The organism is Stenotrophomonas sp. STEN087 (genome assembly GCF_056759115.1).
This window is the reverse complement of sequence record NZ_JBRRCR010000022.1, coordinates 1-56,761: the sequence shown is the minus strand read 5'-3', so window position 1 is coordinate 56,761 and position 56,761 is coordinate 1. Positions and strand designations below refer to the sequence as shown.

Here is a 56,761-nt window from a genome sequence, read left to right as displayed (position 1 = left end):
CGCGCGGTGTTCGGTGCCGCTGGCTTCGACGTGGTCGAGTACACCTACTTCGACGCCGCCACCCATGGCGTGGATTTCGACGGCATGCTGGCCGATCTGCAGAAGCTGCAGGCCGGCACCGTGGTGCTGCTGCACGCCTGCTGCCATAACCCCACCGGCGCCGACCTCACCGTCAGCCAGTGGAAGCAGGTGGCCGAAGTCCTGAAGGACAAGCAGCTGTTCCCCTTCATCGACATGGCCTACCAGGGCTTCGACAAGGGCATCGAGCAGGATGGCGCCGCCGTGCGCATCATCGCCGAAGCCGGCATCGACAGCTTCATCGTCGCCAACTCGTACTCCAAGTCGTTCTCGCTGTATGGCGAACGCGTGGGTGCGCTGTCGATGGTCGCCCCGACCGCCGCTGATGCCAAGGCCGTGCAGTCGCAGGTCAAGCGCGTGATCCGCACGATCTACTCCAGCCCGTCCACCCACGGTGCCGCGCTGGTGGCTGGCGTGCTGACGAACCCGGACCTGCGTGCGATGTGGGAGCAGGAACTGACCGAGATGCGCGAGCGCATTCACGCCCTGCGCCAGGGCCTGGTCGAAAAGCTCGCCGCCGCCGGTGCCCCGCAGTTCGCCTTCATCAACGAACAGGCCGGCATGTTCTCCTACTCCGGCCTGAGCCGTGAGCAGGTCGAACGCCTGCGCGACGAGTTCGGCATCTACGCCGTCGGCACCGGCCGCATCTGCGTGGCCGCGCTGAACCAGAACAACCTGGAATACGTCGCCAAGGCCGTGGCCACCGTCGCCAAGGGCTGAAGCAACACCGCAAAGTACTAAAACAAAGGCGCCGAAAGGCGCCTTTGTTTTTGCTCTGCCTTTGCCACACCCTCCGCGCTCGCGGCAAACCCTGAAGCGCAGGGCGAGGCACAGCGCAACGCCCCTGTAAACGATTTCGCCTCAAACCAATCACGCACGCGCCGCGCACAGCAGCGACAATAGGCGTTTTCCCGCTGCCGAGACCTGCCCGCTCATGTCCCGTACTTCGTTGACCCGCTTCCTGATCCAGGAACAGCACGCCGGCCGCATCAACGCCGACCTGCGCCAGCTGATCGCCGTGGTCGCCCGCGCCTGCACCAGCATCTCCATCGCCGTCAGCAAGGGCGCCCTCGGCGGCGTACTCGGAGAGGCCGGCACCGGCAACGTGCAGGGCGAAGCGCAGAAGAAGCTGGACGTCATCAGCAACGAGATCCTGCTGGAAGCCAACGCCTGGGGCGGCCACCTCGCCGCCTGCGCATCGGAAGAGATGGACCACAGCCAGCCGGTGCCGGACATCTACCCGCGCGGCGATTTCCTGCTCCTGTTCGATCCCCTCGATGGCAGTTCCAACATCGACGTCAACGTCTCCGTCGGCACCATCTTCTCGGTGCTGCGCTGCCCGACCAACGTCGAACTGCCCGGCGATGAAGCCTTCCTGCAGCCGGGCAGCAAGCAGATCGCTGCCGGCTACTGCATCTACGGGCCCAGCACCCAGCTGGTGCTGAGTGTCGGCCACGGCACCCACGCCTTCACCCTGGACCGCGAGACCGGCGAGTTCGTGCTGACCACCGAGAACATGCAGATTCCGGCGGCCACCCAGGAATTCGCCATCAACATGTCCAACCAGCGCCACTGGGAAGCACCGATGCAGGGCTACGTGCAGGACCTGCTGGCCGGCAAGGAAGGCGCGCGCGGCAAGAACTTCAACATGCGCTGGATCGCCAGCATGGTCGCCGACGTGCACCGCATCCTTACCCGGGGCGGCATCTTCATCTACCCGTGGGACAAGAAGGAACCGGACAAGGCCGGCAAGCTGCGCCTGATGTACGAAGCCAATCCGATGGGCCTGCTGGTTGAACAGGCCGGCGGCGCCGCATCCACCGGTCGCGAGCGCATCCTCGACATGCAGCCCAACCATCTGCACCAGCGCGTGCCGGTGTTCCTCGGCTCGCGCGAGGAAGTGGCCGAAGCGGTGCGTTATCACCAGGAGCATGACGCGAAGACCGCTTGAAGGCGGCCATCCCTACAGCGGTCATGGCAGTGCGATGACATGACCGCGGGGTGACAGCAGCGGCGGCAAACGGCACCATCAAGCCCTTGCCGCCGAAGGATTGCATGCATGCACGAGCCGGGCCCGGTCGATTTCATCGAAGTCATCCACAACGCCGTCCCCAGTGACGTGTGCGCCGCCATCGTCGCCCGCATGCGCAGCAGCCAGGGCCTGAAACCCGGTGCGGTAGGCAGTGGTGTGTTCCCCGAACTCAAGCACAGCAAGGATCTGCGCATCAGCGGCCTGGATGCGTGGCGCGACGTGGACACCCTGCTGCAACAGTCGGTTTTCGCCGGGCTTCAGACTTATCTACGCCGTTATCCACAGGCTCTGATCGCACCGTTGATGTTGCAGATCCAGGACAGCAACGGCCAGCCGCGCCGACTGTCCGCCGAGGATTTCCCCGACATGGCGCCGGAGCAGCTGGCGGAGCTGGCCCGCACCTGTCTGCGCCCAGGTGCGATCAACCTGCAGTGGTACGCGGCGGGCGAGGGCGGTTACCCGTACTGGCACTGCGAGCTGTACCCGAAGGATGCGCAGGCGGAGACGCTGCACCGGCATGTACTGTGGACGCTGTACCTCAACGACGATTTCGAGGAAGGCGAGACCGAGTTCCTGTTCCAAGGACGCAAGATCGCACCGCGCACCGGCAGCCTGCTGATCGCGCCGACCGCGTTCACCCACACCCATCGCGGCAACCGGCCGCAGGGCGGCGACAAGTTCATCGCCACCAGCTGGATCCTGTTCCAGACTGCGCAGAAGCTGTTTGGCGGGTAGCACCGCTTGTAGAGTCGAGCCATGCTCGACTGCTTTTCCCATCAGTCGAGCAAGCTCGACGCTACGGACATCAGAACAACGACCCCTGCGGTGATTCCTTCCGCGGCGGCAGCGGCTTCTGGAACCGGCTGCAGTCCAGCTTCGGCCAATGGCTGTTCTGCGCGTTGAAGCCCAGCCGCTTTCGCGCCAGCTTGAATCGGTTGTTCAACAGATCCGCATACACGCCTTGGCCACGCATGCGCGTGCCGAACTGGCTGTCGTAATCCTTGCCGCCACGCAGCTGCTGGATGGTGCTCATCACGTGCGCGGCGCGATCAGGGTGGTGCGTGTCCAACCAGTCGCGGAACAGCGGCGCGACCTCCAGCGGCAGGCGCAGCAGCACGTATCCAGCGGTGCCGGCACCGGCGTCATGCGCGGCCTCCAGCACGGCTTCCAGCTCGCTGTCGTTGATCCACGGAATCACCGGCGCCACCATCACGCCCACCGGAATACCGGCGTCGTGCAGGCGCTTCATCGCGCGCAGGCGCGCATGCGGCGCCGACGCGCGCGGCTCGAGCTTTGCCGACAGGTGCGGGTCCAGCGAGGTCACCGAGAAGTGCACGCTGACCAGGTTCTCTGCCGCCAGCGGTGCCAGCAGATCGATGTCGCGTTCCACCAGCGCATTCTTGGTGATCAGCGAGAACGGATGCTTCGTCTCCAGCATCACTTCGATCAGCTGGCGGGTCAGCTTGAGCTTGCGCTCGATCGGCTGGTAGGCATCGGTGTTGATGCCCAGTGCGATCGGCTGCGGCACGTAGCCGGGCTTTGACAGTTCCTTGCGCAGCAGCTGCGGTGCATTGGTCTTGGCGAACAGCTTGGTTTCGAAATCCAGGCCCGGCGAAAGGTTCAGATAGGCGTGCGAGGGCCGGGCGAAGCAGTACGAGCAGCCGTGCTCGCAGCCGCGATATGGATTCACCGACTGGCTGAAACCCACGTCCGGGGAGTTGTTGCGGCTGATGATGCTGCGCGCGGTCTCGGCACGCACCTCGGTACGCAGGCGCGGGGCGAGGAATTCTTCGCTTTCGTCGATGGCCCAGCCGTCATCGACCGCTTCGCTCACCGTACTTTCGAAGCGACCAGCCAGGTGGGAGGTGGAACCCCGGCCCTTGATGGCGGCCTGGGCGTTGCGAGGGTGGGATTGCATGGCGCCCTCCGGCCGTTTCAGAGGCATTAGTATTATTGCTAACCACAGGCGGCGCAAGCGGCCAGGATTCACGTAGCTGTAGGCGTTGGGGCCGAGCCGACGCCACGTTGACCCCAGTGTTATCCACAGGTTTCACGTGGTCGCGCAGGCGCCATCGCCGCAGCAGGTCGGAAGCATGGGCCACGGACGTCTCAGCAGCTGCGATGGGCAGCGCTGGCTGCCGGGCGACGCCCGGCGTCAGCCGTTACAGCAGGGCCAGGTAGCCCCGCACGGTGGTGTCGAGCCCGTCATACAGGGCCTCGCCGATCAGCGCGTGGCCGATCGACACCTCCAGCACCTCCGGCACCGCGGCCAGGAAGTCGCGCAGGTTGTCCTGCGAAAGGTCGTGGCCGGCATTCACACCGAGGCCGACGGCCTGCGCGCGGCGCGCGGCGGTGGCAAACAGGTCCAGCATCGCCGCGGCATCACCGGCCGCGTGGGCTTCGGCATACGGGCCGGTGTACAGCTCGATGCGGTCGGCGCCGACCGCGGCGGCCTGTTCCAGCAGCGGGTTGCCGGCATCCACGAACAGGCTGACGCGGCAGCCCATCGCCTTCAGTTCGGCCACCAGCGGGCGCAGGCGCTCGCCGTCGCGCTCGAAATCGAAGCCGTGGTCCGAGGTGATCTGGCCATCGCCATCGGGCACCAGGGTGGCCTGCGCCGGGCGGGTCTGCGCGCACAGCGGCAGCAGGCCCGGATAGCCCTCGCGCGGCGGTGCGAACGGGTTGCCTTCGATGTTGAACTCGACGCCGCGGGCGCGGGTCAGGGTCGACAGCGCCAGCACGTCCTCGGCGGTGATGTGGCGACGGTCCGGCCGCGGGTGCACGGTGATGCCGTGGGCGCCGGCGTCCAGGCAGGCCTGGGCCGCACGCACGACATCGGGTTCGGTACCGCCGCGCGAGTTGCGCAGGACGGCGATCTTGTTGACGTTGACGCTGAGCTGGGTCATGGAACGGAACTACGGTGCGGAAGAGGGTGGGGGCGTGCCGTCATGGGCGCGGGCCTGCTCACGCAGGCGGCGCAGCTCCTCGGCATCGACCAGGGTGGACGGATCGCGCTGCAGGTCGCCAAAGCGGGCCACGTAGCGGCCACGCACCCACGCCAGCAGGAAGCCGAGGGCGGCGAGCAGGGCCAGCGACATCAGGCCCATGTGCGGGGTCTTCAGCGCGAAGGCGAAGCAGCCCAGCGCCAGCAGCAGGTACAACCAGTACATGTTCCAGTCCTCCCCGGGCGTCGACCGCAGTGTAGCGCTGCGTCAGAGCAGCGGCGAGGCCAGGCGGGCGAAGGCTTCGGGCAGGCGATGCAGCCACAGCGAGCGCCCCGCCTCGTCATGCACGCGGGTCGCGCTGTCGAACTCGGCCTGCAGCAGCGTGGCCAGTTCCGCCACGCGGTCGCGGTCGCTGATCATCATCGACAGCTCGAAGTTCAGCCGGAAGCTGCGGTGGTCGAAGTTGGCGCTGCCGACGATGCAGACGTCGTCGTCGGCGATGAAGGCCTTGGTGTGCAGCATGCGCGGGCCGTACTCGTAGATCTTCACGCCGGCATGCAGCAGTTCGTCGAAGTAGGAGCGCGCGGCCTGGGTGACGAACCAGGAATCGCTCATCTTCGGCACAAGCAGGCGCACGTCCAGGCCGCCCAGGGCTGCCGAGGTCAGGGCCATGCGTGCGGCCTCGCCGGGCACGAAGTAGGGCGTCACCAGCCAGACCCGCTCGTTGGCTTCCTGGATGGCCGCCACGTGCAGGCGGTGGATGGTTTCCCAGCCAGAGTCCGGGCCGGACACCAGCACCTGCGCATCGATGCTGCCATCGCCACGCAGTGGCATGTCGGCCGGCCACAGGCGGGCGATGTCGAAGCGCGACGGCTCCTGCCCGCTGGCGTACAGCCAGTCCTCGGCGAACACCAGCTGCAGGCTGCGCACCACGTGGCCGCGCAGGCGCATGTGCAGGTCGCGATAGGCGTTGGGGTTGCGGCTCTCGTCTTCTTCGTCGGTGATGTTGATGCCGCCGGTGAAGGCCAGCTGGCCGTCGATGATCACCAGCTTGCGGTGCGTGCGCAGGTTCAACCACGGGCGCTTGAAGGGTTTCAGCAGCTGCCGCGGGTGGAACCACACGGCTTCGCCATCGGCATCCAGCAGCGGCCGCAGGAAACGCGCCGGCAACGACGAGGAGCCCACCGCATCCAGCAGCAGGCGCACCTGCACGCCGGCACGCGCGCGCTCGACCAGGGCGTCGCGCAGGGCGGTGCCGGCGTGGTCTGGATTGAAGATGTAGTACTCCAGGTGCACGTGGTCGCGCGCCTGGCCGATGGCCTCGATGAGCGCGGCATAGGTGGTCGCGCCGTCCACCAGCCAGGTGACTTCGGTGGCGCTGCTGGGCGCCAGGCCGGTGGTGGCCTGGGCGACCTTGGCCAGCTCGGTGCAGCCGGCATCGGGCGGGCAGACGTCGCTGTAGTGCTCCATGCCCGAGCGCGCGCGGCCGCGGCGCAGGCGCTGCCGCTTCACCTTCTGCGGGCCCAGCAGGTAGTAGATGAAAAGCCCGAGATAGGGCAGCAACGCCAGCGACAGGATCCAGCTGAGCGTGGCGACCGGCTCGCGCTTCTGCAGGATGATCCAGCCGGTCAGGGCGAGCAGGTAAAGCAGATAGGCCACCGCCAGGATCGTTCCCAGGTGGGCAATGCCATCAAGCCAGAGGCGCAGCGAATCGAAGAGGGCGAGCATGCGCCGATCATAGCGGGCGCGGGTGTGGTGATGGGGTCAGCGGTGATGGGGTCAGAGCCCTTTCCTGCGGAAAGGGATCCGACCCCGCCGGCTGCACGTGATTGGGGTCGGATCCCTTCCCGCAGGGAAGGGCTCTGACCCCGCGCAAAAAAAAAAAGACGCCCCTGTCTCCAGGGGCGTCTGCAGTCGCGTCATGACTGTTGTGCTGCGGTAGTACGTATTACTGCTGCACGAAGCCGATCTTCTTCATCTGAGCATTCTTCGCGGCGGCCAGGACCTTGGCCATCACGTCGTACTCGGAATCCGGGCTCGCGTCGATGCGCAGCTCGGGCTGGTTGGTCGGGTCACGCTGGACCTCCTGCTCCATCCGCTGCTGCAGCTCGTGCGTACCGATCGGGCTGTTGTTCCACGAGACCTGGTTGCTGGCGTCGATCTTGAGTTCGATCGGCGGCGGCGGTTCGACCAGCTGCGGCGGTGGGTTGAGCACGCGCTGCGGCAGGTCCACGGCGATCGGGTACGTCATGATCGGCGCGGTCACGATGAAGATGATCAGCAGAACCAGCATCACGTCCACGAGGGGCGTGACGTTGATGTCGGCCATGGGGCCCTTGCCACCACCACTACTGAATGCCATGGCTTATTGCCCCTTCTCTTTGGTCGCGACGAAGCCGACGTCCAGCATGCCCTGTTCCTGCGCGACCTTGGTCAGGTCGTTGATGACGCGCATCTTGGTGGTGCGGTCACCACGCAGGTTCAGCGGCGGCTGCGGGGTCTGCTGGGCGGCGGTCGCCAAGCGCGACTCGAGAGTCTGCTTGTTGATTTCTTCGTCGTTCCAATAGATCGAGCCGTCTTCCTTGACCGCCAGGGTGATGGGACCCTTGCGATCGTTGGTGTCGTCCGGCTTCTGGACCAGGTTGGCCTCCGGCAGATCCACCTTGACCTTGTGGGACATCAGGGGCGCCGTGATGATGAAGATGATCAGCAGCACCAGCATCACGTCCACGAGGGGCGTCACGTTGATGTCGGCCATGGGGCCGCCGCTGTTACCACTACTGAAAGCCATAACGGGCTCCGTCTAGATCTTGGTGACTACTTCGTTCGTCGCAGGGTCACGCGCCGCAATTAGCGGACGCGCGAGCCGGTGGCGAAGAAGTCGTGCAGGTCGTGCGCGAAGGTATCGAACTTGCTGATGGTCGCGCTGTTGATCTTGCTGAAGAAGTTGAAGGCGAACACGGCCGGGATTGCGACGAACAGACCGATGGCGGTCATGATCAGCGCTTCACCCACCGGGCCTGCGACGGCGTCGATCGAAGCGGAGCCGGTGGCACCGATCTTGATCAGCGCGCCGTAGATGCCCCACACGGTACCCAGCAGACCGACGAACGGAGCGGTTGCACCGACGGTGGCCAGCAGGGTCATGCCCGACTGCAGCTTGTTGCTTTCGCGGGTCACGGCCTGACGCAGGGCGCGGTCGACGAACTCCGAACGGCTCAGGTTCTCACCCAGACCGCCGGTGGCGCCGCCTTCAGCGCGCTGGTGGTGGGCAGCCGCCTGGGCAGCGTCCAGTGCGATCTTCGAGAACGGCTCGGAAGCCGGCTGTTCTTCCATCGCACGGATGGCGTCCTGTGCGTTCGGGGTGTCCCAGAACAGGCTGACGACGCGATCGGCAGCGCTCTTCAGGCGGACCGAACGGAAGATGTTGATAACGGTCCAGTACCAGGACATGGCCGACATGACGATCAGGGTCAGCAGCACCACCCAGGAGACAGCGAAGTCACCCGGCTGGGTGGTCATTTCGTGGATCAGGTGCTCGAAGCCCATCTGCGACAGGGCGTTGGACGGATTGCCCCCGGCAGCAGCGGCGATGAAAAGTTCCTGCAGCATGACGCTTACCTTTGTTGTGTGTGGTGATAAAGGGTGTAGCTAAGCTAAACAATCGAACCGGAGGAGGGGTGGCCGGCGGCCACCCGCTCGCATCAGTTCAGTGCAAAGTTGACCGGGACGCGGACGCGGCCAGCAGCCTTCTTACCGCCAGATTCAGCGGCGTTGAAACGCCACTTGCGGGCAGCTTCCATCGCAGCACGGTCCAGGTCGCGGTTACGGCTGGACTTTTCCACCGTGACATTGGTGACGTTGCCCTGGGCATCGACATCAATGATCAGGATCACTTCGCCCTGGATACCAGCGCGGAAAGCGGCCGGCGGGTAGCGCGGCGGATTCATTGCCTTCGACGAGATGTCGACGCTTGCCTCGATGGTGGTCGGCGGGGCAGGCGGCGCAGGCGGCGACGGTGGGGTGACGATGTCGTTCGGGCGCGGCTCCGGCACGTCGACGACCGGCGCCTGCGGCGGCGGCGGGACGGGCGAGGGCTTCGGCGGCGACAGGTTCTTCACCGGCGGCGGCGGGGTGTCCTGCGGCGGCGGCGGCGGCGGCGGCGGCGGCGGAGGCGGCGGCGCGTCGACGATGGTCACCATGACGTTGCGCTCCTTCTCAGCCACGGCCTTGGGGGCCACGGCGGGGATCAGGAGCATCATGAAGGCGGCCAGATGCAGGGCGATTACAAACGCGATGCCGACGATGCGAGGCCAGCTCAGCCCCTTGTCATCAGTTTGTTCGTACCGGTGAACGACTAGTTGTTCCGTCATGCGCCAAGAGCTCAATAGTGGGGCCGGAATCCCGGGGGCGGGATCCCTGATCAGCGGTGCATGACACCGCAGGAACCTCCAAGCTTATACCAATCCTGAGCGCCTGCGCATCAACCGTGCAGGCGTTCAGGCGTTATTCCTACTTACTTCAGGTTGATGATTTTTTTGGCATCAGCCTGGTTCTTCACGCCCTTCGCCAGAGCTTCCTGGGCGGCCTTCTTGGCCTCGGGAACGCGACCTTCGGCATGCAGGACGCGTGCCAGGTTCAGGTAGGTCTCACCGTCCTTGGACAGCGGGGCAGCCTTCTGCCACGCCTCGATCGCCTGCGGCACCTGGTCGGAGTAGTAGTAGGACTGGGCCAGCGCCAGGTAAACCTGGTAGTCCGGCTTCAGGATGCCCTTCTGCAACCCTTCGTTGATGACCGCGATGACGTCCTTTTCCTTGTTCTCGGTGTTGGCGTAGATCGAGTACAGCTGCTTGTACTCGCGCTCTTCGGTGAGCTGGCCGCTGCTGCGCAGCTTGTCCATCACCGCGGCGGCCTTCGGCATCTGATCGGCCTGCATGTACATGTTGGCCAGGTTCAGCTGCGCTTTCTTGTCGTTCGGGTTCTTGGCCGCCAGGGCTTCAGCAGTCTTGACCGCTTCACCGGTCTGGCCGGCTTCGGACAGGGCAGCCATCAGCAGCTGGTTCCAGTTGTCCTTCGGCTCGGTCGCGCCGGCGATGGCCTGCTGCAGCACCGGGATGGCTTCCTGGTAGCGCTCCAGCTGGTACAGGGCCTGGCCCTTGGCGATCAGCTCTTCCGGCTTGTTCGACTTGCTCTCGGCAAAGTACTTGTCCAGCGTGGCCAGGCCTTCGGCGGTCTGGTCTTCCTGCAGCTGCAGCTGGCCCAGCATCAGCATCGACTGGTAGTGGCCGTTGTTGTCCAGGCCGTTCAGCTGCAGCGCCTGCTTCAGGTAGCCGATGGCACCGGCGGTGTCGTCGCTCTGGTAGGCAGCCTGCGAAGCCAGCTGCGCGGCCAGCGACTTGTCGTAGTTGTTCGACGCGCTGTTGCCCAGGATCTCGCCTGCAATCTGCAGGGTCTCCGGGAACTTCTGGTCGTTGTAGTTGTCAATCAGCTTCTGCAGCTGCTTGCCCATCTTCGAGGACGCCTTTTCCTTCGGCTCCTCACGGGTGGCATTCGGGTACAGGACTTCGGCCTTGGCCTGCTGCTTGCCACCGCGGTTGCCGCGCTCGGACGAACGCGAGGACTGCGCGAAGGCATCGGTGACCACGGCGCCGGTCAGGGCGGTCGCGATGAGGACGGAAAGCACAGCTTTGTGGTTGCGGAAAATCATCGTTCACCTCGATCGAACCGCCGTCAGCGGCAAAGTCGGACTGTCAGAAAAATCTGAGCCGCCAAACGTATCAGAAACAGATGGCGTGAGAAATCGTTTTATGTGCTGCAATACAGCATGAATCTGCGCACTCAGCCACACTTTGGCCTGCGACCAGCGGCCTGGGCCTGCTGATAAGCGGGTGCGAGGGACGGTGCAGCGCGCTGCAGTTCGCGGATGCGGTTGGCCGGATCAGGGTGCGTGGACAGCCATTGCGGGCTGCGTCCGCCACTGGCGGCCATCATGTTCTGCCACAGGTCGACCGCCTGCGCCGGGTTGAAACCGGCATCGGCCATCAGGCGCTGGCCGATGTCATCGGCCTCGGTTTCCTGGGTGCGTGAGTTGGGCAGAACGATCATCGTCTGCGCGGCCGTGCCGCCCAGCTGGTTGACGGTGCTGGCTGCGCCCTCGCCGCCATAGGCCCCCGCGATCATGCCGGCGATGGCCAGGCCCGTCTGCGCGCCCATCTGCCGGGTGATGCGTTCTTCGTGGTGGCGGGCGATGACGTGGCCGATTTCATGGCCGATGACCGCCGCCAGCTGATCCTGGTTCTTGGCGACAGTGAAGATGCCGGTGTTCACGCCGACCTTGCCGCCGGGCAGGGCGAAGGCGTTGGGTTCCTTGTCGACGAACACCGCCGTCTCCCACCGTACGCCCCGGTACTGAGCAGGCAGCTGCGCGACCAGCGCATTGACCACGCACTGCACGTACGCATTCTGGCGGCCGTCGGTGCCGACCTTCTGCTTCTGCTTGGTTTCCGCAAACGCCTGCGCGCCCATCTGGTCGAGCTGGGCCTGCGACACGCCACCGACCACCTGCCGGCGGCCGGTCGGTGAGGTGGTGGTCGCACAGGCACCCACCAGCACGGTGATGAGCAGGGCGAGCAGCAGTGATTTCATGGAATCCCCCGTGTTCATGCAGGCAGTGTGGACTGGGCCCGCTTAATTTTTCGTCAAGCGGCCACGGCCTTACATTGCCCCGAAGAACACCAGCGCGGCCAAGGCCACGGCGTTGTTCAAGCCGTGCGCGATGATCGCCGCCCACAGCGTCCCGGTGCGCCGGTACAGCCAGCAGAACGCGGCGCCCATGCCGCCGTAGACCAGCCACAGCTGGGCGATCTCGGCCGGGCCATTGGCGCTGGTGCCGGGAATCTCATGGATCAGGGCAAAGGCCAGGCTGCTCAGCAGCACGCCCAGCCAGGGCCTGCCGGCCTGCCACAGCCGCCCGAACAGCACGCGGCGGAACAGCAGCTCCTCGTAGGCCGGCGCCAGCACCACCGCAAACAGCACCAGGAACAGCGGGAACCGCTCGATGGCGTGCTGCATCAGCGCCAGGTTGGTCGGCACCGGTTCGACGCCGAGCTGCTTTGCGAGGAAGGCGATGCCATTGCTGCCGATCACGATCAGCGTAGCCACCAGCAGGGTCCAGCCCCAGGTGGACGGGCGCCGCAGCGCCTGCGTCGAGGCCTGCCGTTCGGCCGCATTGGCCGGCCGCCGCAGGAAATACAGCAGCAGCGCCGCGCCACCGGTCGACACCAGGGCCATCAGCACCTGTGCCAGGGCACCGGGCGTGCCCAGCGCTTCGGTCACGCTGGACGGGTCGATACCCGCGCCGTTGTTCTTCGCGTTGGCGTAGCCGACCTGGATGCCGCGATACAGGCCCCACGCCAGTCCGGCGACCAGGCTGAGAATGAACAGCGTGGCGGCGCCAATGCCCAGATCGATGAAGAAGCCTGCCACGGGCGAACCGCGGCGCGGCGCAGCCGAGGCTGGCGGGACGGGCGGCGGGGCGGAGACCGGGACGGAAGCGGACATCGATTACCTGCGATCAGAGGGCGAAGGCCGGCGCGCATCCCCGCGCACCGGCCATGGTCGAAGCGTGTCAGATATCCAGGTTGGCGACCTTAAGCGCGTTGTCTTCGATGAAGTCACGACGCGGTTCGACGACATCGCCCATCAAGGTGCTGAAGATCTGGTCAGCCGCGACAGCATCCTCGATGCGCACCTGCAGCAGGCGGCGGGTATCGGGATTGACGGTGGTATCCCACAGCTGTTCCGGGTTCATTTCACCCAGGCCCTTGAAGCGCTGGATCTGGCGGCCGCGCTTTGCTTCCTCCAGCAGCCAGCTCTGTGCCTTGGCGAAGCTGTCCACTTCGACCGACTTGGCACCGCGGCCGATGGTGGCGCCTTCGCGCACCAGGCCGTGCAGCAGGCTGGCGGCCTGATAGATGGCACGCAGTTCGCCACCTTCGAAGGCGGCCAGCGGCAGCACCTGCACGTGTTCCTCGCCCATGTGGCGGCGGGTCACCAGCACGGCGGCCGGACGCTCGTCGTTCGGCTCCTGCAGTTCCAGGCTGAAACGCGCACTGCCCAGGCTGCCCTGGTTGAGGCGCTTGGCCAGTGCATCCAGGCCCTGGCCTTCAGCGGCATTGCGCAGGTTGGCCAGGTCCATCGGCACGAAGTCGACCAGCGCTTCGAGCAGGTTGCGGTCGTAGCGGTGCGCATTGCGTTCGATCGCGTCGCGCGCGCCGGCAAAGGTCAGCAGCAGCTTTTCGAGCACGGCACCTTCGATGCCCGGCTCACCCGCGGCCGGCACCAGCACGGCGTTTTCCACTGCGTTGCTGGCCAGATAGCTGTCCAGCGCCGGGTCGTCCTTCAGGTACAGCTCCTGCTTGCCCTGCTTGATCTTGTACAGCGGCGGCAGGCCGATGTAGACGTAACCGCGCTCGATCAGCTCCGGCATCTGACGGTAGAAGAACGTCAGCAGCAGGGTGCGGATGTGGGCGCCGTCGACGTCGGCGTCGGTCATGATGATGATCTTGTGGTAACGCAGCTTGTCCGGGTTGTACTCGTCGCGGCCGATGCCGGTACCCAATGCGGTGATCAGCGTACCGACCTGGTCCGAGGCCAGCATGCGGTCGAAGCGGGCACGTTCCACGTTGAGGATCTTGCCGCGCAGCGGCAGCACCGCCTGGTTCTTGCGGTTGCGGCCCTGCTTGGCCGAGCCACCTGCGGAGTCACCCTCGACGATGAACAGTTCGGACAGCGCCGGATCCTTTTCCTGGCAGTCGGCCAGCTTGCCCGGCAGGCCGGCGATGTCCAGCGCGCCCTTGCGGCGGGTCAGGTCGCGGGCCTTGCGCGCCGCTTCACGGGCACGCGCCGCATCGACGATCTTGCCGGCGATGGCCTTGGCTTCGTTCGGATTCTCCTGCAGGAACTCTTCCAGGCGCGCGCCGAAGGCGTTTTCCACCGCCGGACGCACGTCGGAGCTGACCAGCTTTTCCTTGGTCTGGCTGGAGAAGCTCGGGTCCGGCACCTTCACCGACAGCACCGCGATCATGCCTTCGCGCATGTCGTCGCCGGTCAGGTTGATCTTGGCCTGCTTGGCGATGCCGTTCTGCTCGATGTAGTTGTTGAGCACGCGGGTCAGGGCGCCGCGGAAACCGGCCAGGTGGGTACCGCCATCCTTCTGCGGGATGTTGTTGGTGAAGCAGTACATCGTCTCCTGGTAGGAGTCGGTCCACTGCAGCGCCACGTCCACCACGATGTTGTTGTGTTCGCCGGTGACCGAGATGACGTTCGGGTGCAGCGGGGTCTTCAGCTGGGCCAGATGCTCCACGAAGCTGCGGATGCCGCCCTCGTAGTGGAAGTCATCGCGGCGGCCGTCGCCGCGCTCGTCGGCCAGCACGATCTTGACGCCGGAGTTCAGGAACGACAGTTCGCGCAGGCGACGGGCCAGGATGTCGTAGTGGAATTCCACGTTGTCGTGGAAGGCCACGGTCGACGGCCAGAAGCGCACGGTGGTGCCGCGCTTGGTGGTGTCTTCCAGCTTGGCCAGCGCGGTGACCGCGGCGCCGTTGCTGAATTCCTGCTGGTAGTGGGAGCCGTTCTGGAACACGTCCACCAGCAGCTTCTGCGACAGCGCGTTGACCACGCTGACGCCCACGCCGTGCAGGCCGCCGGAAACCTTGTAGCTGTTGTCGTCGAACTTGCCGCCCGCATGCAGCACGGTCATCACGACTTCGGCCGCCGAAACCTCGCGGCCCAGCTTGGCGCTCATCTGTTCGTGCTTGCCGGTCGGGATGCCACGGCCGTTGTCGGACACCGACACCGAGCCGTCAGCGTGGATCGTCACCGCGACGTGGTCGGCGTGGCCGGCGAGGGCTTCGTCGATCGAGTTGTCGACGACCTCGAACACCATGTGGTGCAGACCGGTGCCGTCGTGGACGTCGCCGATGTACATGCCAGGACGCTTGCGGACAGCCTCGAGCCCTTCCAGGGCGGTGATGCTGTTGGCGTCGTAGTTGCCGTTGTTTGCCGGGGTGTTCTGTTCGTCGGTCATTGCGCTTGCCGTAGGCTCCGCAGGTCGGTCACCGCACAGGTGCGATGCGCCGGGTAAGAAGGGGTGCAACCTGAATTATACCAGCCGGGCCCCGCAGGCCCTGATGTAGCCACTATGGCACAGCCACGATCTGCGCATGTTCCACGTGGAACCGGGTGATGTCGGTGAGATCCACCAGGGCCGCCGGGGTCTCGGTGGCCGTTACGAAGATCTGTGCCGGACCGGCCAGCAGACGCTCGAGTACCCGGGCCTGATGGGTGCGGTCCAGCTCCGATGCCAGGTCGTCCAGGGCGATGACCGGCCATTGTCCGCGCTGTTCGGCGTAATCCTCGGCCTGGGCCAGCAGGCAGGCGAGGGCAGTGAGCTTGGCCTGGCCACGTGAGAGCGCATCCCGGCCGGGAATGCTGTGGAAATCCACGCTCCAGTCGGCCCGGTGCGGACCCACCGAGGTGTAACCGGCCTGGCGGTCGCGATCGCGGGCCAGCAGCAGCGCATCGGCCAGCGGCAGTTCGTGCCGGCGCCAGCCCGGGCTGAGATCCAGGCCCTGGATGCCCAACTGCGGTGCCAGTGCGGTTGCCAAGGCAATCGCCCGTTCCTGCAGCCGTTCCAGGTAGTGCTGGCGGCGGCTGGTCAGCGGTTCACCCGCTTCAGCCAGCTCGTGGTCCCAGGTATCCAGCATCCGTGAGGGCCCGCCCTGCTTCAACAGGGCATTGCGTTGCTTGAGTGCCCGGGAGTACCGGCGCCACAGCGAAAGGAAGTCTGGTTCCACGTGGAACAGGCCCCAATCGAGGAAACGACGACGCGGTTCGCCACCACCGCTGACCAGGGCGTGGCTGCCCGGTTCAAAGGTCACCACAGCCAACGCCGCGCAGAGATTGCCGAGCTGGGCAACGTCTTCGCCGTCCAGGCGGCCCTTCCAGTCCTGCCCGCTATGGCGAAGACCGGCCTTGCGGCGGTGCGGCGGGTGATCGGCGCGCTGTTCGTCCCATTCCACGAAGATTTCCAGCGCTTCCTGGCCCTGGCGGACCAGGCCATCGCGCACCCGGCCACGGAAGCTGCGGCCATAGGCCATCAGGTGCAGGGCCTCGAGCACACTGGTCTTGCCCGCACCGTTGTCGCCGGTCAGCAGGTTCAAGCCCGGCTGGGGTGACAGTTCCACGGCACTGAAGCGGCGCAGTTGGTTCAAGGCGAGGCGGCGGATCAGCATGGGACGCGGGAGACCATCCGCTCGGGGCGGTAGCAGGGCAGGGAATCCATCAGCTTACTGCATCGGTCAAGACGGCCGGTGCGGGCAGCCCCTTGCTGTTGGAGCTGGCCGGTCCCGCCAGCCCAGGCGGTTCCACGTGGAAATCGATGCGACGAATCCATGCGACAGGGACGCTGGCAAGGCCTTTATTTCTTGAAATCTGCGGCACCGGGCAGGGTGCTCGCCCTCAGAATCCAGCGAATTTCAGCCCAGCGTGGAACCGTATCCGTGCGTCGCAGCCGGGGCAGCAGCCGAGGTCGCCGCGAATTGCCTGAAATCTGCAGGGCAGGGCTGCAAAGCGTTCCACAGATTTCAAAGAATTCAGACCACTCGTTCCACCCTGTCCACAGCGGCTCTGTATGACTTATACACAAGGTATGGGCAATCTGTGGATAAAAAAGCCCTTTTCAGCCGCCTGAAAAACTATCCACAGCTTCCCCCCCAGCCCCAAGGGCCCATATACAGGGGGTTTCAGGTGCATAAAAACCTTTAAAATCAATTATATAACCCTGTTTTCCACGAAATCTGGCCCTACCATCACCACCAAGCTTTAGATTTATACCCAGATTTAAAAGCTAGGGCAGCGCCTTTCGGCCAGAAAACCGGGCTGTGGAGAGTAGCGTCAGCAGAGCGCAGATCGGCCTGCTGAGAACTTCCAAGAATCGCTAAACCGTCGTGCATCCATCGAGCGAGGAACCGATCGGGATCCAGGAAGCAGAGATCAAACCGGCAACGCGGACTCCCGTTCCCGGGATCCTCCTCAATGCTCCACGTGGAACCAAAAAAAAAACGCCCGGATCTCCCGGGCGTTTTCTGTTTCACGTGGAACAACGCAGACGTCAGAGACGCAGCGGCATCACCACATGGCGCGACTTCTCGCTGCTGGACTCACGCACCAGCGCCGAGGAATTGGAATCGCGCAGCTGGATGATGACTTCCTCGTCGCGCAGGGCGGACAGGGCATCCAGCAGGTAGTTCACATTGAAGCCGATGGCCAGATCGCTGACCGTGGTGTCGGCCTCGATCTCTTCCTGGGCTTCTTCCTGCTCCGGGTTGTGCGCGCTGATCTTCAGGTTACCCGGCGAGACTTCCACGCGGATGCCGCGGTACTTCTCGTTGGACAGAATCGCGGCACGCTGCAACGAAGCACGCAGGGCTTCACGGTCAACCTTCACTTCGCGGTCTGCACCGATCGGGATCACGGCCTCGTAATCCGGGAAACGACCGTCGATCAGCTTCGAGGTGAAGGTGACATCGTCGCGCTTGACGCGGACGTGGCTGCGGCCGACTTCCAGCTCGATCTCGCGATCGCCGCTTTCCAGCAGGCGCTGCAGTTCGGTCACGCCCTTGCGCGGCACGATGATCTGGCGCTTGGAACCGCTGGGCTTGGCCAGGTCGGTTTCACACAGGGCCAGGCGGTGGCCGTCGGTGGCGACGGTACGCAGGGCATCACCGCGCAGGTCGAACAGCAGACCGTTGAGGTAGTAGCGCACGTCCTGCTGGGCCATCGCGAACGCCGTGCGCTCGATCAGCTCCTTCAGGGTCGCTTCGCCGATGGCCACGCGCTCGGTGGCTTCCACTTCGTCCACTGACGGGAAGTCGTTGGACGGCAGCGTTGCCAGGGTGAAGCGGCTGCGACCGGCCTGCACGGTGATCTTGTCACCGGTCTGCGAGACGGTGATCCGGCTGCCATCGGGCAGGGCGCGGATGATCTCGAACAGCTTGCGGGCGGGGATGGTGGTTTCGCCGTCCTGGGCATCTTCAACCGCGATCCGCGACACCATCTCCACTTCCAGGTCGGTACCGGTCAGCGACAGCTGGCCGTTCTGCACCTGAACCAGGAAATTGGCCAGAACCGGAAGGGTCTGGCGGCGTTCGACCACGTTGACGACCTGTGCCAACGGCTTGAGAAAGGCTTCGCGCTGCAGTGTGAAACGCATGTGGTTCCGTGCCCCTATGCTTTAAAAAATGTGGAATAAATCAAAAGCTTGGTGGTGCTGGTAGAGACAGAATCGCTGGAAAACAATGCTAAGTCTTTGTAATCAAAAGGGTTTCTAACCTCGAAACCCTCTGCATTACCGCCCCCCAGGGGGTGGGGAAAGCTGTGGATAAATTCGACGCGTTATCCGACGTCTTTTTTATCCACAACTCATCCCGCGCTTGCTACCGGATTCTGCACCGTTTTGTGCGATGACGCCTCATCAGCGTCCGTGCATCATTCGCTCAGCTTCCGGATCAGCTTGTCCCAGTCCTCGCGGAGCTTGCCGTCGGTTTCCATCAGGGTCCGGATCTGGCGGCAGGCATGCAGCACCGTGGTGTGATCGCGACCGGCAAAGGCATCGCCGATCTCGGGCAGGCTGTGCTCGGTCAGTTCCTTGGTCAGGGCCATGGCGACCTGGCGCGGGCGGGCCAGCGAACGGGTCCGGCGCTTGGACAGCAGATCCTTGATCTGCAGGCCGTAGTAGTCGGCAACGGTTTTCTGGATGTTGGGAATGCTGATCGCCTGCTGCTGGGCGCGCAGCAGGTCGCGCAGGGTTTCCTGGGCGAATTCGGTGGTGATCGCGCGGCCGGTGAAATTGGCGCGGGCGGTCAGGGTATTGAGCGCGCCTTCGAGGTCGCGCACGTTGGAGCGCATCTTCTTGGCGATCAGGAACGCAACATCATCGGGAATCTCGGCACCGCGTTCGCGGGCCTTCGCCAGCACGATCGCGGCGCGGGTCTCGAAGTCCGGCGGTTCGATCGCGACCGACAGGCCCCAGGCAAGCCGCGACTTCAGGCGCGCTTCCAGGCCCTCGACTTCGCGCGGGTACCGGTCGCAGGTCAGGATGATCTGCTGCTTGCCGTCGAACAGCGCGTTGAAGGTGTGGAAGAACTCTTCCTGGGTGCGGTCCTTGCCGGCGAAGAACTGGATGTCATCGATCAGCAGCGCGTCCACCTGCTGGAACTGGCGCTTGAACTGATCCATGGTCTTTTCCTGCAGGGCCCGAATCATCGCGCTGAAGAACTGTTCCGAACGCAGGTACAGCACCTTCGCACCCGGGTTGGCCTGGCGCATGGCGTTGCCGGCGGCGAACATCAGGTGGGTCTTGCCCAGGCCGGTGCCTCCGTACAGCAGCAGCGGATTGTGCGCGCGGTCGCCCGGCTTCTGCGCCGCCTGGAAGGCAGCGGCCAGGCCCAGCTGGTTGCTGCGGCCTTCGACGAAGTTGGCGAAGGTGTAGTGGTTGTCCAGGTTGCCTGCGAACGGCACCTGCGGTTCGGCTGCCACCGCCGTCGCCGCGCTCGAAACCGGCGCGTTCTGCGCCTCCGAGGGCCGCGGGCGCGAGCCGATTTCAAGAAAAACGTCGCCGAAACCCGCGAAGTGCGTCAGCAGCTCGCGGATCCGGGCCAGGTACAGCTCGCGCACCTGGTCGACGATGAAGGCGTTCGGGGCATACAGCACCAGGCTGTCCGCGCGCAGATCGGCCTGCAGCGGCTTCAACCAGGTGTGAACGTCTTCGGGCGGGAACTCCGCTTCGAGGCGTTCGAGACTTCGGGACCAGGCATCCATCGGCAATAATCGTCCGGTGACCTGTGCACAGGCGCGACAACGCGCCCAAACACAGGCCTGAAAGGGGGGAAATGGATGGCTCAGACTACCACCGAGCGCCCGGCTTCGGAATGCTTGTCCCCCACTTATTCACAAAAAGATCCACAGCTATTGCACAGCCCGGTGAATTGGCGTAGTCACAAGGGGTTGACGTAGGGGGGGAGACCTCTCTAGAATTTCCGGTTCTTTCCCGTCCCATTCATACGAGAGGCCCACATGGCCACCAAGCGCACCTACCAGCCCAGCAACCTCAAGCGTAAGCGCGACCACGGCTTCCGTGCCCGTATGAAGACCGCTGACGGCCGCAAGATCCTGTCGCGTCGCCGCGCCAAGGGCCGCAAAGTCCTGAGCGCCTGATTGCCATGCCGCACATCGCGGCAGACGCAATCCCTTCGACAGTGAATACTGCAGACCCGCGCAAGCGATTCCCTCGCTCTGCGCGGGTTCGCACGCGTGCCGAATATTCAACGGTCTTCAACGGCGCCCGCCGTGTGTCCGATCCGCTGATGACCCTGCACTGGCTGCCGGCTGACCGGCCGGCCAGGCTGGGTCTGGCGGTTTCCCGCAAGGTTGATCCGAACGCCGTTGGGCGTAACCGGATCAAGCGCGTCCTGCGCGACATCTTGCGTCAGACACGAACCGATATCCAGCCAGGCGACTTCGTCGTCGTGGCTCGTAGTGCTGCGCGTTCTGCCAGCAACGACGACATCCGCCAGGCCTTTCTGCGCCTGCTGCGGCGCCTGCGTGCATTGCCCGCGCCGGGCGTGGACGGCACAATGCCGCCGCCAGATGGCATCGCACCTCCCTCTTTGATCGAGCCGGCATCGCGTCCCGGCCCCGCCGAGCCTGTCCGCTGATGAACCAGACCCGCGTATTCCTTATTTTTGCTTGGCTGATGGTGGCCGTGTTCCTGTGGATGGAGTGGGGCCGTGAAAAGGCCGCGCCGACCCCGGCCCCGACCACCACCTCGGCCCAGGCCGCCGCACAGAGCGTTCCGGGTGCGACCCCGGGCAGCATCCCCAGCGCGCAGGTCCCCGGTGCCCCGGGTCAGGCCGCGGCGCAGCAGGCCCAGGCCAGCGCCACCCCGGCCGCCCAGCGCGTGACCATCACCACCGACGTGCTGCGCCTGGTGGTGGACGGCGGCCGCGTGCTCGACGCCGAGCTGCTGCAGTTCCCGCAGTCCAAGGAAGAAGGCAGCGCCCCGGTGCGCCTGCTGACCGAAGACCCCGCGCATCCGTACAGCGCGATCAGCGGCTGGGCCAGCGAAGACAAGAACACCCCGGTGCCGGGCGCCGATGGCTTCAAGCTGGTCGGTGACGTCCGCGACTTCGTGCTGGCCGACGGCCAGAACGAACTGCAGATCCCGTTCGTGTGGACCGCCGACAACGGCGTGACCATCAAGCGCACCCTGACCGTCTCGCGCAACGAGTACGCCGTGCGCTTCAAGGACGAGGTCAGCAACACCGGCGCCGCCCCGTGGAACGGCTACGTCTACCGCACCCTGGACCGTACCCCGACCATCCTGTCGCGGAACATGACCAACCCGGACTCGTTCAGCTTCAACGGTGCTACCTGGTACGACAACGACAAGAAGTACCAGCGTCGTGCGTTCAAGGATTACCTGGACGATGGCGCGCTGAACCAGAACATCACCGGCGGCTGGCTGGCGATGCTGCAGCACCACTTCTTCACCGCCTGGATCCCGCAGAAGGACCAGACCGCCCACTACGTGCTGTCGCAGGTGGCCGGTCGTGACCTGATCGAAGCGCGCGGCCCGGCCTTCACCGTGGCCCCGGGCCAGTCCACCAGCACCGAAGCCCGCCTGTGGGTCGGCCCGAAGCTGGTGAACCAGATTGCCAAGGAAGACGTGCCGGGCCTGGACCGCGTGGTCGACTACAGCCGCTTCTCGATGATGGCGGTGATCGGCCAGGGCCTGTTCTGGGTGCTGAACCAGGTGCACAAGCTGGTCGGCAACTGGGGCTGGGCCATCGTCGGCCTGGTGGTCCTGCTGAAGCTGGTGCTCTACCCGCTGTCGGCCGTGCAGTACAAGAGCGGTGCGAAGATGCGTCGCTTCCAGCCGCGCATCGCGCAGCTGAAGGAACGCTATGGCGATGACCGCCAGAAGTTCCAGACCGCGATGATGGAGCTGTACAAGAAGGAAAAGATCAATCCAATGGGCGGCTGCCTGCCGATCCTCATCCAGATGCCGATCTTCTTCGCCCTGTACTGGGTGCTGGTCGAGTCGGTCGAACTGCGCCAGGCGCCGTGGCTGGGCTGGATCCAGGATCTGACCGCGCGCGACCCGTACTTCATCCTGCCGGTCATCAACATGGCGGTGATGTGGGCCACGCAGAAGCTGACCCCGGCACCGGGCATGGACCCGATGCAGCAGAAGATGATGCAGTTCATGCCGCTGGTCTTCGGCTTCATGATGGCCTTCATGCCGTCCGGCCTGGTCCTGTACTGGGTGGTCAACGGCGGCCTGGGCCTGCTGCAGCAGTGGTGGATGACCAAGCGCCACGGCGGCGAGCCGCTGCCGGCGACCACCGCACCGGCCCCGGTCAAGAAGAAATAACCCGGGTAGAGTCGACCGTTGGTCTAATGGCCTTGGGAAAGTCGCCCAACCGTGCCCACGACCGCCGCTGATACCCGCAAAAGCCCGCCGCAAGGCGGGCTTTTCGCATGCGGGGTTAGAATCGCCCGCACACCGTGTCCCCATCCATCGAGCCTGCCATGCCGCGTGCGTTGTCGTTCCGCCTGTTCCTGCCCTCGCTGCTGTTGACCCTGGCCGTTGCCGGCTGCGGCGACAAGGAGGGCAAGGCGCCCGCCGCCGCCGCCGTCACCCAGCCCAGCGCACAGGCCGCTGCCGCCGCCGATCCCGCCGCCGCACCGCTGCTCGCCGCGTTGCAGACGCAGCTCGATGGCTACCGCCGCATCATCGTGCTGCTGGCCGACGAAGAGCAGCAGAGTGCCGCCGACCGCGGTACCTCCACCCGCATCGGCCAGCAGCTGTTCCACGATGGCCTGGAACAGCGCACCGCCATCGCCGCGCAGTTCGACAGCCTGCTGCGTGGTGGCAGCCCGCAGCGCTTCGCCACGCTGGGCACCGTGCTGGACTACATCGAATCGGCCCCGGAGCTGTTCGATGCCGATCGCCTGGCCTTCCGCGAAGTGCTGCGCGACCTGCACGAACGTGTCGGCGCGGATTCCTCGCTGCCTGCGGTGAAGCTGCACCAGCGCATCGGCGAGGACCTGGACGCGCTGGACGAGATCGAGCGCAACTACAACCAGGAACTGACCCGCATCTTCAGCCGCTTCGAGCGCACCCGCGCCATCGATCTGAAGCGCGAGAAGTGGGAGGACTACATCGCCCACCTGCACAAGGACTACAGCCGCGAGGCGATCCTGCGCGACTACGGGGTGATCGAGCCGTACCCGATGTCGATGAAGGACAGCGACCGCGAGATCTTCGGCCGCGACCTGCCGGCCAAGACCGTGGTGCTGACCTTCGACGACGGCCCGCACAAGGCCTACACCGATGAAGTGGTGGCCATCCTCAAGCGCTACGACGTGCCGGGCGTGTTCTTCGAAGTGGGCCGCAACCTGGGCAAGGTCGAGGCCGACGGCAAGGTCAGCCTGGGCCCGATGGCCAAGATCAGCCGCAACCTGATGGAAGAGGGCTATGCAGTGGGCAACCACAGCCTGACCCACGCCCAGCTGTCGCGCACCACGGGCGATGCGCTGCGCCAGCAGGTGCTGGACACCGACACCCTGCTGAAGGATGTCGACAGCAAGCGTGCGCCGCTGTTCCGCTTCCCGTATGGCGCGCGCAACGCCGAAGGCCTGCAGCTGCTCAACGAGGCCGGCCTGAAGTCGATCATGTGGAACATCGATTCGATGGACTGGGCCGACCCGGTGCCGGAATCGATCGTGCAGCGCGTGCTCGGCCAGGTGAACAAGGAACAGCGCGGCATCATCCTGTTCCATGACATCCACGACCGTGCGGTGAAGGCGCTGCCGCAGATCCTCGACCGGCTGATCGCCGACGGTTACCAGTTCGCCGGCTGGAACGGCCGCGAGTTCACCGTCGCCCGCGCGCGCAAGGGCGCCAGCAGCGATGCCACCGTCACCACCGGCTACGAGAAGTCGTGGGCGATCGTGGTCGGCATCGACAACTACGGCAAGTGGCCGAAGCTGGAATACGCCAGCCACGATGCGCAGGCGGTGGCCGACACCCTGACCGGGCAGTTCGGCTTCCCGTCCTCGCAGGTGATCGTGCTGAAGAACGAGCAGGCCACCCGCAACAACATCCTGGCCGCCTTCCACGACCGCCTGGCCGACGACCGTACCGGAAAGAACGACCGCGTGTTCGTGTTCTTCGCCGGCCACGGCGCCACCCGCCAGCTCGCTTCAGGCCGCGACCTCGGCTACATCATCCCGGTGGATTCGGACCCGAAGGAATTCGCCACCGACGCCATCGCGATGACCGACATCCAGAACATCGCCGAAAGCATGCAGGCCAAGCACGTGATGTTCGTGATGGATGCCTGCTACAGCGGCCTGGGCCTGACCCGTGGTGGTCCGTCCTCGTCGTCGTTCCTGCGCGAGAACGCACGCCGCAGCGCGCGGCAGATGCTGACTGCCGGCGGTGCCGACCAGCAGGTGGCCGATGCCGGCCCGAACGGCCATTCGGTGTTCACCTGGGTGCTGCTGCAGGCGCTGGCCGGCAAGGGCGACCTCAATGGTGATGGCCTCATCACCGGTACCGAACTGGCCGCCTACGTGGCGCCGGCGGTGTCGGCCGTCTCGCACCAGACACCGGCCTTCGGCAGCCTGCCCGGTTCGCAGGGCGGCGAGTTCGTGTTCCAGGTGCCGGACAGCCAGGAATACCTCAACGCCGACACGCGCCAGCTGACCCCGGATGCCATCGCACTGAACAACAAGGTCGACGCCGCGCAGGATGCCAAGGGCGCGCAGGCGCCGGTGACCGTGGCCGACCTGCAGGGCGGCAAGGCCAAGCTGGTGGTGCCCACTGCCGGCCCGGCCTCGGACCGCCAGCGCGCGCAGCAGGCCAACGATCGTGGCCTGCAGCTGTATCGCGAGAAGCAGTACGACGAAGCCGTCGCGCAGTTCACCGAAGCATTGAAGCTGCGGCCTGACTTTGCCCAGGCGGCCAACAACCTCGGCTTCGTCTACTACCGCCAGCGGCGTTACGCCGAAGCGGCGCGCTGGCTGGAAAACACCCTGAAGATCGACCCGTCGCGTGCGGTGGCCCACCTCAACCTGGGCGATGCCTACTTCAACGCCGGCGACAAGGCCAAGGCGAAGCAGGCCTACACCACCTACCTCGCCCTGCAGCCGCAGGGCAGTGGTGCCGCGCAGGCGCGCGCGCAGCTGGAGAAGCTCTGAGCCATGAACGATGTGACCCGCACCGACACCATCGTCGCCATCGCCAGTGCTCCCGGCGCGGGCGGTGTCGGTCTGCTGCGCCTGTCCGGCCCGCGTGCCGCGGCGATCGCCAACGCACTGGGCGCGCCCACGCTGCGCCCGCGCCATGCGCACTACGCGCGGCTGCGCGATGCCGACGGTGAAGTGATCGACGACGGCATCGTGCTGTGGTTCCCGGCACCGAACAGCTTCACCGGCGAGGAAGTGGTGGAACTGCAGGGCCACGGCAGCCCCGTGCTGCTGCAGCAGCTGGTCGCGCGCTGCATCGCACTCGGCGCGCGCCAGGCGCGGCCGGGTGAGTTCAGCGAACGGGCGTTCCTCAACGGCAAGCTCGACCTGGCCCAGGCCGAGGCCATCGCCGACCTGATCGCCGCCGGCGACAACCGCGCCGCGCGCGCGGCACGTCGCTCGCTGGATGGCGTGTTCTCGCGCCGTATCGAGGTGGTGGTCGAACAGCTGATACTGCTGCGCATCCACGTGGAAGCGGCCATCGACTTTGCCGACGAACCGCTGGATACCCTGGGCGGCGCACAGGTGCGGCGCGGGCTGCAACAGGCGCGCGCTGATCTTGCCTTGCTGCGTCGTGATGCCGAGCGCGGCCGACGCCTTCGCGATGGCCTGCATGCAGTGCTGATCGGCCCGCCGAATGCCGGCAAGAGCTCACTGCTGAACGCCCTGGCCGGCAGCGAGCGCGCCATCGTCACCGACATCGCCGGCACTACCCGCGACACCCTGCGCGAAACCATCCGCCTGGATGGGCTGGAGCTGACCCTGGTCGACACCGCCGGCCTGCGCGACGGCGGCGATGCCATCGAACGCGAAGGCATGCGCCGCGCCCACGTGGAAATCGAACGCACCGACCTGGCGCTGATCGTGCTGGACGCGCGCGACCCGGCCGCCGGCGAAGCCGCGCTGGGCGAAGCCGTGGCCGCCGTGCCGCACAAGGTCTACATCCACAACAAGTCGGACCTGCTGGACGCGTTGCCGGCGCTGGACGATCCGGACCGCGTGTTCGTCTCGGCCACCACCGGTGCCGGCCTGGAAGACCTGCACACGCGCCTGCGTTCGATTGCCTCGGCCGGGGCAGGGGAGCAGGTGGAGGGCGAGTTCTCCGCCCGCACTCGCCACGTGGATGCGATCGAACGCGCGCAGGAGCATGCGCAGCGCGCCGATGGCGAGCTGGTGCACGAGCATCTGGAACTGGCCGCCGAGGAACTGCGGCTGGCGCACGACGCGCTGGGCGAGATCACCGGGCAGATGAGTGCGGATGACCTGCTGGGCAGGATCTTCTCCAGCTTCTGCATCGGCAAGTAAGGCCCGCGCTCTGGCTCTGGTAGATGCCAACGGTGGTTGGCATACGGTCCCTGGGGTAGGGGGCGGAGCCCCTGCGGGGATCCGACCCCGGGCCGACGCCCCCGGCTGTCATATTCCCGCCGCATACTGACCCCCATCACATACCGCTTGGGGAAGTCGCAGTGAAGTCGTGGGGTTGTGCGTTGCTGTTGTCGCTGGCCGTGGCACCATCGGTGGCCATGAGTGCTGAAACTTCCACCCCGGCGACCGCGAAGGTCTCCGTCTACGGCCACCGCGGCGCAAGCGCGCTGCTGCCCGAGCACACGCTGGCGGCCTACGCGCAGGCCATCACCGATGGCGCCGACTACATCGAACCCGACCTGGTGATGACCAAGGACGGCGTGCTGGTGGCCCGCCACGAGAACGAGATCGGTGGCACCACCGACGTCGCCGAGCACAAGGAATTCGCCAAACGGAAGACCACCAAGGTCATCGACGGCGAGAAGGTCGAGGGCTGGTTTACCGAAGACTTCACCCTGGCCGAGCTGAAGACCCTCTACACCCGCGAGCGCCTGCCGGAACTGCGCAGCACCGCGTTCGATGGCCAGTTCCGCATCGCCACCCTGGACGAGATCCTGGCCTTCCTGGTGCAGCAGGCCGGTCGTGCCAACCGTGGCATCGGCCTGGTGGCGGAGATCAAGCACCCGACCTACTTCCAGTCCATCGGCCTGCCGATGGAGGACAAGGTGCTGGCCGCGCTGCGCGGCAACGCCTACACCGCCGTCGCGCCGGTGACGATCCAGTCGTTCGAGACCGCCAACCTGCGCTACCTGCGCGGCAAGATCGGCCGTGGCAGCAACATCCGCCTGCTGCAGCTGCTGTGGAAGGGCGATGCCCGCCCGGCCGATGTCGCCAAGGCCGGTGGCACGCTCAGCTATGCGCAGATGATGACCCCGGCCGGGCTGAAGGACATCGCCAGCTACGCCGATGGCATCGGCCCGGAGCTGCGCTCGATCATCCCGCTGGACGCCAACGGTGCGCTGGGCACGCCGACCGCGCTGGTGCGCGATGCGCATGCGGCCGGCCTGATGGTGATCCCGTACACCTTCCGCCCGGAAAACCACTTCCAGGCCAGCAACCTGCGCAAGGGCGCCGACAGCGCGCGCAACCCGGAAGGCTCGATCGCCGAGATGCGCGCCTACCTGGCCACCGGCATCGATGCGTTCTTCACCGATGACCCGGCGCTGGGCCGGCAGGCGGTGGATGGCATGGGCGCCGCGGGCAATTGAGAATCCGGTAGTGCCGGCCGCTGGCCGGCATCCGGTTTGGGGTCAGAGCCCCTTCGGGGATCCGACCCCGACGTGTTGCTTCAACCGCGCGGGTCTTCCGGCCGGCGGAACGGGATCACCACGTAATCCTGCCCCTCGCGCGGCTGCCACAGCACCGGCACGCGGCGCGGCGAGGGCGGCTCGAGCTCGTCGTCGGCCAGTGCCTCGACCTCGTCTTCCTCGTCCTCCCAGCTGTAATGCGGGCGCGGCGTCATCGGGTCGGCGTTGCGGAACAGCAGCGCGGCGATGATGCCGGCGAAGGCACCGCCCATGTGCGACTGCCAGGACACGCCGTCGGCATGCGGCAGGATGGTCATCAGCATGCCGCCGTAGAACAGCATGCCGATCAGGCCGGTGGCGATCGCCGCGCGGTCACGGCGCAGCAGGCCCAGGCTGGCCAGCAGGAACATCAGGCCGTGGGTCACGCCGCTGGCCCCCAGGTGCACGCTGCCGGGGTTGCCCAGCATCCACGCGCCGATGCCCGAGCCCAGCCACAGCAGGGGCAGGGCTCGCACGGTCGCCTTCGGGTAAACGCTGCCGGCCAGGGTGCCGAGGATCAGGATCGCAAAGCCATTGGCGGCGATGTGTTCGACCGAGGCATGCAGCATCGGTCCGCCGATCAGCCCCAGCAGGCCCTTGGCCTCCAGCGGCGCGACCGCCCACGGCCGCCAGTCGAAGCTGCCCTGCAGGGCGAACACGGCCAGCAGCACCAGCACGGCGGCCAGGCTGACATTGAACGCCCGCAGGATGCGCATGCGGTCGTTGCGGGGGGCCGGCACGTCACCGGCGGGCAGGGGCGTGTTGTTGTCCATACCTCAGCAATGGCGGTGGCCGGCGCGAAACCAAGGCCACCGTAACGGGAGAGTGGAGGCGGCCGGCGGGACAATCCCACCGGCCGCGCCGTTCAATGGATCAGGCTCAGGCCTGGCCTTCGCCTTCCTTCGGCGGGTACTTCAGGCTCAGCACCACGGTGGCGGCGATGATCACCGCGACCACGCCCAGCGAGACCGGGGTCGGGATCTTGAACAGGTCGATGATCATCATCTTGATGCCGATGAAGCCCAACACCAGTGCCAGGCCGTACGGCAGCAGGTGGAAGCGGTCGGCCATGCCGGCCAGCAGGAAGAACATCGCGCGCAGGCCCAGCACCGCGAACACGTTGGAGGTGAGCACGATGAACGGGTCAGTGGTGATCGCGAAGATCGCCGGGATGCTGTCCACGGCGAAGATCACGTCGGTGACCGCGATCAGGATCAGCACGGCGAACAGCGGGGTGAACCAGCGCACGCCATCACGCTTCACGCTCAGCGCGTTGCCGGCGTAGTCCGGCAGCAGGCGCAGGTGCTTGCGCATCCAGCGCAGGGCCGGGTTGGTCTCCAGGTCCGGCTCCTGGCCGGCGGCGAACCACATCTTCCAACCGGTGAACAGCAGGAAGGCGCCGAACACGTAGAGCAGCCAATGGAACTGGCTGATCAGCACGCTACCGGCGAAGATCATGATCGTACGCAGCACGATCGCACCCAGGATGCCGATGATCAGCACCTTCTGGCGCTGCTCTTCCGGCACCGCGAAGTAGCTCATGATCATCAGGAAGACAAAGATGTTGTCGACCGCCAGCGCCTTTTCGACCAGATAACCGGTCAGGAACTCGAGGCCGACCTTGTTGGCCACGACCTGGCCGGCGGTCTCATTCAGGTAGTACCAGAGGCCGGCGTTGAACAGCAGGGCCAGCGCGACCCAGCCGATGGACCACCACAGGGCCTCCTTGAAGGTGACCTTGTGCGGTCCACCATGGCGCATCAACACGAGGTCGACCAGCAGGGCGATGACCACCACCGCTGCGAAGCCGCCCCACAACCACACGTTACCGATCGTCTGCATTGGGAATGTCCGTTGGAAAGATGAATGCCAGGCCGGACGGCGAGGATCTGCAACGGAGGATCGGGAGGGGATCCAGGGACAGAGCTTCGCCAGTACGGCGAAGGTCTCGCTCGCAACCCCACGCGGGTGGGATTGCCGTTGCACCGGAGCCTGCGGGCTCGAATTGACGGCGACAACGTCTGGGAGCTACTCCCCTTCTGGGGCCGATTCTGCGGCCTGGCCGGGCCGCCGTCAAATGGGCGGCGGGTGGGGGTCAGAGCCCCTGCGGGGATCTGACCCCGGCGGCCGGTTTACAATAGGCCGATGAATACCCCCCTTCCCGTTGTCCGCCTCAAGAACGCGTGGCGCTCCAGCCACCCGTGGATCTTCCAGAAACTGGTCGAGAAGCCGACCGTCCGGCCCAAGCCCGGTTCCATCGTCGACGTCGTCGGCATCGATGGCGAGTTCATCGGCCGTGGCTTCTACAACGGGCACTCGCGCATCGCCGTGCGCATCCTCGAAACCGACCCGAACGTGCCGGTCGATGCCGGCTGGTTCTCGCGCAAGATCGCCCAGGCGGTCGAACTGCGCCGTGGCGTGCTGAAGCTGGACGCGGTGTCCGACGCCTGGCGCGTGGTGCACAGCGAAGGCGACGGCCTGTCCGGCCTGGTGGTGGACCGTTACAACGACCTGGTGGTGGTCGAATTCTTCGCCGCTGGCATGTTCCGCCACCGCGAGTGGATCTACGACGCCCTGCGCGAACAGTTCCCGGGCTGCCGCTTCCACAGCTTCGCCGACGAACACGTGCAGAAGCAGGAAAGCTTCGACTTCCACGGCAACACCACCACCGAAGCGTCGGTGATCACCGAGTACGGCATCAAGTTCCGCGCCGACCCGGCCGGTGCGCACAAGACCGGCTTCTTCGCCGACCAGCGCGAGAACCGTGAGTGGCTGAGCCAGCAGGTGGAAGGCAAGACCGTGCTCGACCTGTGCTGCAACACCGGCGGTTTCGCCGTGTACGCGGCCGCGCGTGGTGCTTCGGAAGTAGTCGGCATCGACATCGATGAAGACGTCATCCAGATCGCCAAGGGCAATTCGCGCCTGAACAACGTGCGCCCGAAGTTCGTCCAGTCCGACATCTTCCCGTGGCTGCGCGATGCCGCCAACCGCGGCGAGCAGTACGACGTGGTGATCCTGGACCCGGCGAAGATGACCCGCGACCGCGACCAGGTCATCACCGCGCTGAAGAAGTACCTGGACATGAACAAGCTGGCGCTGGGCGTGGTCAAGCCGGGCGGCCTGTTCGCCACGTTCTCCTGCACCGGCCTGGTGGCCGAGGACCAGTTCCTCGACATGCTGCGCCGCGCGGCCTACTTCTCTGGCCGCACGATCCAGATCCTGAAGGTGGCCGGCGCCGGTCCGGACCATCCGTTCATGGCCCACGTGCAGGAATCGCGCTACCTGAAGGCCGTGTTCTGCCGCGTGGTTGATTGATTTCAACTTGTAGAGTCGAGCCGCGGCACCTGAACAATGGGGCGCCATTTGTTTTGAGCGCATCGCAATGCGCAGCAGACTGGCCGCCGGGCCGTGAAAAGAATTCATGCCCGGCGAAGATCCGCCGGGCATGGCCCGGCGCTACCCAATGCGCGGACACAGCGCTATGGTCGGGCTCTTCTCCTCACCGGTGAGAGCCCATGCCGTCGCTGCGTCGCCTGTCCCTGCTGCTTGCCCTGGCGCTGAGTGCGCCGCTGTCCGCCCATGCCATCGAGTTCAGCGCGCAGGAGCTGGCCCGCGCCAAGGCCCTGCAGCAGCGCCTGCTGACCCTGGACAGCCACCTCGACACGCCGGCCAACTTCGGCCGCGCCGGCTTCGACATCGAACAGCGGCACGACCACAACGCGCTTTCGCAGGTGGATTACCCGCGCATGGTCGAGGGCGCGCTGGATGGCGGCTTCTGGGCGATCTACACCGACCAGGGCGACCGCAGCGCCGCCGCCCACCTGGCCGAGCGCGACCATGGCCTGCAGCGGCTGCTGGAGATCCGGCAGATGCTGGCGGCCAACCCCGAGCGCTTCGAACTGGCGCTGACCGCCGATGATGCCGCGCGGATCAAGGCCGCCGGCAAGCGCGTGGTCTACATCAGCATGGAAAACGCCAGCCCGCTGGTGGAAGACCCCAGCCTGCTTTCGTTCTACCACCGCGCCGGCCTGCGCCTGCTGAGCACGGTGCACTTCGCCAACAACGAGTTCGCCGATTCGGCCACCGACCCCAAGGGTGCGGAGTGGAAGGGCCTGAGCCCGGCCGGCAAGGACCTGGTGCGCGCCGCAGTGAAGCTGGGCATCGTCATCGACCAGTCGCACGCGTCCGATGCGGTGTTCGATGACCTGCTGGCGATGATGCCGGTGCCGTTCGTGCTCTCGCACAGCTCGGCCAAGGCGGTCTACAACCACCCGCGCAACCTCGACGATGCGCGCCTGCGCCAGCTGGCCAAGGCCGGTGGTGTGATCCAGGTGAATGCCTATGGCGGCTACCTGATCGATACCGCCAAGACGCCCGAACGCAAGCAGGCCGAAGAAGCGCTGAGCAAGCAGCTGGGCGGCTGGGAAGGCATGACCATCGCCCAGGGCGTTGCCCTGCACCAGGCCGAGCAGGCGCTGGACCACGAACACCCGATGCGCCACGCCAGCCTGGACGACTTCTTCGCCCACTTCGAGCACATCCTCAAGGTGGTCGGCCCCGAGCACGTGGGCATCGGCCTGGACTGGGATGGCGGCGGCGGCCTGAGCGACCTGCCCGATGTCAGCCAGCTACCGAAGATCACTGCGTGGCTGCTGCGCAAGGGCTATAGCGAACAGCAGATTGCCGGCATCTGGGGCGGCAACCTGCTGCGGGTGATGCGCCAGGCGCAGGATTACGCGGCAAAGCAGGGCGGCTGACCGCCCTGCGGAAATGCCGGCTAGCGGCCGGCACTACCCGTGATGCCAAAGCGGTAGTGCCGGCCGCTGGCCGGCATACCCGGTGATGCGTTTATTTCGCGATCACCGCATTGCGGCGGCTGTACAGGAAGTACAGCACCAGGCCGACCACGTTCCACACCAGGAAGTACAGCTGGGTGGTGTGCGGCAGGCTGATGAACAGGTAGATGCAGCCCAGCGCGGCCAGCGGCCCGACCACGAAGGCCAGCGGCGTGCGGAAGGTACGTGCACGGTCCGGTTCGCGCAGGCGCAGCACCACCAGGCAGATGCCCACCGCGGTGAACGCGGCCAGGGTACCGGCGTTGGCCAGTGCGGCGATCTCGTCCAGGCGCGCCACGCCGGCCAGTGCCGACACCACCACCGCGGTGAACAGCGTGGTCGCCACCGGCGTGCCGGTGCGTGCGTTGACCTTGGACAGGCCACGCGGCAGCAGGCCGTCGCGGCTCATCACGAAGAAGATGCGGCTCTGCCCGTACAGGAAGGCCAGCAGCACGGTCGGCAGGGCGATGATCGCGATCACGCCGATCACCATGGCGGCGGTCGGATGGCCGAGCTGGCGCATGATCAGGGCGAGCGGCTCGGCGCTGTGGCCGAACACCGCGTAGCTCATCGCACCCACGGCGGCCAGCGCCACCAGCACGTAGACGATGGTGCAGCCGATCATCGAACCGATGATGCCGATGGACAGGTCACGGCCCGGGTTCTTGGTTTCTTCGGCAGCAGTGGAGATCGCATCGAAGCCGTAGAAGGCGAAGAAGATGATTGCCGCCGCCGCCATCACGCCATGCTCGACGCCATCGGGGCCCATCGATTTGGCGAAGCCGTATGGCATGAACGGCTGCAGGTTGGCGCTGTCGAAGGCGGGCAGGGCCACGGCCACGAAGATCGCCAGCGCGATCAGCTTGAACACCACCAGGATGGCGTTGAGCGTGGCGCTTTCCTTGGTGCCGGCCATCAGCATCAGCGCGACCAGCCAGGTGATGACGATCGCCGGCAGGTTGATGAAGCCACCAGCGACATGCGGGCCCGCAGCGAGCGCGGCTGGCAGGGTGATGTTCCAGCCGAACTGCGTATGCGCCCATTCGAGGAAGCCGACGAAGTAGCCGGACCAACCGACCGCGACCGTACTGACCACCAGCGAGTATTCGAGGATCAGGCTCCAGCCCACCACCCAGGCGAACACCTCGCCCAGCGCGCTGTAGCTGTAGGTGTAGGCGCTGCCGGCGGCCGGCATCATCGTCGACAGCTCGGCATAGGACAGCGCCGCGCAGGCGCAGACCGCACCGGCGATGGCGAAGGAGATCAGCACTGCAGGACCGGCCAGGTTGGCGCCGACGCCGATGAGCGTGTAGATGCCGGTGCCGACGATGGCACCGATGCCCAGGGCGATCAGGTGCGGCCAGCTGAGGGTCGGCACCAGGCGCCGACCGGCTTCATGGACAGTGACGGAATCTAGCGACTTGCGCCGGAGCAGGGACATGCAGGCCTCGGAAGGGGATGACTTGGAACGACAAGTTCCCGAGTGTGACCGAACGCAGCGCAGCATTACCACTGGCGAGGGTCATACCCGTCGGGGCGCGCGCTGCGCCCCGACCAGGCTGCCGGAATCGGCACAATCCGGCGGCTACGACTCGATGTTGGCCATGCCACTGACCGAATAGCGCTCGCCGGCCGCGGCATTCAGCGGGAAGGCCGCATCCAGCGCGTCCAGCGTGGCGGCGTCCAGCTGCACCTGCAGCGCACCGAGGTTCTCGTCCAGCCGTGCCTGCCGCGTGGTGCCCGGAATCGGCACGATGTGCTCGCCACGCGACAGCACCCAGGCCAGGGCCAGCTGCGAGGCGGCAATGCCGCGTTCGGCGGCCAGCGCCTGCACGGTGTCCACCAGCGCCAGGTTGCGCTGGAAGTTCGCGCCTTCGAAGCGCGGCGAGGTACGCCGGTAATCGTCGGCCTCGAAATCATCCGGGCTACGGATGGCACCGGTCAGGAAGCCACGGCCCAGCGGCGAATACGGCACGAAGCCGATGCCCAGTTCCGCCGTGGTGGCCAGCACCCCGTTCTGTTCCGGCTCGCGCGACCACAGCGAGTACTCGCTCTGCACGGCGGTGATCGGGTGCACCGCATGCGCCCGGCGCAGGGTGGCTGCCGAGGCTTCGGACAGGCCCAGCCAGCGCACCTTGCCCTGTTCCACCAGGCGCGCCATCGCACCCACGGTGTCCTCGATCGGCACGGTCGGGTCGACGCGGTGCTGGTAGTACAGGTCGATGTGGTCCACGCCCAGGCGGCGCAGGCTGGCCTCGCAGGCGGCCTGCACATAGTCCGGGTGGCCGTTGACCTGCCGCGCCTGCGGGTCGGAAGGGTCTAGGCCGATGCCGAACTTGCTGGCCAGGAACACCTGGTTGCGGCGGCCGGCGATCGCGCGGCCGACCAGCACTTCGTTGGTGTGCGGGCCATACACATCGGCGGTGTCGAGCAGGGTCAGGCCACGGTCCAGCGCGTGCTGGATGACGGCAATGGCGTCCTCCTCACTGCTGCGGCCGCCGTAGTAGGCGCTCATGCCCATGCAGCCCAGGCCGAGGGCGGACACGGTAGGGCCGGCGGGGCCGAGGGTACGGGTCTTCATGCGGATCTCCTTGGGGGAAGCACCTCGCCCGGATGGGCGGCGGCGTGGGGCTTAGCTTCCTCCTGTCGATCATGTGGATAAACTGCGTGCAACCTGACTCACCTTGAAGGCTGGCTTCACAATGGATGCCTCTGCCCCGCTGACGGCCGTGGTCGCCTTCGTCCACGTGGCCGAACATGCCAGCTTCACCCGCGCTGCCGATGCGCTGGGCGTGTCGACCTCGGCGCTGTCGCAGAGCGTGCGCGCGCTGGAAGCACGGATGGGCGTGCGCCTGCTGCAGCGGACCACGCGGCGGGTGGGCCTGACCGAACACGGCGCGCGTTTCCTGCAGCGGGTGCGGGGCGGCCTCGACCAGATCGACCAGGCCTTCGCCGAACTGGACAGCGCGCGCTCGGTGCCGGCCGGGCGGCTGCGGGTGACCCTGCCACGCATCGTCGCCGACCGCATGGTGCTGCCGCGGCTGCCCGATTTCCTGGCGCGCTACCCGCAGGTGCAGGTGGAACTGTGCGTCGACGCGGCCCTGACCGATCTGGTGGGCGAGGGCTTCGACGCCGGCATCCGCCTGGGCGAATCACTGGCCCAGGGGATGATCGCGGTGCCGGTCGGGCCGCCCGAGCGGCAGGTGGTGGTGGCGACGCCGGCCTACTTCGAGCGCCATGGCGTGCCACAGACTCCGCATGACCTGCAGGGCCACGCCTGCATCGTGCACCGCCTGGCCAACGGCCGGCTGATGCCCTGGGAATTCAGCCGCGAGGGCCACGAGCTGGACGTGGAAGTGAGCGGGCGGCTGGTGTTCAACGATGCCGGCGTCGCCCATCGTGCCGTGCTTGCCGGGCTGGGCATGGCCCAGGGCTTCGCTTCGCTGATGGCCGACGACATCGCCGCCGGGCGACTGCAGAGCGTGCTGCAGGACTGGCAACCGCCGTTTCCCGGTTTCCACCTGTACTACCCGGCGCGCGAGCAGATGGCGCCCAAGCTGCGGGTGTTCATCGACCACCTGCGCGCGGACATGCACGACCAGTAGAGGCCAACCTGGGTTGGCACCCTCAATCGACCACGCGCGAGACCACGCCTTCCGGCCAATGGCAGCCGTCTTCCTGCCACGCCTCGACGTCTTCATTGAATTCGGTGCGGCGCCCATCGCGCGCGCGTTCGTAGCTGAACCCATAGACGCGCGCGCCCTGCGTGGTCAGGTAGTAGCGCCCGTTGCGGCGGCCCTCGATGCGTTCTTCCCACACGCTGTCGAACTGGGAGGGGCGGTCTTCGTCCAGCACCGTCGTTTCCTGCGAGACCCGCTGCACCGGCAGGCGACCGCGCTGGCCGGCGTACTGCACATCGGCGCTGCCATCGTCGAGCCAGCGCCACAGCAGGTGCAGGCTGTCGTTGCGGCCGCCGGTCAGGCAGCGATGGTCCTGCGCTGTTGCCGCCGCCGCGGTGTCGGCCAGCAGCACGGCAAACACCAGCACTGCCAGCCGCCGGATCATCCGTTCAACCCCAGGCGGATGCCGAAGCCGACCAGGAACAGGCCGGCCACGCGGCGCAGCACGGTGCTGATGCGCGGATGCTGGATGAGATGGCGACGGGCCAGGTTGCCCGCACCGATCAGCAGCGAGCAGTAGGCCACGCTGACCACGAAGATGATGCCGGCCAGCGCCGCGAAGGTCGCGATGCCGTGGTGCGCCTTCGGGTCGATGAACAGCGGCAGGAAGGCCATGTAGAACAGGATCGCCTTCGGGTTGAGCAGGCTGACCAGGATCGCCTGCTGGAAGTAGCGGCCGGGCTGCATGCGGATCGGGCCGGCATCGCCGCCCTCGGTCTTCGGCGTGCGCAGCAGGCTGATGCCCACCCACACCAGATAGGCCGCGCCGAGGTACTGCACGGCGTGGAAGACCAGCGGGTTGGCTTTCAGCAGCGCGGCCACGCCGGCCAGTGCCAGCCACATCAGGATCTGGTCACCGAGCAGCAGGCCGGCCAGCGCGGTGTAGCCGCCGCGCACGCCGCCGCGGCCGGTGGCGGTAAGCAGGGTGAAGGTGCCGGGCCCGGGCAGGGCGAGGAACACCAGCACGGCGAGCAGGAACGTCCACAGGTCCTGGATGCCCATCCACGGCATGGCATGGCTCATTGTTGTTGCGGGGGGGCGCCATTGTCGGCCACCGCCGCGGCCGGCGACAGGGGGCCGCCCTCGCCACCGGGCAGGCCGGACAGCAGCGGTTGCAGGTGATCGCGCAGCTGCGCGTGCAGTTGCCGCACCGCCGGCGAGAACTGCTTGCGGTGCGGGCACACCAGCTGCAGCGGGATGTGGCTGCCGATGCCGTCCAGCAGCACCTGCAGGCGCCCGGCCTGCACGTCCTCGCGCACGTCCAGCCAGGATTTGTAGGTGATGCCTTCACCGGCCACCGCCCAGCGCCGCACCACGTCGGCATCGTCGCAGACCAGCGGGCCGCGCACCGGCACCACCACGCGCCGTCCCTCGACCTCGAACGCCCAGCGGTCGTGGGTGCGTCCGCCCAGCTGGTAGGCCAGGCAGTCGTGCTCGCGCAGGTCCTCCAGCCGCGCTGGTACGCCGCGCCGCTGCAGGTAGGCGGGCGACGCCGCCAGCACGCGACGGTTGCCCTCCAGCAGCGGCAGGGCCACGTAGCTGGCATCGTCGAAGTGGCCCAGGCGGATCGCCACGTCCACCGGGTCGCGGAACACGTCGGCCACCTCGTCGGACAGGCGCAGGTGGAGCCGCAGCCGCGGGTGCGCGGCGCGGAACGAGGCCAGCCACGGCAGCAGCAGGTTGCGGCCGAAATCCGACGGCGCCGACAGCTGCAGCGTGCCGTGCAGGTCGGCGTCTTCGCCCTGCACGCGGGCCTGGCCTTCGCGCAGGGTCGCCAGCACATCCTGCGCGTAGGGCAGGTACAGCGCGCCCTCGCCGGTCAGGCGCAGGCTGCGGGTGGTGCGCACGAACAGGCGCAGGTCCAGCTCGCGTTCCAGCCGTGCCACCGCGGCGGCCACCTGGCCGGGCAGCAGGTCGGCCTCGCGTGCGGCCTGCGAGAAGCTGCCCAGTGCGGCGGTGCGGACGAACAGCTGCAGATCGTCGAAACGGATCATTTTCATTGCCGGAGTGAAAGTGCTGACCGATTCTGCGCCTTTCCGGGGGGCCGCGCGCGGCGCACGCTGTGGATTCCTTTCCCCCCTGGACCGCTGCCATGCGCGCCATTGCCTACACCCACGCCGGCCTGCCGATCGATGACCCGCAGGCCCTGATCGACATCGACCTGGACCTGCCGCAGCCGGGCCCGCGCGACCTGCGGGTGGCGGTGCGCGCCGTGGCGGTGAACCCGGTGGATACCAAGGTGCGCCGCAACGCCGCCACCGAAGGCCCGCGCGTGCTGGGCTGGGATGCGGTGGGCGTGGTCGATGCGGTGGGCAGCGAGGTGACCCTGTTCCAGCCCGGCGACGCGGTCTACTACGCCGGCGTGATCGACCGCCCGGGCAGCAATGCCGAGTACCAGCTGGTGGACGAGCGCAGCGTCGGCCGCAAGCCGGCCAGCCTCGACGATGCCGCCGCCGTGGCCCTGCCGCTGACCGCGATCACCGCCTGGGAACTGCTGTTCGACCGCCTGCGCATCGCCGAGGGCGGCGGTGAAGGGCAGACCCTGCTGGTGATCGGTGCGGCCGGCGGCGTCGGCTCGATCCTGGTGCAGCTGGCACGCACGCTGACCAAGCTGACCGTGATCGGCACCGCCTCGCGCCCGGACACCCAGGACTGGGTCTATGCGATGGGCGCACACCACGTGATCGACCACAGCCTGCCCCTGACCGAAGGCCTGGCCCGGCTGGGCATCCCGCAGGTCGAGCACGTGGCCAGCCTGACCCACACCGACCAGCACTACCCACAGATCGTGGAGGTGTTGGCGCCGCAGGGCCAGCTGGGCCTGATCGACGACCCCGGCCAGCTGGACGTGATGGCGCTCAAGCGCAAGGCGCTGTCACTGCACTGGGAACTGATGTTCACCCGCCCGCTGTTCAAGACCGCCGACATGCAGCGCCAGCACGACCTGCTGAACCGCGTGGCCGAGCTGATCGACGCCGGCGTGCTGCAGACCACGCTGGGCGAGCACTTCGGGCGCATCAATGCCGCCAACCTGCGGCGCGCGCACGCGCTGGTGGAGAGCAATCGCGCGAAGGGCAAGATCGTGCTGGAAGGCTGGTAAGGATCCAGGCCAACGGCTGAGCCCCTCGTGGCTGGTCGCGAAATGCAAAACCCTGCGCTTGGTCGGGGGGGGGGTGGTGGCGGGGGTGGGGGCGGGGGGGGGGGGCCGTCTGGCGCGCGGGCGCCCCCCCCACCCCCCGGCGGGGCGGCGCGCGCCCCCCCCCCCACCCCCCCCCCCACCCCGCCATCCCACGGATACCCAGCTTTTGCAGTTGCCGTTGCCGTTGCATTGAGCAGGTGCAGGGCTGCAAGCCCTGCAAAAAGACCCCACCCCTCAGGCAACCCCGTTGTCGACGTGTGCCGCAAACCCCGGCTGCCGCCGCAACCGCTCGAACCACGCGTCGACATTCGCCAGCACCGGCTTGCCGCCCGGCGTGCTGCGCCAGCGCTGCGTCGACAGCCCCAGCACGATGTCAGCCAGGGTGAAGTCATCGCCGGCCACGTACGCGTGGAGCGCCAGCTGCGCATCCAGCATTGCCATCAGCCGGTTCCACTGCGCCAGGCTCGCCTCCGCCCGCGCATCGTCCGGGTAATCCGCATGCCCGCGCACGCGCGCCATGAACACATGGCGCCACGCCGTGTTCAGATCGGTCGCCTGCCAGTCCATCCACTGCTCCACCCGCGCCCGCGCCTGCGGCTCGGCCGGCAGCAGATCGTGCCGGCCGGCGCGCGTGGCCAGGTAGCGGCAGATGCTGTTGGACTCCCACAGCACGAAGTCGCCCTCGCACAGCACCGGCACCTGTGCGTTCGGGTTCAGCCCGCGCAGCAGGTCCGCATCGGGGGCGGCGTGGTGCTGCACCGCCAGGTCCAGCCCGGCGCACAGCCACAGCACCTTGCGCACGTTGATCGAGGTCGGCTTTCCGTACAGTTCGAGCATGGTCAGACGCAGCGTTTGAGACGGGGCCAGCCTACACTGGTGGAATGCAAACCGAATTCCTGCTCATCGGCGGCCTCCTGCTGGCCGTCCTCGTCCTGCAGCTGATCGCCCTGCTGCGCCGCCCGCCCCACGACCGCCTGGAACAGGCGGTGCGCGAGGAGGCGCGGGCCGGCCGCAGCGAACTGCGCGAACAGCTGGACGGCTTCGCCCGCGCGCTGACCGACCTGTCCACCCGCACCGACCAGCGCCTGGACCTGCTGCGCGAAGCGCTTGGCGAAGATGCACGCAAGGCGCGCGCCGAAGCGGCCGAGAGCCAGCAGCGCAGCGGTGCATTGATGGGCCAGCGCCTGCAGGAACTGCGCGCGCAGCTGGAAGTGTTCGGCCAGCAGCAGGAGGCGCGCATCCACGCCTTCGGCCAACAGCTGCAGGAACTGACCACGCGTACCGACACCCAGCTGGGCGCGCTGCGCCAGACCCTGGTGGACGATGCCCGCAAGGGCCGCGAGGAAGGGGCGCAGTCGCAGCAGCGGCTGACCGAAAGCCTGGGCCTGCGCCTGCAGGAACTGACCCAGCGCAACGAACAACGCATCGCCGAGATGCGCACGACCCTGGAAGAACAGCTGCGCGCGCTGCAGAGCGACAACGCGCAGAAGCTGGAACAGATGCGCGTGACCGTGGACGAGAAGCTGCAGACCACGCTGGAAACGCGCCTGGGCCAGTCGTTCAAGCTGGTCTCCGAGCGCCTGGAACAGGTGCAGCGCGGGCTGGGCGAGATGCAGCAGCTGGCCACCGGCGTGGGCGACCTCAAGCGCGTGCTGACCAACGTCAAGACGCGCGGCAGCTGGGGTGAAGTGCAGCTGGAGAACATCCTCGAGCAGACCCTGATCCAGGAGCAGTACGCGCGCGCGGTGAAGGTGCGCCCGGACAGCAACGAGATGGTCGACATCGCGGTACGCCTGCCCGGCCGCGGCGACGACGCGCCGGTGTGGCTGCCGATCGATTCCAAGTTCCCGCGCGAGGACTATGAGCGCCTGCTGGACGCGCAGGACCAAGGTGACGCCGAGCTGGTGCGCATCCAGGGCGTGCAGCTGGAGCGCGCGGTGAAGGTGCAGGCCAAGTCGATCAGCGAGAAGTACATCGTGCCGCCGCACACCACCGATTTCGCGGTGATGTTCCTGCCCACCGAAGGCCTGTACGCCGAGATCATCCGCCGGCCCGGCCTGGTCGACCTGCTGCAGCGCGACCACCGCGTGGTGGTCGCGGGCCCGACCACCATCACCGCGCTGCTCAACAGCCTGCAGATGGGCTTCCGCACGCTGGCCATCGAGAAGCGTTCCAGCGAAGTGTGGAGCCTGCTGGGTGCGGTGAAGAGCGAGTTCGGCAAGTTCGCCGGCATCCTGGAGAAGGCCGAGAAGCAGATCACCACGGTCGGCCGCAGCATCGGCGCGGCCAGCCGCAAGACGCGCACCATCGAACGTCGCCTGCGTGGCGTGGAGACCCTTGCCAACGAACAGGTGCAGCAGCTGCTGGGCGACCTCGGGGAAGCCGAGGAAGAGGGCGGTGAGGACGAGGCCAGCGAGGGCGAAGAGACCTGAGTGCACTGACACACTACCTGCACCACGCAATGCGTATGCTGGCGGCCTCGATCACCGCCTGCAGGTCCGACCATGCGCCTTCGCTTCCTTGCCAGCCTGGCCCTGGCCGCCCTGTTGGCGGCCTGCAGCAGCACGCCGCCGGCCGCCGATACGACCGCACAACCGGCCGCCCCTGACACACCGGAAGCCACCGAGGCCTACCAGGAAGCGCGCGACGTGGATTGCCGCGCCGCCGGCGGCACTCTGCAGCCGCTGGGCCGCCTGCAGCGCATGCAGTGCGTGATTCCCTATGCCGATGCCGGCAAGGCCTGCAGCAGCAAGCGCGACTGTAGCGGCCAGTGCCTGGCCACGGGTGAACCCGAGGCGGGCGTGGTGGCAACGGGCACCTGCCAGCGTGATGTCAGCCAGAACTTCGGCTGCCGCCAGCGCATCGAAGACGGCAAGGCACAGGGCACGATCTGCGTCGACTGAACGCACCTGGCGCATACGCACAGCGCTATGCTGGTGGACCTTTCCACGGCATAGCCGGAGCCCCCGCGTGAGCACCCCGATCCAGGACATTTCCCTCACCACCATCGACGGCCAGCCGTCCACCCTGGGCGATTACCAGGGCAAGGTCCTGCTGGTGGTGAACGTCGCCTCCAAGTGCGGCCTGACCCCGCAGTACGAAGGCCTGCAGGCGCTGTACGCGGAAAAGCAGGCACAGGGCCTGGAAGTGCTGGGTTTCCCGGCCAACAACTTCCTCGGCCAGGAGCCGGGCAGCGAGGCGGAAATCCAGCAGTTCTGCCAGCTGACCTACGACGTGACCTTCCCGATGTTCGCCAAGATCAGCGTGGCCGGTGAAGACACCCACCCGCTGTACCAGCAGCTGACCGCTGCCCAGCCGCAGGCGATCGGCGAAGGCCCGCTGCGCGAGCGCCTGGCCAGCAAGGAGATCCCGATCCACGCTGCACCGGCAGTGCTGTGGAACTTCGAGAAGTTCCTCGTCGGCCGCGATGGCAAGGTGGTCGCACGCTTCGCCCCGGACGTGGCCGCCGATGACGCGCGCCTGCGCGAGGCGATCGACGCCGCACTGGCCGCCTGATCGCATGGGGTCGGATCCCTTTCCCAGGGGAAAGGGCTCCGACCCCAGGCCACGCACAAAAAAACCCCGCCAAGGCGGGGTTTTTTAATGCGCGGACCAACGCGATCAGTTGGTCCAGTTCGGCATCGGCATGGCATCCACCGGGATCGGCGAATTCTCATCGTCGCTGCCACGCTCGCGCTTGCCGCGCAGGTCGTTCTCGATCTGGTAGTTGCGACGCTGCAGCCAGGCATCGCGCACCAGCGCGTACTCATCCACCGCCGAGCTGCGCAGGTCGTCGACCGCCATCAGCTGCGCGCGGGTATCGACCAGCTGCAGGCCCTGCAGGCCGATGCGGATCTTGTCTTCCTCGATCGTGCGCATCGGCGACAGCGGCATGTCACCGGCCAGGCCGAACACATCGCGCACGGTACGCGGGCCGAAGAACGGCAGTTCCACGTAACGCGAACGGCGCCAGCCCCAGGCACCCAGGGTCTGCCCGAAGTCCTCGCGGCGGTTGGGCACCATCGCCTTGCTGGCCGGATCGAACAGGCCACCGATGCCCAGCGTCGAGTTCATCAGGAAGCGGCCGAAGGTATCCCACGCATCAGCCGGGCGGCCCTGCAGCAGCTGGTTGACGATGGTGACCGGCGAACGGATGTTGCTGAAGAAGTTGCTCACGCCGGTACGCGCGAAGCGCGGCACGACGTGGGTATAGGCGGTGGCCAGCGGACGCGCGATCACGTTGTCCACGCCCACGTTGAAGCGGTGCACGCGGCGGTTCAGCGGCTCCCATGGGTCGTAGGCAGCGGTGGTGGCAGCGGTGCCGGCGTTGCCGTACAGCGCGTCGAAATCGTCGTCGCCACCGGGCGCAGCGGCGGCCGCGGCCGTGGCGGCATCGGTTTCGGCATCGGTTCCGGCATTCGTGGCCGGTGGCGGCGTGGCCGTCGCGTCGTCCATGGCGGCCGCCGGTGCCGCGTCAACCGTGCCGGCATCGGCAGCAGGTGCATCGGCCGGTGCGCTGGCCGGAACCACGGTGTCGGCCACCGGCGCATCGCTGCGCGCGGGCTTGCCGGCACAGGCGCTGAGCGCCAGGGCCAGGATCATCAGGGGAAACGCGCGTACGACGTTCATGTCAGCTCGCAGCAGAAGGTGCATTGAAATCCAGATCGGGCGACAGCCGGTAGGCTGCGCTCAGTTCGTTGAAACCGGCAGGGGTGCCGGAAATCGACAGCGGGTGGCCCTGGGTGCGGGCACGCGCGGCCAGTTCGGCCAGCAGCGCCAGGCCGGCGCTGTCCACGCGCTCGACCTCGCCCAGTTCCAGCCGTGCCAGCTTTGCCGGCAACGCCTGCAGCTGCGGCCACAGGGCGATCACCGCGGCACGGTCGAGCACCCCGCGCAGGCGCAGGGTGTCGCCTTCCAGCAGCGCCAGTGGCTTACTTGCCATTGCCGGCCGGTCCGGCCTGCATGCTGCCGCTGCGCAGTTCGCTGGCCACCTGCTTGATGCCCTTCTGGCGCAGCGGGGCATCGAACTGGTTGCGGAAGGTCTGCACGTAGGAGATGCCTTCGATGTTGACGTCGAAGATCTTCCACTGGCCGTTGACGTTGCGCATCCAGTACTCGACCGGGGTCGGCTCGTTGCCGGCACGCACCAGTTCGGTGGCCACGCGCACGCCGCGGTTGCCCGGCAGCGGGCTCTCGCCCTTCAGGCGGAAGCTCGGCTTGCCCTGGATGTTCAGCAGGGTCGAGCCGTAGCGCTGCATCAGGCTGTCGGCCATCGCATCGGCAAACAGCTTGATGTCGGCGTCGGAGGCGCCGCGGGCGTGCGTGCCCAGCACCAGGCGCGCGGCATAGTCGCGGTCGAAGGTGCGGGTCAGTTCGCTGTCGATGTAGCTGCGCAGGCTGGCCGGGTTGCTGGTGAACTCAGCGCGGCGCTGCTGCAGGGTCGACATGATGCGGCTGCTGGCGTCGATGACCACCTTGCCGGCCTGGCCCTGCGGGGCGGTCACGGCGGGGGCGGTGGACTGCGCCTGGGCCAGGAACGGGGAAGCCAGCAGCAGCGACGAGGCCAGCAGGGCCGGGATCAGTTTCATCTTCATGGTTGCGGTTCCGTTGCAGGCGACTGCTCGCCATCGTTGGGTTTCTGGCCAGCGCCACCGGCGCTGCCACTGAACATGTACTTGCCGACCAGCTGCAGCAGGTCCACCGCCGGCTGGGTGAAGACGATCTCCTCACCGGGCTTCAGTACTTCCGGATCACCACCGGGCTGCAGACCGATATAGCTCTCGCCGAGCAAACCGCTGGTGAAGATGCCGGCGGAGGTATCGGCCGGCAGGTCCTTGACCTTGCTGTCCATGCGCAGGGTCACGATCGATTCGAACTTCACCGGGTCCAGTTCGATCGAGGCGACCTGGCCGACGGTGACGCCGCCGATCTTCACCGGCGCCTGCTTGCGCAGCTGGCCGACCTGGGAGAAGCGCGCCTTCAGCTCATAGCCCTGGCCGCCCCAGCTCCAGCGCTGGTTGGTCGAGGCCACGGCCAGCACCATCAGCGATGCCAGGGCCAGCAGCAGGAATGCGCCGACGGAGAATTCGAGTCTGGGACCGCGTATGGCCATGTGGATTACCTGATCGAGTCGTGGTGGCCGCGCGCCCTGCGCACCGCCGGAGGAGGGGTTAGGTGAACAACATTGCCGACAGCACGAAGTTGAACATCAGCACCAGCAGCGAGGCGTTGACCACCGCACGGGTGGTGGCCACCGAAGTACCTTCGATGGTCGGCTCGGCGTGGAAACCGACGTAGGACGCGACCAGCGCGGCGGTGCCGCCGAAGATCGCCGACTTCAGCATCGCCACGCCGAAGTCATCCCAGAAGTCCACGCTGTTGCGCAGCGCCGACCAGAACACGCCATTGTCCAGGCCCAGCACGTGCACCGCTTCGAAGTAGCTGGCACTGATGGCCAGCGAACAGAAGATGCCGGTCAGCAGCGGCACGGTCAGCACCGCCGCCCAGAAGCGCGGGGCCACCGCCTTGGCCACCGGGTCGATGGCCATCAGCTCCAGCGCCTTGATCTGGTCGGTGGCACGCATCAGGCCCAGTTCGGCGGCGATCGAGCTGCCGGCGCGGCCGATGAACAGCAGCGCGGTCAGCACCGGCGCCAGTTCGCGGTACAGCGACAGGCCGAGCAGGGTCGACAGCGCGTCGGCCGCACCGAAGGTGGTCAGCGTGCGGTAGCCCTGCAGGGTCAGCACCAGGCCGACGAAGGCACCGCCGACGGCGATGATCGGCAGCGAGCGCGCGCCGATCTTGTAGATCTCGCGGGTCAGCTCGGCGAGGAAATCACGCGTGGGCAGCGAACCGCGCAGCACGGTCAGCGAGAACAGGCCGGCGCGGCCCAGCGAACGGGTGGCTTGCACGAACGGCATCAGGCAACCCTCGCGCGCGGCGCGGCATCGAACGGAATGGGGCCATCAGGCTGGCCGTGCAGGAACTGCCGCAGCAGCGGGTCCTGGCTGGACTGCAGCGCTTCGGGCGTGCCCTGGAACACGATGCCGCCATTGGCAATGGCGATCACCTGGTCGCAGATCGGCAGGGTCTCGTGCACGTGGTGGCTGACGATGATGCTGGTCAGGCCCAGGCTGTGGTTGAGGCGCTGGATCAGGCTCATGATGACCCCCGAGGCGATCGGGTCCAGCCCGGTCAGCGGCTCGTCGTAGATCATCAGCGGCGGGTCCAGGGCCAGCGCGCGGGCCAGAGCCACGCGACGCGCCATGCCGCCGGACAGCTCGCGCGGCCAGGCATCGGCGGCGGCCAGCAGGCCCACCGCGTGCAGCTTCATCTGCACCAGCCGGCGCAGCACCGCCGCCGGCAGGCGGGTATGGGTGCGCAGGGGCAGGGCGACGTTCTCGGCCACGGTGAGGTCGGTCAGCAGGCCATTGCCCTGCAGCAGCACGCCCACGCTCTTGCGCATTTCCAGCAGCGCGCCGCTGTCATGCGGGATCGGCTTGCCGAACAGGGTGACCTCGCCGGCGACCGGGCGCAGTTCGCCGGTCAGCGCGGCCAGCAGGGTCGACTTGCCGCTGCCGGACGGGCCCAGCACGGCAGTGATGCTGCCCTGCGGAACCTGCAGGGAAACGTCGCGCAGGATCGTGCGTCCGCTCCGGTCGATGCGGACGTTGGACAACTGCACCAGACTGGAGGCGGAAGCCGACATGGGCACCATTAACGTTTTTTAGACATCGAAGGGTGGGGTCAGCCGGCTGAACATAAGCAGACTGGACGGTCCAGTATTGTGGCACGTCGCGGCCACCGGCAGGCCGGGACAATTTCCGGCGGCGCCGGAACAATCCATCGCAGCGCTCGCTGCGCGCCCCAGTGACGTGCGTCACCATTGAATACTGCCGGGCGTCCTGCACACTGTGCACGATGACCGACCCGTTCAGCGACTTCCGCCTCTATCACTCCAACTCGTTGGACGTGCTGGCCGCCCTGCTGGCCCGAAACGTGCGCACTCCGGTGCCGGGGCAGCCGCTGCTGGCGCCGGAGGTGGTGCTGATCCCGCAGGTGGCGATGCGTCGCTGGCTGCAGGCGACACTGGCGGCCGAGTACGGGGTCGCCGCCAACCTCGAGTTCCTCACCCCGGGTGAGTTCGTCGCGCGAGCGCTCAACGCCAATGTCGATGGCGAAACCGACGACCTGGACGCCGCCGGCCTGCACTGGAAGCTGTACCAGGCGCTGCGCGACCCCGTGCTGCTGGCGCAGCCACCGATGCGTGCGCTGCAGGCCTATCTTGCCGGGGTTGACGCCCTGAAGCCGTGGGCGCTGGCCGGTGAACTGGCCTCGGTGTTCGAGAAGTACCAGGCCTGGCGCCGCGACTGGCTGCTGCGCTGGGATGCCGGCGCCGACCCGGCCGACCCGCAGGCGATCCTGTGGCGGGCCATTTCCGCAGGACGCGGCTACCGCGCGCGCCGCATCCAGGACTACCTCGACCGTTTCGAAGGCCCGGACAAGCCAAAACCACAGGGCCTGCCGCCGCGCCTGTCGGCGTTCGCCACGCTGAACATCTCGCCTGACGTGCTGCGGGTGATGGCCACCCAGGCCCGGGTCGGCGAGCTGCACTTCTATATGCCGACCCCGGTGCAGTCGTACTGGGGTGACCTGCAGACCCTGGCCGAGCGCCTGCGCAGCGGCGCACCCGATCCCTTTGGCGAAGCCGCCGGCGAGAACCGCCTGCTGGAAGCCTGGGGCGCGGCCGGCCGCGACTTCATGGCCGTGCTGGGCAGTTACGAAGTGGTGCACCCGGCCGGTGAGATCGCCGCGTACTCGGATCCCGAAGACGACACCCGCCCGACCCTGGCCGAGGGCGGGCTGGCCGACAGCCTGCTGCACCGCCTGCAGCGCGACCTGTTCCACCGCCGAGCGCTGCCCTCGGGCGAGCTGCGCGAGGAACCGCGCAGCGATGACCCCAGCCTGCAGGTGCACGCCTGCCACACCCGCCTGCGCGAACTGCAGGTGCTGCACGACCAGCTGCGCAGCCTGCTGCAGGACCCCCGCTTCGACCCGCCGCTGCAGGCCCGCGAGATCGCGGTGCTGGCACCGGACATCGATCCCTACGTGCCGTACCTGGAAGCCGTGTTCGGCGGCCGTGGCGGCGACGAGGAACACATTCCCTATGCGCTGGCCGACAGCAGCCCGCTGGCGGGGGAGCCGCTGGCCGATGTGTTCGTGCACCTGCTGTCGCTGCCGGTGTCGCGGTTCGGCCTGAACGAGATCCTCGACCTGCTGGCCAGCGCGCCGCTGGCCGAGGCGGCCGGGCTGGAGGCGGTGGACTTCGACCGCCTGCATGGCTGGCTGCAGCAGGCCGGCGCCCGCTGGGGCATCGACGCCAACCATCGCGGCCAGCTGCAGGCACCGCGCGACGACGCCTACACCTGGCAGTTCGCGCTGGACCGCCTGCTGCTGGGCCACGCCACCGGCAGCGATGTCGACCTGGCCGGCGTGGCACCGTGGATCGAGCTGGAAGGCGGCGCGCTGGACGCGCTGGACCGGCTGGTGCGCCTGCTGCGCGTACTGGCGCTGTACCAGCGTCGCCTCGGCGAGACCCTGACCCCGGCGCAGTGGCGGCAGCGCCTGCTGTCCCTGCTGGATGCGCTGCTGCCGGAAGCACCCAGTTCGCCCAACAGCCAGCGCGCGCTGGAGCGCCTGCGCAAGCTGCTCAACCAGTTCGCCGATGACGCCCGCAAGGCCGGCTTCGAGGACGGCGTACCGCCCGAGGTGGTGCGTGCGCACTTCGCCGGCGCGCTGTCCGAGGCCGATACGCGTGCGCCGCTGCTGACCGGCGGCATCAGCTTCGGCCGCATGGTGCCGATGCGCCTGCTGCCGTTCCGGGTGATCTGCGTGCTGGGCCTGAATGATGGTGACTTCCCGCGCCGCGACCCGGCGGCTGGCCTGAACCAGCTGACAGCCGAGCTGGACACGCCGCGCCGTCGCCCGGGCGACCGCTCCACCCGCGAGGATGACCGCTTCCTGTTCCTGCAGCTGTTTGCCGCCGCGCAGGACGTGTTCTACCTGAGCTACCTCGGCGCCGACCCGCGCGATGGCAGCGTGCGCGAGCCCTCGGTGCTGGTCAGCGAGCTGATCGACGCCGCCGCCGAGTACCACCAGGCGCCGGAGGCCGCCAAGCGTGCGTTCACCGTGCGCCACGCGCTGCAGCCGTTCTCGCCCGCCGCCTTTGGCGAGGGCGATCCGCGCCGTTTCAGCTACCGGCGGCAGTGGCACCCGGCTGCCGGGCGCATGGCCGGCCAGCGCGGCGGGCTGCAGCCGTGGTTCGACGCCGCGCTGCCGCCACCGCTGGATGACGCGGTGGAAGACGAGGTCGCGCTGGACACGCTGCGCCGCTTCCTGTGCGACCCGGCCGGGCAGTTCCTGGCCCAGGCGCTGGGCCTGCGCCTGGCCGACGACGTCGAGGAGGTGGACGACCTGGAGCCACTGGTGCTGTCCTCGCGCGGGCCGGAAAAGCGCAGCGTGCAGGCCGCGGTGGTACGCGCCACCATCAGCGGCGATGTCGAGCCGTTGTACCCGCGCCTGCGTGCCCGTGGCCTGCTGCCGTCGGGTGCGCTGGGCGAGCGCCAGTTCGAAGCCGAACAGCTCAAGACCCGTCCCTACGCCAGCGCGATGCTGGGCTGGATGCAGGGGCAGCCGCTGGAAAGCCGCCGCTACGAAGTCGAGATCGACGGCGTGCGCCTGCACGGCCGCGTCGCCGACCGCCATCCCGAAGGCCTGGTGCGCCTGCGCGCCGGCACCTTGAACGGCAACGCGGTGATCCACCAGGGCCTGGACTGGCTGCTGGCCAATGCGGCCGGCGATGCGCTGCCGCTGGTGCAGTTCCACGATGGGGGTGATGCCGGCCCCGGCCCGCACATCCAGCCTGCACCGGGCGCGGCGGCCGCACGCAGTGCCCTGCGCGCGCTGCTGCAGCTGCGCCAGCGTGGCCTGCGCGAGCCGCTGCGCTTCGCACCCTATACCGGCTGGGTGCTGTTCACCGCGCCGGTGGAAAAACAACGCAGCGAAGGCTGGAAGCAGTGGCACGGCAGCGACCGCAGCTGGGGCGAAGCCAACAGCGATGCCTGGCAGCTGCTGCTGCGCGGGGCCGATCCCTTCGCCGATGACGACAGTTACGCCGACCTGCTGCGCAACAGCCAGGTGGTATTCGGCGCGGTGCGCGACGGGCGTGGCCCGGGTGGCACCGGCAAGGAGGCCGACGCATGAGCACCCCCGTGGATCCCTACCTGCTGCTGCCGCTGCAGGGCATCGGCCTGATCGAAGCCAGCGCCGGTACCGGCAAGACCTTCACCCTGGCCACGCTGTTCACCCGCCTGGTGGTGGAACAGGGCCTGCGCATCGGCCAGATCCTGGCGGTGACCTTCACCGATGCCGCCACCCAGGAGCTGCGCAAGCGCATCCGCGAGCGCCTGGCTTTGGCCGCGCGCCTGGTCGACCTGCCGCCCGCCGACGACGAGGCGCCCGATGCGCTGCTGACCCGGCAGGTGCTGCAGCGCCACCTCGACGAAGGTGGCGAAAGCGCTGCCGCGCTGAAGCGCCGCCTGCAGGTGGCCGCCGACGAGATCGACCTGGCCTCGATCTTCACCATCCATGGTTTCTGCACCCGCGTGCTGCGCGAGCATGCGCTGGAAAGCGGGCACACCTTCGATCCGCCGGAACTGCTGGCCAGCGACCGCGAGCTGCTGGAGGAACTGGCCGCCGACCTGTGGCGCGTGCACGCCAACGACCCGGCCACGCTGGAGCCGCTGCTCTGGCTGTGGTCGAACCCCGATGCGCTGGCCTCGGACCTGCGCGCGCTGCTGGCCTCGCCGCCGCTGTACCCGCGCCCGCAGCCGCTGGCGGTGAAAGATCCGCGCCTTGCCCTGCAGGCCGCCGCGGCGGACCTGTCGCTGGCCGTGCGCGAGCACGGCGAGCAGTTCTTCCTCGATCTGTGCGAGGCGGTCGACAACAAGTGGATCAACGGCGTTTCCTACAAGCTGGGCTGGCTGCACGCGCTGGGCCGGCAGCTGTTGGCCTGGGCCGCGCGCGGTGACGCCAGCGAACTGATGAAGGATGGCCACCTGCAGGCGCTGCTGCCCGAAGCGCTGGTGGCCAAGACCAACAAAAAGTTCGGCGACCGCACCCCCTCCTCGCCGCTGCAGGCACCCCTGCAGCGCTACGTGGCGCTGCTGGCCCAGCGCGACCAGTGGCTGCGCGCTGCGTCGCTGAACTTCCTGCACAGCCTGCGTGAAGAAGCCACGCAGCGGCTGGCCATGCTCAAGCGCACGCGCCGGGTGCAGACCTACGACGATCTGATCGATGGTGTAGCCCACGCGCTGGAGGGGGCGCAGCGGCTGGAGCTGGTGCGCAAGCTGCGCCTGCAGTACCGCATCGCCCTGGTCGATGAGTTCCAGGACACCGACGACCGCCAGTGGGGCATCTTCCACACCGTGTTCGGCGATTCGCCGGAGGTGCGGGAACTGGGCCTGCCGCCGGCGCTGTTCCTGATCGGCGACCCGAAGCAGGCGATCTACGGCTTCCGTGGCGGTGACATCCACACCTATCTGAAGGCCAAGCAGGCCGCGCGGCCGGCACCGCCGCTGGACCAGAACTTCCGTTCGCGGCCTTCGGTGCTGCGCGCGCTGCAGGCGCTGTACGACAACGGTGGCGACGACGCCTTCCTGGAAGCCGGCATCGGTTTCGAACCAGTCCGCCCCGGTGGCGTGCGTACGGATGAAGACTACCTGCGCGACGGCGCCGCGGCCCCGGCACTGACCCTGCGCGTGCTGCGCAGCGAAGGCGACAAGGCGATGAGTGCCGACACCTCGCGTGCCGCCGCGACCCAGGCCTGCGTCGCCGCCATCCACCAGACGCTGCTGGATGCGCGTGCCGGTACCGCCATCCTGCGCGGCCGCCCGGTGCAGCCCGGTGACATCGCCGTGCTGGTGCGCTCGCACCGCGAGGCGACGCTGGTGCAGCGCGCGCTGGCGGCACTGGGCATTCCGGCGGTGGCGGCGGGCAAGCAGAGCCTGTTCTCCACCAGCGAAGCACGCGACCTGCGCGCGCTGCTGCTGGCCCTGCTGCAACCGGCTGACGAAGGCCGCCTGCGTGCGGCGCTGGCGACGGTGCTGCTCGGCCAGCGGGCCAGTGCGATCGCCAACATGGAACGTGAGGGCGACCTGCAGCGCGCGTTCCAGGCGCAGCTGCTGCACTGGCGCGAGCGCTGGCAGCGCGGTGGCCCGTTCGCCGTGGTGGCCGATGTCTGCGCCGCACAGGGCGAACGCCTGCTGGCGCTGATCGATGGCGAGCGCCGGCTGACCAACTACCTGCAGCTGGGCGAACTGCTGCAGGAAGCCTCCGCGCAGGCGCTGGGCATGCATGGGCTGCTGGACTGGCTGCAGGGGCAGATGGCCAATGCCGACCAGAATGACGAGCAGCAGCTGCTGCGCCTGGAATCGGACGCGCGCCGCGTGCAGATCATCACCCTGCACAAGAGCAAGGGCCTGGAATACCCGCTGGTCTACCTGCCGTTCGTCGGCATCTTCGGTGGCGCCTCCAACAACGCCGGGCACTGCACCGTGCACGTGGACGGTGAGCGCCAGCTGCACTGGAAGCTGGACGACGACGAGGCCTGGAAGGCGGCCAGCGGCCAGCGCGACCGCGAGCAGTGCGCCGAAGATGCGCGCCTGCTGTACGTGGGCCTGACCCGCGCCGAGCATGCGCTGTGGATCGCCATCGGCGATCTCGCCGGGCTCGGCAAGACCCGCCTTGCGCCGCTGCTGGGCGACCTGCAGGCGCTGCACGCGCACCCCGATGTGCACATCGACGACAGCGATCCGGTGCTGCGGCTGCCGCAGCTGCCGGTCGAACAGGACGGCGAACTGCCGGCCGTGCGCAGCCTGACCCGGCGCGTACCGCACGACTGGTGGGTGTACAGCTTCACCCAGCTGGCGCATGCCGATGCCGGCGACGACGTCGAAGCAGCAGCCACCGAACTGCCGGCACCGGCCGCCGACGAACCGGCGGGTGCGGAACTGCCGCTGGAACCGGCCCTGCCCGAACCCGCAGCTGCCGACGCAGCACCGCTGGACACGCGCTTCATGGGCAGCCGATTCGGCAACGTCCTGCACGAAGCGCTGGAAAACGTTGATTTCGCCGCCTGGGGCGGATGGAGACCCGACCAGCCCGCGCCCGAAGGGCAGGCCGACCTGCTGCGCAAGGCGCTGCACGACGAAGGCTATGCCGACGAGGACCTGGACGATGGCGTGGCGGTGCTGGTGCCGCTGGTCGGCCACACGCTCACGGTCGCCCTGCCCGAAGGCGGTGCCCTGCACAGCCTGGGCGAGGGCGAGCGCCGCGCTGAAATCGAATTCCACTTCGCCATCGAACCGACCACCGTGCCGGCGCTGCTGCAGCTGCTGCATGCGCACGGCATTTCCAGCGCGCGCCGTGGCTTCGGCCTGCGCCGCCGGCTGGAAGGGCTGATGACCGGCAAGATCGACCTCACCTACGTGCGCGATGGGCGCTGGTATGTGCTCGACTACAAATCCAACCGGCTGCCGGGCTACAGCCCGGACCTGCTGCAGATCGCCATGCGCCACAGCGAATACGACCTGCAGGCGCTGATCTACACCGTGGCCCTGCACCGTTGGCTGCGCTTCCGCCTGGGCCGCAGTTACGACTACGCGCGCGACATGGGCGGCATCCGCTACCTGTTCTGCCGTGGCCTGGATGGCAACGGCAATGGCGTGCACGTGGACCACTTCGCGCCGGAACTGGTGGATGGACTGGATGCGCTGTTCGCCGGCGGCGACGCCGCCCATGCCGACCTGGTCGCGCGTGCCCTTGGAGCCAGCGCATGAGTGCCACCCTGCTGCAGCAGCTGTACCGCGGTGGCCACCTGCGCACCCTCGACCACGCGTTGGCCACCAGCCTGCGGCGGCTGCGCGAGGACACCCCCGATGGCGTGGCGGTTGCCGCCGCGCTGGCATCGCTGGCGGTGTCACAGGGGCACGCCGCCTTCGATCCGTCACAGCCGCAGCGCCTGCTGGAAGGCTTCCTGGCCTGGCCCGCGCCGGCGCAGTGGCTGGCCCAGCTGCAGGCATCGCCGTGGGTAGCGCAGCCGGAGGATCCCGAGGCGGCCGCCGATGAGGCACCGCTGGTGCTGGAAAACGGCCTGCTGTACCTGCGCCGTTACCGCGAATACGAGCGGCAGCTGGCTGCCGGCCTGCAGCGCATCGGCCGACATCCATTGCCGGCGCCGGACATGGCGGCGCTGGCGCCGTTGTTCGCGCGCCTGTTCCCCGTTGCCGCCACCCAGGAAGACCACCAGGCGCGTGCCGCCGGCGTGACCCTGCGCCACCCGTTGGCGCTGGTCACGGGCGGCCCCGGTACCGGCAAGACCACCACCATCGCGCGCCTGTTGCTGCTGCTGGCCGCGCAGGCCCTGCATGCCGGCGAGCCGGTGCCGCAGGTCGCGCTGGCCGCACCGACCGGGCGCGCCGCCGAGCGCATGGCCGAAAGCCTGCGGCTGGCCATGCAGCGCCTGCAGGAGGACGGCCTGGACCCAGCGCTGTGCGCGGCGCTGCCGAGCACTGGCACCACCCTGCATCGCCTGCTCGGTGTCATCCCCGATTCGCCGCGCTTCCGCCACCACGCCGACAACCCGTTGCCGGTGGACGTGGTGGTGGTGGACGAAGCCTCGATGATCGACCTGCCGCTGATGGCCAAGCTGGTCGATGCCATCGCCAGCGGCACGCGGCTGATCCTGCTGGGTGACCCGGACCAGCTGCCCTCGGTGGAAGCGGGCGATGTGCTCAGCGCCATCCTGCGTGCCAGCGGCGATGGCAGCGGCACCCGTGCCGATGACGCGCAGGCCCTGCAGGGACTGCTGGCCGCGCCGACCCTGCAGCCGCAGGCCGCGCCACGCTCCTTCGCTGGCCGTCGCGTGCAGCTGCAGCGCGGCTACCGGCAGAGCGATGCCCTGCAGCTGGCACCGCTGGCGCAGGCGGTGCGCGAAGGTGACAGCGGCACCGCGCTGGCCCTGCTGCGTAGCGGCAGCTTGTCCGGGATCAGCTTCCACGAAAACGATGCCGACCCGCTGCGTGGCCAGCGCGAACACCTGCTCTCGCACTGGCGCGCGCTGGCCGAGGCCGAAGACCCCGGCCGCGCGCTGCAGCAGGCCGGTCGCCTGCGCGTGCTGACCGCCCTGCGCGAAGGCCCCCAGGGCGCACGCGGGCTCAACAGCCGCATCGAACAGCTGCTGGCCGGCAACATGCCCGGCTACTTCCAGGGCCGCCTGCTGCTGGTGACTGAAAACAGCTACCGCCATCGCCTGTTCAACGGTGACATCGGCATCTGCCTGCGCGACACCAGCGGCGCGATGGTGGCCTGGTTCCCCGGCGACACCGCCGAACAGCCGCGTGCCTTCCACCCTGCCGCACTGCCCGCGCACGAAAGCGCCTTCGCGATGACCGTGCACAAGGCACAGGGCTCGGAGTTCGATGAAGTGTGGCTGCAGCTGCCGCGGCAGGACAGCCGCGTGCTGTCGCGCGAACTGGTCTACACCGGCCTCACCCGCGCCCGCCAGCGCCTGCATGTGGCCGGCAGCGAAGAGGTGCTGGTGGCCGCGCTGAAGCGGCATGCCAGCCGTCTGGGTGGCCTGGCCTGGCGGCTGGGCGCCGAAGCGGGGTCGGATCCCGTTCCCGACGGGAACGGGCTCTGACCCCCATCCACGCGTGGCGTGGATCTACTGGCAACTGCGGCTGTTGGTAGGTGTCGACCGTTGGTCGACACATCTGTCAGACATCGATATCCGACCCCGTGCCGACCAACGGTCGGCACCCACCAGAGCAGAGCGCCGTTCCGACAGATCGCGGGAAACTGTCGAAGGCGGGGTGGGTCCGGTTGAGGGGGTGTGAGCGGCATGGATGCCGCGACCAAGCCCCCATGGACGGGTTTACGGCGTCCCCCTCAACCGGACCCCCCCCG

48 protein-coding genes (1 of these 48 cut by a window edge) are annotated in these 56,761 nt (G+C 67.5%); 19 read left to right on the top strand and 29 right to left on the bottom strand.

The genetic code is table 11. The features are described 5' to 3' along the window. The 3 genes from ACVOK1_RS08380 to ACVOK1_RS08370 form a co-directional block, all read left to right on the top strand. Positions 1–798 carry the 3' portion of an amino acid aminotransferase gene (locus ACVOK1_RS08380; protein WP_116863655.1) on the top strand. 405 nt of this gene lie to the left of the window's left edge, so the window shows 798 of its 1,203 coding nt (coding positions 406–1,203); its start codon lies beyond the left edge, outside the window; its stop codon occupies positions 796–798. A gap of 214 nt (positions 799–1,012) precedes the next feature. Beyond that, positions 1,013–2,029, top strand: a complete 1,017-nt coding sequence (locus ACVOK1_RS08375) for a class 1 fructose-bisphosphatase (RefSeq protein ID WP_164073003.1) — start codon at positions 1,013–1,015, stop codon at positions 2,027–2,029. A gap of 108 nt (positions 2,030–2,137) precedes the next feature. Next, complete coding sequence (locus ACVOK1_RS08370) at positions 2,138–2,845, top strand: 2OG-Fe(II) oxygenase (protein WP_481561733.1); 708 nt, start codon at positions 2,138–2,140, stop codon at positions 2,843–2,845. A 70-nt stretch (positions 2,846–2,915) separates the two neighbouring features. Here ACVOK1_RS08370 and ACVOK1_RS08365 read toward each other — a convergent pair whose 3' ends face one another. The 15 genes from ACVOK1_RS08365 to dnaA form a co-directional block, all read right to left on the bottom strand. Beyond that, complete coding sequence (locus tag ACVOK1_RS08365) at positions 2,916–4,028, bottom strand: PA0069 family radical SAM protein (protein WP_313178095.1); 1,113 nt, start codon at positions 4,026–4,028, stop codon at positions 2,916–2,918. A gap of 244 nt (positions 4,029–4,272) precedes the next feature. After that, positions 4,273–5,016 carry a pyridoxine 5'-phosphate synthase gene (locus tag ACVOK1_RS08360; RefSeq protein WP_406233780.1) on the bottom strand — a complete coding sequence of 248 codons (744 nt, stop codon included), beginning with the start codon at positions 5,014–5,016 and terminating at the stop codon, positions 4,273–4,275. 9 nt (positions 5,017–5,025) lie between these two features. Further along, positions 5,026–5,280, bottom strand: a complete 255-nt coding sequence (locus ACVOK1_RS08355; protein WP_164073006.1) for a hypothetical protein — start codon at positions 5,278–5,280, stop codon at positions 5,026–5,028. Between the two features lie 42 nt (positions 5,281–5,322). Continuing rightward, positions 5,323–6,783, bottom strand: coding sequence for a cardiolipin synthase (cls, locus tag ACVOK1_RS08350; RefSeq protein WP_481561732.1), 1,461 nt, complete (start codon positions 6,781–6,783; stop codon positions 5,323–5,325). 220 nt (positions 6,784–7,003) lie between these two features. After that, entirely contained in the window at positions 7,004–7,417 is a 414-nt protein-coding gene (locus tag ACVOK1_RS08345; protein ID WP_025875547.1) for an ExbD/TolR family protein, read from the bottom strand. Between the two features lie 3 nt (positions 7,418–7,420). Continuing rightward, positions 7,421–7,846, bottom strand: a complete 426-nt coding sequence (locus tag ACVOK1_RS08340; RefSeq protein WP_079224462.1) for an ExbD/TolR family protein — start codon at positions 7,844–7,846, stop codon at positions 7,421–7,423. Positions 7,847–7,905: 59 nt separating this feature from the next. Continuing rightward, entirely contained in the window at positions 7,906–8,667 is a 762-nt protein-coding gene (exbB, locus tag ACVOK1_RS08335; protein WP_108767146.1) for a TonB-system energizer ExbB, read from the bottom strand. Positions 8,668–8,759: 92 nt separating this feature from the next. Beyond that, positions 8,760–9,428, bottom strand: a complete 669-nt coding sequence (locus tag ACVOK1_RS08330) for an energy transducer TonB (protein ID WP_108767145.1) — start codon at positions 9,426–9,428, stop codon at positions 8,760–8,762. Between the two features lie 143 nt (positions 9,429–9,571). Then, positions 9,572–10,762: a tetratricopeptide repeat protein gene (locus ACVOK1_RS08325; RefSeq protein WP_108767144.1), complete on the bottom strand. Its 1,191-nt coding sequence runs from the start codon at positions 10,760–10,762 to the stop codon at positions 9,572–9,574. Positions 10,763–10,893: 131 nt separating this feature from the next. After that, a complete protein-coding gene (locus ACVOK1_RS08320; protein ID WP_108767143.1) occupies positions 10,894–11,700 on the bottom strand; it encodes a M48 family metallopeptidase in 807 nt (268 codons plus the stop codon). Positions 11,701–11,769: 69 nt separating this feature from the next. Then, positions 11,770–12,615, bottom strand: a complete 846-nt coding sequence (locus ACVOK1_RS08315) for a CPBP family intramembrane glutamic endopeptidase (RefSeq protein ID WP_481561731.1) — start codon at positions 12,613–12,615, stop codon at positions 11,770–11,772. A gap of 67 nt (positions 12,616–12,682) precedes the next feature. Continuing rightward, on the bottom strand, positions 12,683–15,142 hold the full coding sequence (gene gyrB, locus ACVOK1_RS08310) for a DNA topoisomerase (ATP-hydrolyzing) subunit B (protein ID WP_481561730.1): 2,460 nt from the start codon (positions 15,140–15,142) through the stop codon (positions 12,683–12,685). 112 nt (positions 15,143–15,254) lie between these two features. Further along, positions 15,255–16,349 carry a DNA replication/repair protein RecF gene (gene recF, locus ACVOK1_RS08305; protein WP_108767140.1) on the bottom strand — a complete coding sequence of 365 codons (1,095 nt, stop codon included), beginning with the start codon at positions 16,347–16,349 and terminating at the stop codon, positions 15,255–15,257. A gap of 878 nt (positions 16,350–17,227) precedes the next feature. Continuing rightward, entirely contained in the window at positions 17,228–18,328 is a 1,101-nt protein-coding gene (dnaN, locus tag ACVOK1_RS08300) for a DNA polymerase III subunit beta (RefSeq protein ID WP_005411731.1), read from the bottom strand. A 275-nt stretch (positions 18,329–18,603) separates the two neighbouring features. Then, positions 18,604–19,935, bottom strand: a complete 1,332-nt coding sequence (dnaA, locus tag ACVOK1_RS08295) for a chromosomal replication initiator protein DnaA (protein WP_108767139.1) — start codon at positions 19,933–19,935, stop codon at positions 18,604–18,606. A 255-nt stretch (positions 19,936–20,190) separates the two neighbouring features. Between dnaA and rpmH the strand changes: the two genes are divergently transcribed. The 6 genes from rpmH (at position 20,191) to ACVOK1_RS08265 (ending at position 28,004) form a co-directional block, all read left to right on the top strand. Then, the gene (gene rpmH, locus ACVOK1_RS08290) at positions 20,191–20,331 is read left to right on the top strand and encodes a 50S ribosomal protein L34 (RefSeq protein WP_005411729.1); all 141 of its coding nucleotides are present in this window, start codon (positions 20,191–20,193) and stop codon (positions 20,329–20,331) included. Positions 20,332–20,336: 5 nt separating this feature from the next. Then, positions 20,337–20,831, top strand: coding sequence for a ribonuclease P protein component (gene rnpA, locus ACVOK1_RS08285; RefSeq protein ID WP_108770560.1), 495 nt, complete (start codon positions 20,337–20,339; stop codon positions 20,829–20,831). After that, positions 20,831–22,549 (top strand): membrane protein insertase YidC, encoded by a 1,719-nt coding sequence (gene yidC, locus ACVOK1_RS08280; protein ID WP_108770559.1) that lies wholly within the window; start codon positions 20,831–20,833, stop codon positions 22,547–22,549. Before rnpA ends, yidC begins: the two co-directional genes overlap by 1 nt. A 158-nt stretch (positions 22,550–22,707) precedes the next feature. Next, complete coding sequence (locus ACVOK1_RS08275; protein ID WP_481561729.1) at positions 22,708–25,383, top strand: polysaccharide deacetylase family protein; 2,676 nt, start codon at positions 22,708–22,710, stop codon at positions 25,381–25,383. A gap of 3 nt (positions 25,384–25,386) precedes the next feature. Beyond that, positions 25,387–26,736 carry a tRNA uridine-5-carboxymethylaminomethyl(34) synthesis GTPase MnmE gene (gene mnmE / locus ACVOK1_RS08270; RefSeq protein ID WP_481561728.1) on the top strand — a complete coding sequence of 450 codons (1,350 nt, stop codon included), beginning with the start codon at positions 25,387–25,389 and terminating at the stop codon, positions 26,734–26,736. Positions 26,737–26,897: 161 nt separating this feature from the next. Further along, positions 26,898–28,004 (top strand): glycerophosphodiester phosphodiesterase, encoded by a 1,107-nt coding sequence (locus ACVOK1_RS08265; RefSeq protein ID WP_481561727.1) that lies wholly within the window; start codon positions 26,898–26,900, stop codon positions 28,002–28,004. A gap of 80 nt (positions 28,005–28,084) precedes the next feature. Here the strand turns inward: ACVOK1_RS08265 and ACVOK1_RS08260 are convergent, their stop codons facing one another. Further along, complete coding sequence (locus ACVOK1_RS08260) at positions 28,085–28,855, bottom strand: rhomboid family intramembrane serine protease (protein WP_481561726.1); 771 nt, start codon at positions 28,853–28,855, stop codon at positions 28,085–28,087. 106 nt (positions 28,856–28,961) lie between these two features. Then, on the bottom strand, positions 28,962–29,924 hold the full coding sequence (locus tag ACVOK1_RS08255; RefSeq protein WP_010487446.1) for a TerC family protein: 963 nt from the start codon (positions 29,922–29,924) through the stop codon (positions 28,962–28,964). Between the two features lie 303 nt (positions 29,925–30,227). Between ACVOK1_RS08255 and ACVOK1_RS08250 the strand changes: the two genes are divergently transcribed. Further along, the gene (locus ACVOK1_RS08250) at positions 30,228–31,397 is read left to right on the top strand and encodes a class I SAM-dependent rRNA methyltransferase (RefSeq protein ID WP_108770553.1); all 1,170 of its coding nucleotides are present in this window, start codon (positions 30,228–30,230) and stop codon (positions 31,395–31,397) included. A 200-nt stretch (positions 31,398–31,597) separates the two neighbouring features. After that, the gene (locus ACVOK1_RS08245) at positions 31,598–32,839 is read left to right on the top strand and encodes a dipeptidase (protein ID WP_481561725.1); all 1,242 of its coding nucleotides are present in this window, start codon (positions 31,598–31,600) and stop codon (positions 32,837–32,839) included. A 91-nt stretch (positions 32,840–32,930) separates the two neighbouring features. Here the strand turns inward: ACVOK1_RS08245 and ACVOK1_RS08240 are convergent, their stop codons facing one another. After that, complete coding sequence (locus ACVOK1_RS08240; RefSeq protein ID WP_406233801.1) at positions 32,931–34,358, bottom strand: amino acid permease; 1,428 nt, start codon at positions 34,356–34,358, stop codon at positions 32,931–32,933. 144 nt (positions 34,359–34,502) lie between these two features. Further along, the gene (locus ACVOK1_RS08235) at positions 34,503–35,498 is read right to left on the bottom strand and encodes an aldo/keto reductase (protein ID WP_333628505.1); all 996 of its coding nucleotides are present in this window, start codon (positions 35,496–35,498) and stop codon (positions 34,503–34,505) included. 121 nt (positions 35,499–35,619) lie between these two features. Here ACVOK1_RS08235 and ACVOK1_RS08230 point away from each other — a divergent pair, with 121 nt between their 5' ends. Continuing rightward, on the top strand, positions 35,620–36,522 hold the full coding sequence (locus ACVOK1_RS08230; protein WP_481561724.1) for a LysR family transcriptional regulator: 903 nt from the start codon (positions 35,620–35,622) through the stop codon (positions 36,520–36,522). Between the two features lie 22 nt (positions 36,523–36,544). On the opposite strand, the gene ACVOK1_RS08225 is transcribed toward ACVOK1_RS08230, so the two are convergent. The 3 genes from ACVOK1_RS08225 to ACVOK1_RS08215 are packed head-to-tail and all read right to left on the bottom strand — an operon-like array spanning position 36,545 to position 38,597. Continuing rightward, entirely contained in the window at positions 36,545–36,982 is a 438-nt protein-coding gene (locus tag ACVOK1_RS08225) for a hypothetical protein (protein ID WP_481561723.1), read from the bottom strand. Next, positions 36,979–37,608, bottom strand: coding sequence for a leucine efflux protein LeuE (leuE, locus tag ACVOK1_RS08220; protein WP_108770547.1), 630 nt, complete (start codon positions 37,606–37,608; stop codon positions 36,979–36,981). The genes ACVOK1_RS08225 and leuE overlap by 4 nt, the downstream gene beginning before the upstream one ends. 8 nt (positions 37,609–37,616) lie before the next feature. Further along, a complete protein-coding gene (locus tag ACVOK1_RS08215) occupies positions 37,617–38,597 on the bottom strand; it encodes a LysR family transcriptional regulator (protein ID WP_481561722.1) in 981 nt (326 codons plus the stop codon). A 92-nt stretch (positions 38,598–38,689) separates the two neighbouring features. Here ACVOK1_RS08215 and ACVOK1_RS08210 point away from each other — a divergent pair, with 92 nt between their 5' ends. Further along, complete coding sequence (locus ACVOK1_RS08210; RefSeq protein WP_481561721.1) at positions 38,690–39,697, top strand: zinc-binding alcohol dehydrogenase family protein; 1,008 nt, start codon at positions 38,690–38,692, stop codon at positions 39,695–39,697. 273 nt (positions 39,698–39,970) lie between these two features. Here ACVOK1_RS08210 and ACVOK1_RS08205 read toward each other — a convergent pair whose 3' ends face one another. Continuing rightward, complete coding sequence (locus tag ACVOK1_RS08205) at positions 39,971–40,573, bottom strand: glutathione S-transferase family protein (protein WP_481561720.1); 603 nt, start codon at positions 40,571–40,573, stop codon at positions 39,971–39,973. Between the two features lie 44 nt (positions 40,574–40,617). On the opposite strand from ACVOK1_RS08205, the gene ACVOK1_RS08200 reads away from it, so the two are divergent. From ACVOK1_RS08200 to ACVOK1_RS08190, 3 genes are all read left to right on the top strand, one after another. Next, positions 40,618–42,168 carry a DNA recombination protein RmuC gene (locus ACVOK1_RS08200; protein ID WP_108770543.1) on the top strand — a complete coding sequence of 517 codons (1,551 nt, stop codon included), beginning with the start codon at positions 40,618–40,620 and terminating at the stop codon, positions 42,166–42,168. Between the two features lie 72 nt (positions 42,169–42,240). Beyond that, positions 42,241–42,639, top strand: coding sequence for a hypothetical protein (locus ACVOK1_RS08195; RefSeq protein ID WP_481561719.1), 399 nt, complete (start codon positions 42,241–42,243; stop codon positions 42,637–42,639). 67 nt (positions 42,640–42,706) lie between these two features. Further along, a complete protein-coding gene (locus ACVOK1_RS08190; protein WP_164074947.1) occupies positions 42,707–43,252 on the top strand; it encodes a glutathione peroxidase in 546 nt (181 codons plus the stop codon). A gap of 105 nt (positions 43,253–43,357) precedes the next feature. Here ACVOK1_RS08190 and ACVOK1_RS08185 read toward each other — a convergent pair whose 3' ends face one another. The 6 genes from ACVOK1_RS08185 to ACVOK1_RS08160 are packed head-to-tail and all read right to left on the bottom strand — an operon-like array spanning position 43,358 to position 47,444. Next, positions 43,358–44,365 carry an MlaA family lipoprotein gene (locus ACVOK1_RS08185; RefSeq protein ID WP_481561718.1) on the bottom strand — a complete coding sequence of 336 codons (1,008 nt, stop codon included), beginning with the start codon at positions 44,363–44,365 and terminating at the stop codon, positions 43,358–43,360. A 1-nt stretch (position 44,366) separates the two neighbouring features. Continuing rightward, positions 44,367–44,678 (bottom strand): STAS domain-containing protein, encoded by a 312-nt coding sequence (locus ACVOK1_RS08180; protein WP_108770539.1) that lies wholly within the window; start codon positions 44,676–44,678, stop codon positions 44,367–44,369. Beyond that, complete coding sequence (locus tag ACVOK1_RS08175; RefSeq protein WP_108770538.1) at positions 44,668–45,330, bottom strand: MlaC/ttg2D family ABC transporter substrate-binding protein; 663 nt, start codon at positions 45,328–45,330, stop codon at positions 44,668–44,670. Before ACVOK1_RS08175 ends, ACVOK1_RS08180 begins: the two co-directional genes overlap by 11 nt. Beyond that, on the bottom strand, positions 45,327–45,848 hold the full coding sequence (gene mlaD, locus ACVOK1_RS08170; RefSeq protein ID WP_079224410.1) for an outer membrane lipid asymmetry maintenance protein MlaD: 522 nt from the start codon (positions 45,846–45,848) through the stop codon (positions 45,327–45,329). Before mlaD ends, ACVOK1_RS08175 begins: the two co-directional genes overlap by 4 nt. 58 nt (positions 45,849–45,906) lie before the next feature. After that, a complete protein-coding gene (locus tag ACVOK1_RS08165; protein ID WP_079224408.1) occupies positions 45,907–46,656 on the bottom strand; it encodes an MlaE family lipid ABC transporter permease subunit in 750 nt (249 codons plus the stop codon). After that, complete coding sequence (locus tag ACVOK1_RS08160) at positions 46,656–47,444, bottom strand: ABC transporter ATP-binding protein (RefSeq protein WP_079225437.1); 789 nt, start codon at positions 47,442–47,444, stop codon at positions 46,656–46,658. The genes ACVOK1_RS08165 and ACVOK1_RS08160 overlap by 1 nt, the downstream gene beginning before the upstream one ends. A 212-nt stretch (positions 47,445–47,656) precedes the next feature. On the opposite strand from ACVOK1_RS08160, the gene recC reads away from it, so the two are divergent. Genes recC through recD form a run of 3 tightly spaced genes read left to right on the top strand, consistent with a single transcriptional unit; the run spans position 47,657 to position 56,495 of the window. Continuing rightward, positions 47,657–50,998, top strand: a complete 3,342-nt coding sequence (gene recC / locus ACVOK1_RS08155) for an exodeoxyribonuclease V subunit gamma (protein WP_481561717.1) — start codon at positions 47,657–47,659, stop codon at positions 50,996–50,998. Next, positions 50,995–54,633, top strand: coding sequence for an exodeoxyribonuclease V subunit beta (gene recB / locus ACVOK1_RS08150; RefSeq protein ID WP_481561716.1), 3,639 nt, complete (start codon positions 50,995–50,997; stop codon positions 54,631–54,633). Before recC ends, recB begins: the two co-directional genes overlap by 4 nt. Continuing rightward, positions 54,630–56,495 (top strand): exodeoxyribonuclease V subunit alpha, encoded by a 1,866-nt coding sequence (recD, locus tag ACVOK1_RS08145; protein WP_481561715.1) that lies wholly within the window; start codon positions 54,630–54,632, stop codon positions 56,493–56,495. Before recB ends, recD begins: the two co-directional genes overlap by 4 nt. Positions 56,496–56,761: the final 266 nt, after the last annotated feature.

Bases quoted from the DNA above. Each gene is read 5' to 3' on its own strand.
- ACVOK1_RS08375 (WP_164073003.1), top strand. From the start codon at position 1,013: ATGTCCCGTACTTCGTTGACCCGCTTCCTGATCCAGGAACAGCACGCC.
- ACVOK1_RS08370 (WP_481561733.1), top strand. From the start codon at position 2,138: ATGCACGAGCCGGGCCCGGTCGATTTCATCGAAGTCATCCACAACGCC.
- ACVOK1_RS08365 (WP_313178095.1), bottom strand. From the start codon at position 4,028: ATGCAATCCCACCCTCGCAACGCCCAGGCCGCCATCAAGGGCCGGGGT.
- ACVOK1_RS08360 (WP_406233780.1), bottom strand. From the start codon at position 5,016: ATGACCCAGCTCAGCGTCAACGTCAACAAGATCGCCGTCCTGCGCAAC.
- ACVOK1_RS08355 (WP_164073006.1), bottom strand. From the start codon at position 5,280: ATGTACTGGTTGTACCTGCTGCTGGCGCTGGGCTGCTTCGCCTTCGCG.
- cls (WP_481561732.1), bottom strand. From the start codon at position 6,783: ATGCTCGCCCTCTTCGATTCGCTGCGCCTCTGGCTTGATGGCATTGCC.
- ACVOK1_RS08345 (WP_025875547.1), bottom strand. From the start codon at position 7,417: ATGGCATTCAGTAGTGGTGGTGGCAAGGGCCCCATGGCCGACATCAAC.
- ACVOK1_RS08340 (WP_079224462.1), bottom strand. From the start codon at position 7,846: ATGGCTTTCAGTAGTGGTAACAGCGGCGGCCCCATGGCCGACATCAAC.
- exbB (WP_108767146.1), bottom strand. From the start codon at position 8,667: ATGCTGCAGGAACTTTTCATCGCCGCTGCTGCCGGGGGCAATCCGTCC.
- ACVOK1_RS08330 (WP_108767145.1), bottom strand. From the start codon at position 9,428: ATGACGGAACAACTAGTCGTTCACCGGTACGAACAAACTGATGACAAG.
- ACVOK1_RS08325 (WP_108767144.1), bottom strand. From the start codon at position 10,762: ATGATTTTCCGCAACCACAAAGCTGTGCTTTCCGTCCTCATCGCGACC.
- ACVOK1_RS08320 (WP_108767143.1), bottom strand. From the start codon at position 11,700: ATGAAATCACTGCTGCTCGCCCTGCTCATCACCGTGCTGGTGGGTGCC.
- ACVOK1_RS08315 (WP_481561731.1), bottom strand. From the start codon at position 12,615: ATGTCCGCTTCCGTCCCGGTCTCCGCCCCGCCGCCCGTCCCGCCAGCC.
- gyrB (WP_481561730.1), bottom strand. From the start codon at position 15,142: ATGACCGACGAACAGAACACCCCGGCAAACAACGGCAACTACGACGCC.
- recF (WP_108767140.1), bottom strand. From the start codon at position 16,349: ATGCTGATCCGCCGCCTCGCCTTGAACCAACTGCGCCGCTTCAGTGCC.
- dnaN (WP_005411731.1), bottom strand. From the start codon at position 18,328: ATGCGTTTCACACTGCAGCGCGAAGCCTTTCTCAAGCCGTTGGCACAG.
- dnaA (WP_108767139.1), bottom strand. From the start codon at position 19,935: ATGGATGCCTGGTCCCGAAGTCTCGAACGCCTCGAAGCGGAGTTCCCG.
- rpmH (WP_005411729.1), top strand. From the start codon at position 20,191: ATGGCCACCAAGCGCACCTACCAGCCCAGCAACCTCAAGCGTAAGCGC.
- rnpA (WP_108770560.1), top strand. From the start codon at position 20,337: ATGCCGCACATCGCGGCAGACGCAATCCCTTCGACAGTGAATACTGCA.
- yidC (WP_108770559.1), top strand. From the start codon at position 20,831: ATGAACCAGACCCGCGTATTCCTTATTTTTGCTTGGCTGATGGTGGCC.
- ACVOK1_RS08275 (WP_481561729.1), top strand. From the start codon at position 22,708: ATGCCGCGTGCGTTGTCGTTCCGCCTGTTCCTGCCCTCGCTGCTGTTG.
- mnmE (WP_481561728.1), top strand. From the start codon at position 25,387: ATGAACGATGTGACCCGCACCGACACCATCGTCGCCATCGCCAGTGCT.
- ACVOK1_RS08260 (WP_481561726.1), bottom strand. From the start codon at position 28,855: ATGGACAACAACACGCCCCTGCCCGCCGGTGACGTGCCGGCCCCCCGC.
- ACVOK1_RS08255 (WP_010487446.1), bottom strand. From the start codon at position 29,924: ATGCAGACGATCGGTAACGTGTGGTTGTGGGGCGGCTTCGCAGCGGTG.
- ACVOK1_RS08250 (WP_108770553.1), top strand. From the start codon at position 30,228: ATGAATACCCCCCTTCCCGTTGTCCGCCTCAAGAACGCGTGGCGCTCC.
- ACVOK1_RS08245 (WP_481561725.1), top strand. From the start codon at position 31,598: ATGCCGTCGCTGCGTCGCCTGTCCCTGCTGCTTGCCCTGGCGCTGAGT.
- ACVOK1_RS08240 (WP_406233801.1), bottom strand. From the start codon at position 34,358: ATGTCCCTGCTCCGGCGCAAGTCGCTAGATTCCGTCACTGTCCATGAA.
- ACVOK1_RS08235 (WP_333628505.1), bottom strand. From the start codon at position 35,498: ATGAAGACCCGTACCCTCGGCCCCGCCGGCCCTACCGTGTCCGCCCTC.
- ACVOK1_RS08230 (WP_481561724.1), top strand. From the start codon at position 35,620: ATGGATGCCTCTGCCCCGCTGACGGCCGTGGTCGCCTTCGTCCACGTG.
- ACVOK1_RS08225 (WP_481561723.1), bottom strand. From the start codon at position 36,982: ATGATCCGGCGGCTGGCAGTGCTGGTGTTTGCCGTGCTGCTGGCCGAC.
- leuE (WP_108770547.1), bottom strand. From the start codon at position 37,608: ATGCCGTGGATGGGCATCCAGGACCTGTGGACGTTCCTGCTCGCCGTG.
- ACVOK1_RS08215 (WP_481561722.1), bottom strand. From the start codon at position 38,597: ATGAAAATGATCCGTTTCGACGATCTGCAGCTGTTCGTCCGCACCGCC.
- ACVOK1_RS08210 (WP_481561721.1), top strand. From the start codon at position 38,690: ATGCGCGCCATTGCCTACACCCACGCCGGCCTGCCGATCGATGACCCG.
- ACVOK1_RS08205 (WP_481561720.1), bottom strand. From the start codon at position 40,573: ATGCTCGAACTGTACGGAAAGCCGACCTCGATCAACGTGCGCAAGGTG.
- ACVOK1_RS08200 (WP_108770543.1), top strand. From the start codon at position 40,618: ATGCAAACCGAATTCCTGCTCATCGGCGGCCTCCTGCTGGCCGTCCTC.
- ACVOK1_RS08195 (WP_481561719.1), top strand. From the start codon at position 42,241: ATGCGCCTTCGCTTCCTTGCCAGCCTGGCCCTGGCCGCCCTGTTGGCG.
- ACVOK1_RS08185 (WP_481561718.1), bottom strand. From the start codon at position 44,365: ATGAACGTCGTACGCGCGTTTCCCCTGATGATCCTGGCCCTGGCGCTC.
- ACVOK1_RS08180 (WP_108770539.1), bottom strand. From the start codon at position 44,678: ATGGCAAGTAAGCCACTGGCGCTGCTGGAAGGCGACACCCTGCGCCTG.
- ACVOK1_RS08175 (WP_108770538.1), bottom strand. From the start codon at position 45,330: ATGAAGATGAAACTGATCCCGGCCCTGCTGGCCTCGTCGCTGCTGCTG.
- mlaD (WP_079224410.1), bottom strand. From the start codon at position 45,848: ATGGCCATACGCGGTCCCAGACTCGAATTCTCCGTCGGCGCATTCCTG.
- ACVOK1_RS08165 (WP_079224408.1), bottom strand. From the start codon at position 46,656: ATGCCGTTCGTGCAAGCCACCCGTTCGCTGGGCCGCGCCGGCCTGTTC.
- ACVOK1_RS08160 (WP_079225437.1), bottom strand. From the start codon at position 47,444: ATGTCGGCTTCCGCCTCCAGTCTGGTGCAGTTGTCCAACGTCCGCATC.
- recC (WP_481561717.1), top strand. From the start codon at position 47,657: ATGACCGACCCGTTCAGCGACTTCCGCCTCTATCACTCCAACTCGTTG.
- recB (WP_481561716.1), top strand. From the start codon at position 50,995: ATGAGCACCCCCGTGGATCCCTACCTGCTGCTGCCGCTGCAGGGCATC.
- recD (WP_481561715.1), top strand. From the start codon at position 54,630: ATGAGTGCCACCCTGCTGCAGCAGCTGTACCGCGGTGGCCACCTGCGC.